This is a genomic window from Pantoea septica (assembly GCF_002095575.1).
GTDB lineage: Bacteria > Pseudomonadota > Gammaproteobacteria > Enterobacterales > Enterobacteriaceae > Pantoea > Pantoea septica.
This window is the reverse complement of sequence record NZ_MLJJ01000017.1, coordinates 57,672-98,674: the sequence shown is the minus strand read 5'-3', so window position 1 is coordinate 98,674 and position 41,003 is coordinate 57,672. Positions and strand designations below refer to the sequence as shown.

Here is a 41,003-nt window from a genome sequence, read left to right as displayed (position 1 = left end):
AACATCGCGGCTGAGCACTCAGGTTACTCGGTATTTGCCGGCGTGGGCGAGCGTACTCGTGAGGGTAACGACTTCTACCACGAAATGACCGACTCCAACGTAATCGACAAAGTTGCGCTGGTGTATGGCCAGATGAACGAGCCGCCGGGTAACCGTCTGCGCGTGGCACTGACCGGTCTGACCATGGCGGAAAAATTCCGTGACGAAGGCCGCGATGTTCTGCTGTTCATCGACAACATCTATCGTTACACCCTGGCCGGTACGGAAGTATCCGCGCTGCTGGGTCGTATGCCGTCAGCGGTAGGCTACCAGCCGACCCTGGCTGAAGAGATGGGCGTGCTGCAGGAGCGTATTACCTCCACCAAGACCGGTTCAATCACCTCCGTACAGGCCGTTTACGTCCCTGCGGATGACTTGACTGACCCGTCTCCGGCGACCACCTTCGCCCACCTGGACTCAACCGTTACCCTGAGCCGTCAGATCGCGTCTCTGGGTATCTACCCGGCCGTTGACCCGCTGGATTCCACCAGCCGTCAGCTGGATCCGCTGGTGGTTGGCCAGGAGCACTACGACGTTGCGCGCGGCGTGCAGTCTCTGCTGCAGCGTTACCAGGAACTGAAAGACATCATCGCCATCCTCGGTATGGACGAGCTGTCTGAAGACGACAAACTGCTGGTGGCTCGCGCACGTAAGATTCAGCGCTTCCTGTCTCAGCCGTTCTTCGTAGCGGAAGTCTTCACCGGTGCGCCAGGTAAATACGTTACGCTGAAAGACACTATCCGTGGCTTTAAAGGCATTATGGACGGCGAGTTCGACCATCTGCCGGAGCAGGCTTTCTACATGGTCGGCGCTATCGAAGAAGCCGTGGAAAAAGCGAAGAAACTGTAATAACGGTTTCCCGGGAGGACAGATATGGCTATGACTTATCACCTGGACGTCGTCAGCGCGGAGAAACAGCTGTTCTCTGGCCTGGTGCAGAAAATTCAGGTGTCAGGTAGCGAAGGCGAGCTGGGCATTTTCCCTGGCCACGCGCCGCTGCTGACTGCCATCAAGCCTGGAATGATCCGTATCGTGAAGCAGCACGGCGAAGAGGAGTTTATCTACCTCTCTGGCGGCGTGCTGGAAGTGCAGCCGGGCAGCACTACCGTTCTGGCCGATACCGCTATCCGCGGTACCGACCTGGACGAGGCGCGTGCGCTGGAAGCGAAACGCAAAGCAGAAGAGCATATGAACAGCAGCCACGGCGACGTGGACTACGCTCAGGCCTCTGCGGAGCTGGCGAAAGCCATTGCTAAACTGCGCGTGATCGAGCTGACCAAAAAAGCGATGTAATCAGGCTTTATGCGTCACGAAATGCCAGCCCCTCGGGCTGGCATTTTTTTTGCCCGCGCCTCTGGCAGCGCGCGCCTAATTTCGACCTGAGAAAAATGTAGTAATCTCAGGGGTAAACCGTTTAACTTTCGCATGTCAAAAACTCTGTCAGGATGGTTATGTCTAACAGCGCAATGAGCGTGGTGATCCTTGCTGCCGGCAAGGGAACCCGTATGTATTCCGATCTGCCCAAAGTTCTGCATACTCTTGCAGGGAAACCCATGGTTCAGCACGTGATCGACGCCGCAACCGGCCTCGGCGCGCGGCATATTCACCTGGTCTACGGCCACGGCGGCGACCGCCTGAAGGCGACGCTGACCGAACCGTCGCTCAACTGGGTGCTGCAGGCGGAACAGCTCGGCACCGGCCACGCGATGCAGCAGGCCGCCCCCGCGTTCGCTGACGACGAAGATATTCTGATGCTCTACGGCGACGTGCCGCTGATTTCTCAGGAGACGCTGCAGCGTCTGCGCGACGCCAAACCTGAAGGCGGCATCGGCCTGCTGACGGTGGTGCTGGACAATCCCAGCGGCTACGGGCGCATCGTGCGCGAAAACAGCGCCATCGTCGGCATTGTCGAGCAGAAAGACGCCACGGCCGATCAGCTGAAGATAACCGAAATCAATACCGGCATCCTGATTGCCAACGGCGGCGATCTGAAGCGCTGGCTGGCGCAGCTCACCAATAACAATGCGCAGGGCGAATACTACATCACCGATATCATTGCGCTGGCGCATCAGGAAGGGCGACAGATCAACGCGGTGCACCCGGCGCGCGTCAGTGAAACCGACGGCGTTAACAACCGTCTGCAGCTGGCGACGCTGGAGCGGGTCTGTCAGAGCGAACAGGCGGAAAAACTGCTGCTGGCGGGCGTGATGCTGCGCGATCCGGCGCGTTTCGATCTGCGCGGCGTTTTGCGCCACGGCCGCGACGTCGAGATCGACGTCAATGTCATTATCGAAGGCGAGGTCAGCCTCGGCGACCGCGTAAAAATCGGCGCGGGCTGCATCATTAAAAACAGCGTCATTGGCGACGATTGCGAAATCAGCCCCTATTCGGTGATCGAGGATGCGAACCTCGCCGCCGACTGCACCGTCGGGCCTTTCGCCCGTCTGCGTCCAGGCAGCGAGCTGGCGCAGGCCGCCCATGTCGGCAACTTCGTCGAAATGAAGAAGGCGACGCTGGGCAAAGGTTCGAAGGCGGGACATCTGAGCTATCTCGGCGACGCGGAGATAGGCGCCAACGTCAACATCGGCGCGGGTACCATCACCTGCAACTATGATGGCGCGAATAAATCCAAAACCGTTATCGGCGACAACGTCTTCGTCGGCTCCGATACGCAGCTGGTGGCGCCGGTCAGCGTGGCGGCGGGCGCGACTATCGCGGCGGGCACCACGGTAATGAAAGACGTTACCGAGGCGTCGCTGGTCTACAACCGCAAAGAGCAGAACAGCAAAGCGGACTGGCAGCGTCCGGCGAAGAAAAAATAATTTTTAGCGGCCAGCCGCGTGCTGGCCGCCGCAGTAACACAATAATAATCCCCACTCTCTACAAGGCTCGGGGAGCCCGGCAAAGCCGGTTATCAGGTCGTATGACAACGAAAGATGGTCGAAAGCCATCAGGTCAGGAATAACATTTATGTGTGGAATTGTAGGTGCAGTAGCGCAGCGCGATATCGCAGAGATTCTGCTGGAAGGCCTGCGTCGCCTGGAGTATCGCGGTTATGATTCGGCCGGTCTGGCCGTCGTTGATCGTCAGGGCCACGTGACGCGACTGCGTCGCGTCGGCAAAGTGCAGATGCTGGCGGAGGCTGCTGAGCAGCAGCCGCTGATCGGCGGCACCGGCATCGCTCATACGCGCTGGGCGACGCACGGCGAACCGTCGGAGGCCAACGCGCATCCGCATGTCTCCGGGCAGATCATCGTGGTGCATAACGGCATTATCGAAAACCATGAGCCGCTGCGTGAAGCGCTGATCGCACGCGGTTATCGCTTCGCATCTGAAACCGACACCGAAGTGGTGGCGCATCTGGTGCACTGGGAGCAGAAACAGGGCGGAACGCTGCGCGAAGTCGTGCTGCGCGTCATTCCTCAGCTGCGCGGCGCCTATGGCATGGTGATCATGGACAGCCGCGATCCGTCGCTGCTGGTGGCCGCGCGTTCGGGCAGCCCGCTGGTGATTGGCCGCGGCGTCGGCGAGAACTTTATCGCCTCCGATCAGCTGGCGCTGCTGCCGGTGACGCGCCGCTTCATCTATCTGGAAGAGGGCGACATTGCCGAGATTAGCCGTCGCGACGTCACTATCGTCGATCGTGCGGGCAATGCGGTGCAGCGCGCCGAGATCGAATCGAGCGTACAGTATGACGCGGGCGATAAAGGCGTATATCGCCACTATATGCAGAAAGAGATTTACGAACAGCCGATGGCGATTAAGAACACCTTAACCGGTCGTTTCAGCCATGGCGAAGTCGATCTCAGCGAGCTGGGCCCGCACGCCGAAGCCCTGCTGAGCCAGGTCGAGCATATTCAGATCATCGCCTGCGGCACCTCGTACAACTCCGGCATGGTGGCGCGCTACTGGTTCGAGTCGCTGGCGAATATTCCCTGCGACGTCGAGATCGCCTCTGAATTCCGCTATCGCAAATCCGCCGTGCGTAAAAACAGCCTGCTGATCACCCTGTCGCAGTCCGGCGAAACTGCCGATACGCTGGCGGCGCTGCGCCTTTCCAAAGAGCTGGGCTACCTGGGCTCGCTGGCGATCTGCAACGTGGCTGGCTCTTCGCTGGTGCGTGAATCCGATCTGGCGCTGATGACCAAAGCGGGCACCGAAATCGGCGTCGCCTCAACCAAGGCGTTCACAACGCAGCTTACCGTGCTGCTGATGCTGGTGGCGAAAGTAGGCCGCCTGCGCGGCATGTCGGCGGAAATCGAGCATGAGATCGTGCACGGCCTGCAGGCGCTGCCAAGCCGCATCGAGCAGATGCTGGCGCAGGACAAACGCATTGAGCTGCTGGCGGAAGATTTCTCCGACAAGCATCACGCGCTGTTCCTCGGCCGCGGCGATCAATATCCGATCGCCATGGAAGGGGCGCTGAAGCTGAAAGAGATCTCCTATATCCATGCGGAAGCCTACGCCGCTGGCGAGCTGAAGCACGGCCCGCTGGCGCTAATTGACGCCGATATGCCGGTTATCGTGGTGGCGCCGAACAACGAGCTGCTGGAAAAGCTGAAGTCCAATATTGAAGAGGTGCGCGCGCGCGGCGGCTTGCTGTACGTGTTTGCCGATCAGGACGCCGGCTTCAGCGACAGCGACGGCATGAAGATTATCTCTCTGCCGCACGTGGAAGAGGTGATCGCGCCTATTTTCTACACCGTGCCGCTGCAGCTGCTCTCTTATCACGTCGCGCTGATTAAAGGCACCGACGTGGATCAGCCGCGCAACCTGGCGAAGTCAGTGACGGTAGAGTAAACAAGCGGGCCCGGAAACGGGCCCTTTTGCTTTTTGCTCGCTGTCATATAACTGTCATATTTCCTACATTTCACTGTCATCAAACTGTCCTATTTTCCCTCCTGCAGCAATCACTGACTCCAACTACAACGGCTCCGAGCCTGAGATTAACTCCCCTGGAGGGAACATGACACTGATGCGTAGCACCGTAGCCCGAATCCTTACCGCCACTCTCGCCGTAAGCGCGGTTTCTGCCTTTGCAGCCACCGATCTGACGGGCGCGGGCGGGACTTTCCCGGCGCCGGTTTATGCCAAGTGGGCAGCAGAATATCAGCAAGCCACCGGTAGCAAAATCAACTACCAGGGCATCGGTTCATCCGGCGGCGTTAAGCAGATCATCGCGAAAACCGTGGATTTTGGCGCGTCAGATGCGCCGATGAAAGATGAAGACCTGCAGAAAAACGGCCTGTTTCAGTTCCCGACCGTCATTGGCGGCGTCGTATTGGCCGTTAACATTCCGGGCGTGAAATCAGGCGAACTGACGCTCGACGGCAAAACCGTCGGCGACATCTACCTGGGCAAAATCAAAAAGTGGAACGACGCGGCGATCGCTAAGCTGAACCCGGGCGTGAAACTGCCAGATACCAACATCAACGTGGTGCGCCGCGCGGATGGTTCCGGCACCTCATTCGTCTTCACCAGCTACCTGGCGAAGGTCAACGAAGAGTGGAACAGCAAAATCGGCAAAGGCAACACCGTTAACTGGCCGGCCGGCCTGGGCGGCAAAGGCAACGACGGCGTCGCGGCGTTCGTACAGCGTCTGCCGGGTTCAATCGGCTATGTCGAATACGCCTATGCCAAGCAGAACAACCTGACCTATACCAAACTGGTCGATGCGGACGGCAAGCCGGTCGCGCCAAGCGAAACCAGCTTCTCTAACGCGGCGAAAGGCGCGGACTGGAGCAAATCCTTTGCTCAGGACCTGACCTTCCAGAAAGGCAACGACGCCTGGCCGATCACCTCAACCACCTTCATTCTGGTCTACAAAGATCAGGCTAACGCCGAGAAGGGCAGCGAAGTGCTGAAGTTCTTCGACTGGGCGTACAAAAACGGCGATAAAACCGCGACCAGTCTGGATTACGCCACCCTGCCGGACAGCGTAACCCAGCAGATCCGCGACGCCTGGAAGGCCAATATCAAAGACAGTTCTGGTAAAGCGCTGTATCAGTAAGCGAACAACTCCGGCCGGACGCGCGTCTGGCCAGATCGAGAAGGGCGGCTTCGTGCCGCCCTGACAACCTCTGAAGAATGAGACTTCTATGGCTGCAACGAAGCCGGCATTCAAAGCCCCCGGTAAGCAAGGTGACATGATTTTCGGCGCGCTGGTTAAACTGGCCGCGCTGATTGTCCTGTTGCTGTTGGGCGGCATTATCGTCTCCCTGATTTTCTCCTCCTGGCCAAGCATCCAGAAATTTGGGTTCTCCTTCCTGTGGAACAAAACCTGGGATGCGCCGAACGAAGAATTTGGCGCGCTGGTGCCGATCTACGGCACTCTCGTGACCTCGCTGATTGCGCTGATTATCGCCGTGCCGGTGAGCTTCGGCATCGCGCTGTTTCTGACGGAACTGTCGCCCGGCTGGCTGCGCCGTCCGCTCGGCACCGCCATTGAACTGCTGGCGGCGATCCCCAGCATCGTTTACGGCATGTGGGGCCTGTTTATCTTCGCGCCGCTGTTTGCCGAATATTTCCAGACGCCGGTCGGCGAAATCATGTCGAACATCCCCTTTGTCGGCGCGCTCTTTTCCGGCCCGGCCTTCGGCATCGGTATCCTGGCGGCGGGCGTCATTCTGGCGATCATGATCATTCCTTACATCGCCTCGGTGATGCGCGACGTATTCGAGCAGACGCCGGTAATGATGAAAGAGTCCGCCTACGGCATCGGCTGCACCACCTGGGAAGTGATCTGGCGCATCGTGCTGCCGTTCACCAAAAACGGCGTGATCGGCGGCGTGATGCTCGGCCTGGGACGCGCGCTGGGCGAAACCATGGCGGTCACCTTTATCATCGGCAACACCTATCAGCTCGACAGCCCTTCGCTGTTTATGCCGGGCAACAGCATCACTTCCGCGCTGGCGAATGAGTTCGCCGAAGCCGAGTCGGGCGTGCATGTCGCCGCGCTGATGGAGCTGGGACTGATCCTGTTTGTGATCACCTTTATCGTGCTGGCCATTTCTAAATTAATGATCCTGCGCCTTGCGAAAAGTGAAGGAGCGCGCTCATGACGACGATTGAACTGCAGGCTCGCGCCGAACTGGACGCGTCGCGCCGTAAAATGCAGGCCTGGCGCAGCACCAAGAATAAGATCGCGCTGGCGCTGTCGCTGCTGACCATGGCCTTTGGCCTGTTCTGGCTGGTGTGGATCCTGTTCACCACCGTGACGCGCGGCGTGGACGGGCTGAGCTGGTCGCTGTTTACCGAATCGACGCCGCCGCCCAATACCGCCGGCGGCGGTCTGGCCAACGCCCTGGCGGGCAGCGGCCTGCTGATTTTGTGGTCGACGGTAATTGGCACGCCGCTGGGCATCCTGGCGGGCGTCTATCTGGCGGAATATGGCCGCAAGTCGGCGCTGGCGGAAGTGATCCGTTTTATCAACGATATTCTGCTTTCGGCGCCGTCGATCGTGGTGGGCCTGTTCGTTTACACCATCGTGGTGGCGCAGATGCATCACTTCTCCGGCTGGGCTGGCGTGATCGCGCTGGCGCTGCTGCAGATCCCTATCGTTATCCGCACCACCGAAAATATGCTGCGGCTGGTGCCGGACAGCATGCGCGAAGCGGCCTATGCGCTCGGCACGCCGAAGTGGAAGATGATCTCCGCGATTACGCTGAAGGCGTCGGTATCGGGCATTCTGACCGGTGTGCTGCTGGCGATTGCCCGTATCGCGGGCGAAACCGCGCCGCTGCTGTTTACCGCTTTGTCGAACCAGTTCTGGTCCACCGACATGATGCAGCCGCTGGCGAACCTGCCGGTCACCATCTTTAAGTTCGCGATGAGCCCCTTTGCCGAGTGGCAGAGTCTGGCCTGGGCGGGCGTGCTGATTATCACGCTCTGCGTGCTGCTGCTGAATATCCTGGCGCGCGTAGTCTTCACCAAGAGCAAAAACGGTTAACCTTCGGCGCTGCCTGGCGCGGCGCCGTTTAAGAGAGACGAGCAATGAGTATCGCGACTTCCAACAGCGGTAAAATTCAGGTGCGTAACCTGAACTTCTATTACGGCAAATTTCACGCGCTGAAGAACATCAACCTGGACATCGCGAAGAACCAGGTCACCGCGTTTATCGGTCCGTCAGGCTGCGGCAAATCCACCCTGCTGCGCACCTTTAACAAAATGTACTCGCTCTATCCCGATCAGCGCGCCGAAGGCGACATTTTGCTGGATGGCGACAATATTCTGGCCTCCAGCCAGGATATCGCCCTGCTGCGCGCGCGCGTCGGCATGGTGTTCCAGAAACCGACCCCTTTCCCGATGTCGATCTACGACAATATCGCCTTTGGCGTGCGTCTGTTCGAAAAACTGTCGCGTGCCGATATGGATGAGCGCGTGCAGTGGGCGCTGAGCAAAGCGGCGCTGTGGAATGAAACCAAAGACAAGCTGCATCAGAGCGGATACAGTCTCTCGGGCGGCCAGCAACAGCGCCTGTGCATCGCGCGCGGCATCGCCATTCGCCCGGAAGTGCTGCTGCTGGATGAGCCCTGTTCGGCGCTGGATCCGATCTCCACCGGCCGTATCGAAGAGCTGATCACCGAGCTGAAGCAGGACTACACCGTGGTCATCGTGACGCATAATATGCAGCAGGCGGCGCGCTGTTCCGACCATACCGCCTTTATGTATCTGGGCGAGTTAATTGAGTTCAGCGATACCGACAGGCTGTTCACCAAACCGGCGCAGAAACAGACCGAAGATTACATTACCGGCCGCTACGGCTGATTTTCAGGAGATAAATATGGATAACCTCAATCTGAACAAGCATATCTCCGGTCAGTTCAATGCGGAGCTGGAACACATTCGCACTCAGGTGATGATTATGGGCGGCATGGTGGAGCAGCAGCTCACCGACGCCATCACCGCGATGCACAATCTGGACGGCGAACTGGCGCAGCGCGTGATCGACGGCGACCAGAAGGTCAACATGATGGAAGTGGAGATTGATGAAGCCTGCGTGCGCATCATCGCCAAACGTCAGCCCACTGCCAGCGACCTGCGCCTGGTGATGGCGATCATCAAAACCATCTCCGAGCTGGAGCGCATCGGCGACGTGGCGGAAAAAATCAGCCGCACCGCGCTGGAAAAATTCGGCCAGCAGCATATGCCGCTGCTGGTCAGCCTGGAGTCGCTGGGCCGTCACACCGTAGAGATGCTGCACGACGTGCTGGACGCCTTCGCGCGCATGGATCTAACCGAAGCGATTCAGATCTACCGCGAAGACAAAAAGGTCGACAAAGAGTACGAAGGCATCGTGCGTCAGCTGATGACCTACATGATGGAAGATCCGCGCACGATTCCGAGCGTGCTCACCGCCCTGTTCTGCGCTCGCGCCATCGAGCGTATCGGCGATCGCTGTCAGAACATCTGCGAAATCATCTTCTATTTCGTTAAAGGTCAGGATTTCCGCCACGTCGGCGGCGACAAGCTGGATGAGCTGCTCTCCGGCGACGACGGCTCCAATAAACCCTCCTGATGATTCACCGCCGTGCGCTGGCTGGCGCACGGCTCGCCGCTTTTTCTGTCCCGCGCAACCGTTTCCTTTATATAATTGGCGCACTTTTTCTCTATCAAGGTGCTGATTCATGTCTCTTTCCCGCAGTAAGCAGAGCGTGACGCCTGCAAAGGCGATGCTGGCCGCGGTCAGCGGTTACGCGATGGATGGATTCGATCTGCTGATCCTGGGGTTTATGCTGCCGGCGATTAGCCTGTCGCTGGCGCTGGATCCGTCGCAGGCGGGCTCGCTGGTTACCTGGACGCTGATTGGCGCGGTGGTGGGCGGTATTCTGTTCGGCCATCTCAGCGATCGCTTTGGCCGCATTCGCATCCTCACCGTCACCATTCTGATGTTCTCGATTTTCACCGGGCTGTGCGCGGTGGCGCAGGGCTACTGGGATCTGCTGGCGTACCGCACGCTGGCGGGCATGGGGCTGGGCGGCGAGTTCGGCATCGGCATGGCGCTGATTGCCGAAGCCTGGCCAGCGGAAAAGCGCAACCGCGCCTCGGCGTGGGTCGGCATCGGCTGGCAGCTTGGCGTGCTGCTGGCGGCCTTTATCACGCCGCCGCTGCTGGGCGTCATCGGCTGGCGCGGCATGTTTCTGGTCGGCCTGCTGCCCGCGCTGTTCTCATTTGTATTGCGGCGCAGCATGGGCGAGACGGAGGCCTTTACCCGGCAGGCGAAGCTGACGCCGTCGCTGTCGTTCGCCGCGCGCCTGAAAATGCTGGTGCAGGATCGTGCCACGGCGAAAGCGAGCCTCGGCATCTTTATCCTGACGTCGGTGCAGAACTTCGGCTATTACGGGCTGATGATCTGGATGCCGAGCTATCTCTCCGCGAACTTCGGCTTCAGCCTGACCAAATCGGGATTATGGACCGCGGTCACCGTGGTCGGCATGACCTTCGGCATCTGGCTGTTCGGCGTGCTGGCGGACCGCTTTGCGCGCTGGAAAATTTTCCTGCTTTATCAGTTCGGCGCCGTCGCGATGGTGGTGATTTACGCGCAGCTGCGCGATCCCACCGTGATGCTGTTTACCGGCGCCCTGATGGGCATGTTCGTCAACGGCATGATTGGCGGCTACGGCGCGCTAATCTCCGACACTTTCCCGCCGCAGGCGCGCGCCACGGCGCAGAACGTTCTGTTCAACCTCGGGCGCGGCGTCGGCGGTTTCGGCCCGCTGGTGATAGGCCTGCTGGCGACGAAAATTTCGTTTGCCGCGGCGATCACTCTGCTGGCGCTGATCTACCTGCTGGATATCGTCGCCACGCTCTTTTTGCTGCCGAAAAAGCAGGGCAACGACGATTCGCTGGGCGCGATTGGTTAAATCGCGGGGGATGAGTCTTCGACCAGCCGCCAGCCGCGCGCGCGCCACAGCGCGGGCAGCTCGGCCATATCGGTAAAGCGCGTCACCAGCGGGTGATCGATTTCAGGGTTGTGCGCGTCCGCGCAGTAGTAAAATACCGGGATGCCCGCCGCGATGCCGGCGCGGGCGCCCGCTTCGGAATCGTCAACCAGAATGCAGCGCTCGACAGGCACCTGCATCTGTTCGGCGGCGTAATGCATCAGCGCGGGATCGGGTTTCCAGCGCGAGATGTCGTAGCCGCTGTAGAGGCGATCGCGAAACCAGGGCAGCATGCCGGTCAGCCCCAGCGAGTGCTGCATCTTCTTTACCGTGCCGTTGGAGACGACGCACATCGGCACAGTTAGCTTCTCCACCAGCGCTTTCGCGCCGGGAATTTCCGTCAGCGACGCGTCGAACAGGCGCGCTACCTCGGCGCGGTAGTCGGCCTCAAACGTCGCCTGCGGCAGCGTGGCGTGATGCGTTTCTCCGACGTCGCGAATAATGTCGTAGAGCTGGACGCCTTTGTACTTTTCGAACATCTCCTGTAACGAGCAGCTAATTCCGTAGCGGGCGAAGGTGTTGACGTACGCCTGGGTGCAGAGCAATTCGCTGTCTACCAGGGTACCGTCGCAGTCAAAAAATACGCACTCTACTGCCATCTGTCGCTATCCTTCTGTTTTCGAGAGAGCACACACTTTAACCTAATCGACGCAGATTGCGATCCCGGAAACGGTTGCGAAAAATCATTGTATTGCCGCTGCAAAGCGGTCAGGATACGCGCCGAGTTCTTTTCATCAGGATCGTTGGCATGAGTAAACAAGGCCTTTTGCAGCGCGTTTTTAAGCTGCAGGAACATGGCACTACGGTGCGCACCGAGATTATCGCCGGTGTCACCACTTTCCTGACGATGGTCTACATCGTCTTTGTTAACCCGCAGATTCTTGGCGTGGCAGGCATGGATACCCAGGCGGTATTCGTCACGACCTGCCTTATCGCCGCATTCGGCAGTATTCTGATGGGCCTGTTCGCCAACCTGCCGGTGGCGCTGGCGCCGGCGATGGGGCTCAACGCCTTTTTCGCCTTCGTGGTGGTCGGCGCGATGGGCTACTCGTGGCAAGTGGGCATGGGCGCGATTTTCTGGGGCGCGCTGGGGCTGCTGATCCTGACGCTGCTGCGCGTGCGCTACTGGATGATCGCCAATATCCCGCTGAGCCTGCGCGTCGGCATCACCGCCGGTATCGGTTTGTTTATCGCCATGATGGGGCTTAAGAACGCCGGCATCATCGTTGCGAATCCCGATACCATCGCCGCCGTCGGCAACCTGACCTCGCACAGCGTGCTGCTGGGCGCGCTCGGCTTCTTTATCATCGCTATTCTGGCGTCGCGCAATATCCATGCGGCGGTGCTGATCTCGATGGTGATCACCACGGCCATCGGCTGGGCGCTGGGCGATGTGAAATTTGTCGGCCTTTTCTCCGCGCCGCCTGCGATCGGCAGCGTGGTCGGTCAGGTGGATATCAAAGGCGCGTTCAATATCGGCATGGCGGGCGTTATCTTCTCCTTTATGCTGGTTAACCTGTTCGACTCTTCCGGCACCCTGATCGGCGTAACCGACAAAGCGGGCCTGACCGATGAGACGGGCACGTTTCCGCGCATGAAGCAGGCGCTGTTTGTCGATAGCTTCAGCTCAGTGACCGGTGCGCTGGCGGGTACCTCGTCAGTGACCGCTTACATCGAGAGTTCGTCCGGCGTGGCGATCGGCGGCCGCACCGGCCTGATGGCGGTGGTGACCGGCGTGCTTTTTCTGCTGGTGATGTTCCTGTCGCCGCTGGCGGCGATGGTGCCGGGCTATGCGGCTGCAGGCGCGCTGATCTACGTCGGCGTGCTGATGACCGCCAGCCTGTCTCGCGTGCGCTGGGACGATCTCACCGAAGCGGTGCCGGCTTTCGTGACCGCGGCGATGATGCCGTTCAGCTTCTCAATTACCGAAGGTATCGCACTGGGTTTTATCGCCTACTGCGTGATGAAGCTCGGCACCGGCCGCTGGCGCGAGATCAGCCCCTGCGTGGTGGTCGTGGCGCTGCTGTTCGTGTTGAAAATCGCCTTTATCGACGCGCATTAAGAAGAAGGTCGCTTACGCGACCTTTGAGTTGATGGGGCAGAGTGCCAACGCGGGTGAGACGGACCGATCGCAAAGACGCAAAAAGCGGCATCCCTGCCAGCTCGGCCCGCGCCATCCATGGCGCGGGACGCTTTGCTCCTCGGTCCGTCTCACCCGCTTGCCGGCTTTGTTAGCCGTTTGAAGGGCCGCGTAAGCGGCTTTTTTTATGCCTCTGGATGGAGGCTGCGCTCCCGTGGCGAGCTGGTCAGGCGCAGCGTGCGCGGTCCGATATTAGGCTTGCTCATCTCTACGTCGCGCAGCGCATGCCACTCGCGCGAGGCGTCAATTTCCCACAGGTGCAAACGCTGGGTCGCGGGCGACAGAGCGCATGACCACACCAGCGTCGGCTCGGCGTCGCACACTGCCTGAATATCGGGATAGCTTGTCGAACGCAGACGGCCTGCCGCGGGCTGCAGCCGCAGCGAGGCCATATTATCGTTACCTTCGCCGGTCAGCTTGAGAATGCTCTGGCGCAGCGTCCAGATTTGCGTCACCGCTTCCATAAAATCCTGTTGCGCATTAATCCAGGCGCGTTCGCCCGACGTAAGCGACTGCATCAGCTGCTCCTGCGTCTGGCGGCTATGGGCGCGTACAATCTCCATATCCAGCCCCGCGCGTCCGCCCTCTTCGGCCAGCAGCACGCCGACCATATTGCCGGCATAGGCGATGCTGAAGTCGGGCAGATCGCGATCGGCAAAAGCGGGACGGCCGTTACTGTGGGTAACGAGAGCCGGAAGGGTGCTGATACCGTAAACGCGCAGCATCAGCTGCGCCAGCATCAGACGAGCAAGCAAAAAACGGCCTCGTTATCTGTCAGGCAGCTGTCGCGCCTGATCGAGGACATCCTGCGGCATGCGCATGGCGTCGGCGACAATGCCGCGATCGCCCATCCAACGTACAAAATGACCCGCCATCTGTCGCTCCGTGAAAATGGTCACTTAATCATCAGGGCGCATTGTAAGAATTTTCTGAGCACATTGCATCTGACATGAAACAGAATGACGCATATTCAGAATCGGCTGATAAAAAGCGGCGGGAAAAGAGAGGCCGCTACGCGCTTGCGCAGCGGCAGGGTATCGTCAGGCCAGTTTGCACGCCTGTTCAAAACGCAGGCGCGGCAGGCGCGGATGCAGCTTCTCGTTATCGCCATAGCCGAGGTTAATTAACATATTCACCTGCCAGCTGCTGTCGGCGAAGAATGCCTCGTTAACTTTCGAGGGATCGAAACCGGACATTGGACCGGCATCCAGCCCGAGCGAGCGCGCTGCCAGGATCAGATAGCCCGCCTGCAGGCTGCTGTTGCGAAAGGCAGTCTCTTTCACCAGTTCCGGGCTGCCGGTAAACCAGCTACGCGCATCGGCATGCGGAAACAGCTGCGGCAGCCGATCGTAAAACGCCATGTCGTGGGCGACGATGACCGTCACCGGCGCGGTCATGGTCTTTTCCACATTGCCGGATGAGAGCGCTGGCTTCAGTTTCTCTTTGCCTTCCTGCGAGGTGACAAATACAAAGCGGCCTGGCGAGCAGTTGGCCGAAGTCGGGCCAAGCGCGGTCAGCGCGTAGAGCTGCTCCAGAATGCCGGCTTCCAGAGGTTTGTCCTGCCAGTAGCTATGGGTGCGTGCTTCGTTAAATAGTTGGTCGAGCGCGGTGTTGTCGAGCGGTGTATGCATTCTACTCTCCTTGGTCAGGCGGAAGCAGCCGCCTGAGACATGCCATTGTGAAGGCGTATCCGGGAAAACCGGTGCTTACCGTTTATACCCCAATGGCGGTTCGTCGCCAAATAGCAAAGGTGCAAACAGGCGACGTTTGGCTGAGGAGGTGCGTGTAAGTGCACAAATTGACGCTGAGGTGAATGGCCAGCTTCTGTCTGATGGCGGAAGGCTAAAAGGTAGAGACGATCTTCGCATTGTTCGTAGCGGTAGAGCGCGACGTAGCCTGAACCACCGAATTCAATCCGCCAGAGGCGCCTCGACAAAATGAACAGTCGAGGCGTCCGGTTTAGATCATTTCCCGATGCAGAAGCTGGAGAATATCCGTCCCAGCAGATCGTCAGAGGTAAACTCGCCGGTGATCTCGCTCAGCGCCTGCTGCGCCAGCCGCAGCTCTTCTGCCAGCAGTTCGCCTGCCCAGGCTCCCAGCAGCTGCGCCTTGCCCTGCTGTAAGTGAGTGGCCGCCAACTCCAGCGCCTGAAGATGACGTCGACGCGCCAGGAAGCCGCCTTCCATATTGCCGGAAAAGCCCATCGACTGTTTCAGATGGTCACGCAGCGCATCCACGCCCGCGCCGGTGCGCGCTGAAAGACGAATAAGTGAGTGATGATTTACTTCTGTCAGACCCAGCGTTTCGCCAGTGACGTCCGCCTTGTTGCGCACGACGGTAATCGGCAACGCCGCAGGCAGGCGCGAAACGAAGTCGGGCCAGATCTGCGCCGCTTCCGTGGCGTCGGTGGTCGTGCCGTCTACCATGAACAGCACGCGATCCGCCTGCTCGATCTCCTGCCAGGCGCGCTCGATGCCAATACGTTCGACCTCGTCGCTGGCTTCGCGCAGTCCGGCGGTATCGATGATATGCAGCGGCATGCCGTCGATATGAATATGTTCGCGCAGCACGTCGCGCGTGGTGCCGGCGATATCGGTAACGATTGCCGCTTCGCGTCCCGCCAGCGCATTCAACAGGCTTGATTTACCCGCGTTCGGCCGACCCGCGATCACGACTTTCATGCCTTCGCGCAGCAGGCTGCCCTGACGTGCCTCGGCGCGTACGGCGTCAAGATCGACAATCACTTCATCCAGCTGCGCTTCGATTTTACCGTCGGAGAGAAAGTCGATCTCTTCATCAGGGAAGTCGATGGCCGCTTCGACGTAGATGCGCAGGTGGGTCAGCGCCTCTACCAGCTGGTTGATGCGAGTCGAAAAGGCCCCCTGCAGCGAATTGACCGCAGAACGCGCCGCCTGCTCGGAGCTGGCGTCAATCAGATCGGCGATCGCCTCAGCCTGCGCCAGGTCGAGCTTGTCGTTGAGAAAGGCGCGCTCGGAAAACTCGCCCGGCTGGGCGATGCGTACGCCAGGCAGCGCCACGATGCGCTTCAGCAGCAGATCGAGGATCACCGGGCCGCCGTGGCCCTGTAGCTCCAGCACATCTTCGCCGGTAAAGGAGTTCGGGCCGGGAAACCACAGCGCGATGCCCTGATCCAGCACGCTGCCGTCGGCGTCTTTAAACGGCAGATAATCGGCGTAGCGCGCCTTCGGCAGCTTGCCGAGCACCTGCTGCGCCACCTCGGCGGCGCGCGCGCCGGAGATACGCAAAATACCGACGCCGCCGCGTCCGGGAGGCGTCGCCTGGGCAACGATAGTATCGCTGTGGCTCATGGGATTTTCTCTCGCTAAAAAATAAGGCGGTCTTATTGACCGCCTCAGGGTAAACCAGATTGTCAGACGAGCGTAAGGGCGTTACGCCTTCTTCTTGTCGCGGCTGTGCAGACCGCGTTTTTCCAGTCCGCGATAAATCAGCTGCTGCTGGAGAATGGTCACCAGGTTGCTGACGATGTAGTACAGCACCAGACCTGACGGGAACCACAGGAAGAACACGGTAAAGATAACCGGCATATAGGTCATGATCTTCTGCTGCATCGGATCGGTCACGGTGGTCGGTGACATCTTCTGAATGAAGAACATGGTGATGCCCATCAGAATCGGCAGGATGTAGTAGGGGTCCTGCGCCGACAGGTCATGGATCCAGAGGATAAACGGCGCATGGCGCAGCTCCACGGAACCAGACAGCATGTAGTAAAGCGCAAGGAAGATCGGCATCTGAATCACCAGCGGCAGACAGCCGCCCAGCGGGTTGACCTTCTCCGCTTTATAGAGCGCCATCATCTCCTGGCTCTGCTTCTGCTTGTCGTCGCCCAGGCGCTCACGCATAGCCTGAATCTTCGGCTGCAGCATGCGCATTTTCGCCATCGAGGTGTACTGCGCCTTCGTCAGCGGGTACATAATGCCGCGCACGATAAAGGTGATGACGATGATGGAGAAGCCCCAGTTGCCGATAAAGCTGTGGATAAACTTCAGCAGCTTAAACAGCGGCTGAGAGATAAACCACAGCCAGCCGTAGTCGACGGTCAGGTCGAGATGCGGCGCGACGGCAGCCATCTTGTCCTGAATTTCCGGACCGACCCACAGCGTTGCGCCCAGATCCTGCTGCTGACCCGCTGCCACGGTGACCGGTGCGGATTTGTAGCCGATCGCCGCAATGCCGTTGCCCAGATTGCTGGTATAGAGCGAATTGTTGCCAGCAGTACGCGGCACCCATGCGGTAGCGAAGTATTGCTGCAGCATCGCGACCCAGCCGTTGCTGGTGGTCGCGTTGAGGTTTTCGTTATCCGCGATGGTGTCGAATTTGTACTTTTCGTACTTCTCTTCGCTGGTGGAGTAGGCCGCGCCGCGGAAGGTGTGCAGCGCGAAGTTGTTGCTGCCGGTATCGCGGTGCTTAGGCAGATCGATAGTCTGCTTCAGCTGGCCAAACAGCGACATCTCCAGCGGCTGCTGCGTGGTGTTGTTGACGTTATAGTTCACGTCTACCGCGAATTCGCCGCGTTTGAAAACGAAGGTTTTGGTATAAACCACGCCGTTTTCCGCGGTGTAGGTCATCGGCACGCGCAGTTCGGTCTGGCCGTCGGCCATTTCGAAGTGATCCTGTGCGGCGGTGAACAGCGGACGCGCGCCGTTGTTCGGGTTATCCGGACCGTTGCGGCCAGTGAGCCCGCTCTGTGCCTGATAAACGAAGGATGGCGTGGTCTCCAGCAGCTGGAACGGCTGGTCGGAACCCAGTTTGTCCGGGTAGGTCAGCAGCTGAGCTTGCTCGACATCGCCACCGCGGGTGTTGATATTCAATGACAGGACATCAGTCTTAACGGTGATCGTTTTGCCCTGGCCGCTGGCCGGTACGCCCTGGCTGGCGGCATCACCTGCTGCGCTGTTGGTGTTTTGCGTGGTCTGGGTCTGCTGCGGCTGCGGAGCGTGGTCCGTCTGCCAGGCTTGCCAGATCATGAAAGACACGAACAGAAAAGCGATGAGAAAAAGATTGCGTTGCGAATCCATCGTTAATGTTCTCTGGTATCAAAGGTTTTTTGGCGGCACAGGATCGTCACCACCCGGGTTCAAAGGGTGGCATTTTAATACGCGTTTGAATGTCAACCAACTGCCTTTTATCAGGCCAAACCTGCGTAACGCCTCAATTCCATAATGAGAGCAGGTTGGCTGAAACCGACAGTGTGGTCCCAGCAAGGGGCTGATGCCGCGCTGATAGACGCGGATCAGGACGATCAGGAGCCGCGCGCCAGGCGACAGTGACGACGCCATAACTTCTCCAACGCTTCCGCCAACATACGGTTGTCGAGATCGGCAATCCCCTTTTTCGCCACAACGACGAAATCCATCGCCGGCAGTTCATGCTGAAGCAGACGAAAGCTTTCGCGGGTCAAACGTTTGATCCGGTTGCGTTCGTGCGCGCGCTTGACGTGCTTTTTAGCGACGGTAAGACCGATGCGGGGATGCCCCAGCGAATTAAGGCGGCCGAGGATGGTGATTTGCGGCGTGCCAGCCCGTTGTGGCTGCTGGAAGACGAAAGTGAAATGAGTGGGAGTTAACAAACGTAACTCCCTGGGAAATGCGAGCTTAACCACGAGGGTTAGCTTTTATTACTTAGAAACGGTCAGACGAGAACGGCCTTTAGCACGACGACGTGCCAGAACCTGACGACCATTTTTGGTTGCCATACGAGCACGGAAGCCGTGAGAACGGTTGCGCTTCAGTACGGACGGTTGAAAAGTGCGTTTCATGGCGATTTCTACCTAAACTTGAAAAATTTCACTGGGTGACGCGTTTTTGGGCCAGTAAAACGACCGACGCCTCAATGTGTCTTTAATAAAGAGGCGGGATTGTAATAATTGTACAGTCCGGAGTCAATTTACTTCGCTGGTCGCGGTACCTGGAAGCCCGGATACAGCCCGCTGAGTCCGGGCATTGGGCATAACGCGACAACGCCGGGGGAAGAATTATACGGTCTCCGCTTTAAAGCGCAAGGATCCCGCGGGATCTTCTTACGATCGGGCCGATGAAAATTACCGCAAAAACGAGAGGCCGCCTGAAAAAGCGCCTCTTTTCCGACGATCCCCGCAGCTTTTTTCGCCAGCAGGCGTAAACTGTTTTACCTGTCCACGGCCTGTGGATAAAAAGGATCAAAACTGTGTAGAAAGTGAAGATCTCTGCCTCGCTTTGCGCTATGATCCGCCCTTCCGCTGACGATCCGGTCGCGATCCCAGGGACGGAAACCGCTGATAGCGGTCGCAGGCGCTTTCTACCGTCTGTGTCAAAAATGAACGTTTCTTTATTAGCGCCTACTATTTCTTATCGATTTTGTACAAGTGGAGTCCGCCGTGTCACTTACGCTCTGGCAACAGTGTCTTGCCCGTTTGCAGGATGAGCTTCCTGCCACCGAATTCAGCATGTGGATTCGACCGCTGCAGGCGGAGTTAAACGACAATACGCTGGCCTTGTATGCACCAAATCGGTTTGTGCTCGACTGGGTACGAGATAAATACATCAATAACATCAACGGGCTGCTGAACGAATTCTGCGGCGTGGACGTGCCTTTGCTGCGTTTCGAAGTCGGCACGCGTTCTGTACAGCAGCAGCCTGCGGCGATGAGCCAGCCGGCGATGGCGAGCGTCAGCGCGCCCGCCCCGGTCGAGAGCCGTCCCGCGCCCGCGCAGATCCTGCGCCCAAGCTGGGACAACGTCCCGGCGCCGGCCGACGTGACCTACCGCTCTAATGTGAATAACCGCCACAACTTCGATAACTTCGTTGAGGGTAAATCCAACCAGCTGGCGCGCGCGGCGGCGCGTCAGGTGGCGGACAATCCCGGCGGCGCCTATAACCCGCTCTTCCTTTATGGCGGCACCGGCCTGGGTAAAACCCACCTGCTGCACGCGGTCGGCAACGGCATTATCGCGCGCAAGCCGAATGCCAAAGTGGTCTATATGCACTCCGAGCGCTTTGTGCAGGATATGGTGAAGGCGCTGCAAAACAACGCCATTGAAGAGTTCAAGCGCTACTACCGCTCCGTCGACGCGCTGCTTATCGATGACATTCAGTTCTTCGCCAATAAAGAGCGCTCGCAGGAGGAGTTTTTCCACACCTTCAACGCGCTGCTGGAAGGCAATCAGCAGATCATTTTGACCTCAGACCGTTATCCCAAAGAGATCAACGGCGTGGAAGATCGGCTGAAGTCGCGCTTCGGCTGGGGACTGACGGTCGCCATTGAGCCGCCGGAGCTGGAAACGCGCGTGGCGATTCTGATGAAAAAAGCGGACGAGAACGATATTCGTCTGCCGGGCGAGGTCGCCTTTTTTATCGCCAAACGCCTGCGCTCCAACGTGCGTGAGCTGGAAGGGGCGCTGAACCGCGTGATCGCCAACGCCAACTTTACCGGCCGCGCCATTACTATCGATTTTGTGCGCGAAGCGCTGCGCGATCTGCTGGCGCTGCAGGAAAAGCTGGTCACCATCGACAATATCCAGAAGACGGTGGCCGAGTATTACAAAATTAAGGTTGCGGATCTGCTGTCCAAACGCCGTTCGCGCTCGGTCGCGCGCCCACGCCAGATGGCGATGGCGATGGCGAAAGAGCTGACGAACCATAGTCTGCCGGAGATCGGCGACGCGTTCGGCGGCCGCGACCATACCACGGTGCTTCACGCCTGCCGTAAAATCGAGCAGCTGCGCGAAGAGAGCCACGACATAAAAGAAGATTTCTCTAATCTCATCCGAACTTTATCCTCCTGACGCTATGAAATTTATTGTTGAACGTGAGCAGTTGCTAAAGCCGCTGCAGCAAGTCAGCGGCCCGTTAGGCGGGCGCCCGACGCTGCCGATCCTGGGAAATCTGCTGATGCAGGTCAACGATGGCACGCTGTTGCTGACCGGCACCGATCTGGAAATGGAGATGGTGGCGCGCGTGGCGCTGACCCAGCCGCACGAGCCGGGCGCCACCACCGTCCCGGCGCGTAAATTCCTCGACATCTGTCGTGGTCTGCCCGAGGGCGCGGAGATTAACGTCACGCTCGAAGGCGAACGCATGCTGGTGCGCTCCGGGCGCAGCCGCTTTTCGCTCTCGACCCTGCCGGCCAGCGACTTTCCCAATCTGGACGACTGGCAGAGCGAAGTCGAGTTTACGCTGCCGCAGGCGACGCTGAAGCGTCTGATCGAGGCGACGCAGTTCTCGATGGCGCATCAGGACGTGCGCTACTACCTTAACGGCATGCTGTTTGAGACCGAAGGCGAAGAGCTGCGCACCGTCGCTACCGACGGCCACCGTCTGGCGGTCTGCTCGATGCCGATTGGCCAGGCGCTGCCAAATCATTCAGTAATCGTGCCGCGTAAAGGGGTCATCGAGCTGGTGCGTCTGCTGGACGGCGGGGAAACGCCCTTGCAGCTGCAGATCGGCAGCAGCAATATCCGCGCGCACGTCGGCGACTTTATCTTTACGTCGAAGCTGGTGGATGGCCGCTTCCCCGACTATCGCCGTGTCCTGCCGAAAAACCCGGACAAATCGCTGGAAGCGGGCTGCGATATCCTCAAGCAGGCGTTCGCGCGCGCCGCTATTCTCTCGAATGAGAAATTCCGCGGCGTTCGCCTCTATATCACCGAGAATCAGCTGAAGATCACCGCCAACAACCCTGAACAGGAAGAAGCGGAAGAGATGCTGGACGTGACCTATGGCGGCAGCGAGCTTGAGATCGGATTTAACGTCAGCTACGTGCTGGACGTACTGAACGCGCTGAAGTGCGAGAATGTGCGTCTGCTGCTGACCGATTCGGTGTCGAGCGTGCAGATAGAAGATCTTGCCAGCCCAGCCGCCGCCTACGTCGTGATGCCCATGCGGTTATAGAATATATCGGCCTGGCTTACTTGCCATTCTGGCCGCGGGCAGTGCTCGTCCCTGGTCACATACTTTAGTATGCTCCCAGTGCCTGTGCGCTGGCCGCAACCAGACTGGCTGCGACGCCGACGGCCTGGTGAGGTAGAATCGGCCTGGCTTACTTGCCATTCTGGCCGCGGGCAGTGCTCGTCCCTGGTCACATACTTTAGTATGCTCCCAAGGCCTGCGCGCTGGCCGCGACCAGACTGGCTGCGACGCCGACGGCCTGGTGAGTTAGAATCGGCCTGGTCATGCTGAGGCCGTTATCGGGCTTCGCCATTGACGGCCAGATCGCTAAAAGGCGATACCTCTTTGTGCCCTTCACGCTGGACTGATTCATGGCTTTAACCCGCCTCCTTATCAAAGACTTTCGTAATATCGAGCAGGCCGATCTGGCGCTGGCGCCAGGGTTCAACTTCCTGGTCGGCGCGAACGGCAGCGGCAAAACCAGCGTGCTGGAGGCGATCTACACGCTTGGCCATGGCCGTGCGTTTCGCAGCCTGCAGGCGGGACGCGTGATCCGCCACGACGAAGCCGCTTTTGTGCTGCACGGCCGCATTGAGGGCAGCGAGCGGGAGATCTCGGTCGGCCTGACCAAAAACCGCGCGGGCGACAGCAAGGTGCGTATCGACGGCAGCGACGGCCATAAAGTCGCGGAGCTGGCCCAGCTGCTGCCGATGCAGTTAATTACCCCCGAGGGGTTTACTTTGCTCAACGGCGGCCCCAAATACCGTAGAGCCTATGTCGACTGGGGCTGTTTTCACAACACGCCCGGTTTCTTCAACGCCTGGAGCAATTTGCGGCGCCTGCTGAAGCAGCGCAACGCCGCGCTGCGCCAGGTCACGCGCTATAGCCAAATCCGCGCCTGGGATCAGGAGCTGGTGCCGCTGGCGGAACAGATCAGCCAGTGGCGCGCGGAATACAGCGAAGCCATTTCGGCGGAAATCGTCGCCACCTGCGGTCAGTTTTTACCGGAGTTCGCGCTGAACTTCTCTTTCCAGCGCGGCTGGGACAAAGAGAGCGCCTACGGCGATCTGCTGGAGCGCAATTTCGAGCGCGACCGCGCGCTGACCTACACCGCCAGCGGCCCGCATAAAGCGGATTTTCGCATTCGCGCCGACGGCACGCCGGTCGAAGATCTGCTGTCGCGCGGCCAGTTAAAACTATTGATGTGTGCATTGCGTCTGGCGCAGGGCGAGTTCCTGACGCGCCAGAGCGGACGCCGCTGTCTTTACCTGATTGATGACTTCGCCTCCGAGCTGGACGACAGCCGTCGGCGCCTGCTGGCGCAACGACTGAAAGCCACGCAGGCTCAGGTGTTTGTCAGCGCTATCGCCACCGATCATGTCATCGATATGAGTGACGAAAAGGGCAAGATGTTCCGCGTGGAACAGGGTAAAATAGCGGTTCAACCTGAAGATTAAATGAGCGAGAAACGTTGATGTCGAATTCTTATGACTCCTCAAGTATCAAAGTTCTGAAAGGGCTGGATGCGGTACGCAAACGTCCGGGTATGTATATCGGCGATACGGATGACGGCACCGGTCTGCACCACATGGTATTCGAGGTCGTGGATAACGCAATCGACGAAGCGCTCGCCGGTCACTGTAGTGATATCGTCGTGACCATTCATGCCGATAATTCCGTTTCCGTTCAGGATGATGGCCGTGGCATTCCCACCGGCATTCACGAAGAAGAGGGCGTTTCCGCTGCGGAAGTGATCATGACCGTGCTGCACGCAGGCGGTAAGTTCGACGACAACTCCTATAAAGTATCGGGCGGTCTGCACGGCGTAGGCGTTTCGGTCGTCAACGCCCTGTCGCAGAAGCTGGAGCTGACCATTCGTCGCGAAGGCAAAGTGCACCAGCAGACTTACGTGCATGGCGTGCCTGAGGCACCGCTGAACGTCACCGGCGAAACCGATCTGACCGGCACCCGCGTGCGTTTCTGGCCGAGCCACGAAACCTTCACCAACGTTGTCGAGTTCGAATACGACATCCTGGCGAAGCGCCTGCGCGAACTCTCGTTCCTGAACTCCGGCGTATCGATTCGCCTGGAAGACAAGCGTGACGGCAAAAGCGATCACTTCCATTACGAAGGCGGCATCAAGGCGTTTGTCGAGTATCTGAATAAAAATAAAACCCCTATCCATCCGAATGTGTTCTATTTCTCTACCGAGAAAGACGGCATTGGCGTGGAAGTGGCGCTGCAGTGGAATGACGGCTTCCAGGAGAACATCTACTGCTTCACCAACAACATTCCACAGCGCGACGGCGGTACGCACCTCGCGGGCTTCCGCGCGGCGATGACGCGTACCCTGAACGCCTATATGGACAAAGAAGGCTACAGCAAGAAAGCGAAAGTCAGCGCCACCGGCGACGACGCCCGCGAAGGCCTGGTCGCGGTCGTGTCGGTTAAAGTGCCGGATCCGAAGTTCTCTTCGCAGACCAAAGACAAGCTGGTCTCGTCCGAGGTGAAATCGGCGGTGGAACAGCAGATGAACGAACTGCTGAGCGAATACCTGCTGGAAAACCCGAGCGACGCCAAAATTGTCGTCGGCAAGATCATTGACGCCGCCCGCGCCCGTGAAGCGGCCCGCCGCGCTCGCGAAATGACGCGCCGTAAGGGCGCGCTCGATCTGGCGGGTCTGCCGGGCAAGCTGGCGGATTGCCAGGAGCGCGATCCGGCGCTCTCTGAAATCTACCTGGTGGAGGGTGACTCCGCAGGCGGTTCGGCCAAACAGGGCCGTAACCGTAAGAACCAGGCGATTCTGCCGCTGAAGGGCAAAATCCTCAACGTAGAGAAAGCGCGCTTCGACAAGATGCTCTCTTCGCAGGAAGTGGCGACGCTGATCACCGCGCTGGGCTGCGGCATCGGCCGCGACGAATACAACCCGGACAAGCTGCGCTATCACAGCATCATCATCATGACCGATGCTGACGTCGACGGCTCGCACATCCGTACGCTGCTGTTGACCTTCTTCTATCGTCAGATGCCGGAAATCATCGAGCGCGGCCACGTCTATATCGCGCAGCCGCCGCTTTACAAGGTGAAGAAAGGCAAGCAGGAGCAGTACATCAAAGACGATGAGGCGATGGATCAGTATCAGATCGCCATCGCGCTCGACGGCGCGACGCTGCACACCAACGCCAGCGCACCGGCGCTGGGCGGCGAGCCGCTGGAAAATCTGGTCGCGGAGTTCAACAGCACGCAGAAGATGATCAAGCGTATGGAGCGCCGCTATCCGGTCGCGCTGCTGCGCGCGCTGGTTTATCACCCAACGCTGAGCGATCTGAGCAACGAGGCTGACGTTCAGGCCTGGCTGGACAAGCTGGTGGCCTTCCTGGGCGAGCGCGAGACGCACGGCAGCAGCTATGTTGCTCAGGTACGCGAAAACCGCGAGCAGAACATCTTCGAACCGGTTCTGCGCGTGCGCACGCACGGCGTCGACACCGATTATACGCTGGACGCCGAGTTCATTCAGGGACCGGAGTACCGTAAAATCAACGCGCTGGGCGAGAAGCTGCGCGGCCTGATTGAGGAAGACGCCTACATCGAACGCGGCGAGCGCCGTCAGCCGGTCGCCAGCTTCGAGCAGGCTATCGAATGGCTGGTGAAAGAGTCGCGTCGCGGTCTGTCGGTACAGCGTTATAAAGGTCTGGGCGAGATGAACGCCGAGCAGCTGTGGGAAACCACGATGGATCCGGACAGCCGTCGCATGTTGCGCGTCACCATCAAGGACGCCATTGCCGCCGATCAGCTCTTCACTACGCTGATGGGCGATGCGGTTGAGCCGCGCCGCGCCTTTATCGAAGAGAACGCCCTGAAAGCGGCGAACATCGATATTTAAGCGAACAGACGACGACTAAAGCTAAAGCGTGGGTGACTGAAACCGAAGAGCAAAGCGTCCCGCGACAGCGACAAAAACGCCGGGAGCGTTATTGAACAACGCAGCGCGTTGGCCCGTTTACGGGCGCGCCTCAGGAAGAGGCGCGTATTTGCGCGAGCTGAGCGGTCAGGGATGACGAACAGCGACTTTGCGATCGGTTCCAGTCACCTACGCCGGCTCCAGCTTGCATACCCTTCCCATCCGGAAGGGTTTTTTTATGCCTGAAATGCCGCGAAACTGGTCACAGTGAGCTGAATCGCGCTAGCATTTAAGCCAAACCCTGACTCAACGAGGAAGCTATGGCGATTAAACTGGTTGCAATTGATATGGACGGCACGCTGCTTAACCCGCAGCATGAGATCACCGCTGGCGTTAAATCGGCTATCGATCGCGCGCATAAAAAAGGCGTAGCCGTGGTGCTGGCGACCGGTCGTCCATACGTAGGGATCCAGCGCTACCTGATGGAGCTCGGCCTGGTGGACGACGGTCAGTACTGCATTAGCTACAACGGCGCGCTGGTGCAGCAGGCCAAAGATGGCGAGTGCGTGGCGGAAATCACGCTGGGTTTCGACGACTATCTCTACATTGAACAACTGTCGCGCGAACTGGGCGTGCATTTCCAGGCATTCGACAAATCTTCGCTCTATACGCCGAACAAAGATCTTAGCGAATACACCATTCATGAGGCGAGTCTGACCGGCATTCCAGTACGCTATCGCGCCGTGGAAGAGATGGACCGTGCCACGCGTTTTCCCAAGCTGATGATGATCGACAAACCCGATCTGCTGGATGGCGCTGTTCAGCGTCTGCCCGCCAAAGCGCAGCAGAACTATACCATTCTCAAGAGCGCGCCTTATTACCTGGAGATCCTCGATCGCCGCGTCAACAAAGGCCAGGGCGTTAAAATGCTGGCGGAGAAGCTGGGTCTGGCGCGCGACGAGGTCATGGCGATTGGCGATCAGGAGAATGACCTGGCGATGATCGAGTACGCCGGCACGGGCGTCGCAATGGGCAATGCCATCGACTCCGTTAAGCAGATTGCGCAGTTTGTCACCAAAACCAACATGGAAGATGGCGTCGCGCACGCTATCGAAGAGCTGGTGCTTTAATCCTTCCCGGGCGGCATTCCGCCGCCCTGCGTCGCACTTTTCACTTTCAAGGCGGGCCAGCTGGCTCGTATTGTCTGTTTTGTGATCTCCATTGTAGTACAAATTTATTTTTGGGTACTACAATCAGCCTCACTCCTGTCAGCTGAAATCAACCCGCTAGTAAGGTCGGTCGCGCAGCGTCGCAGCGCTGATGATCGAACGCAGCTGTAAAGGCGGTGTCCTGTTGCCACAGGCTGCGGCATGACGACATAACATTTTGAAATCAATTGGTTAATTTCTTCTGCTGCGCTATCCGAACTGAGGACCTTGCGATGAACCACTCTCTTCACCTCAGCACCATTAAGAAAATGAACCTGCGCATCATGCCCTTTATCATGGTGCTTTATCTCATTGCCTATATCGACCGCGCCAATATCTCCGTTGCCGCGCTGCAAATGAACGCCGACCTGGCGATGACTGCCGAGATGTACGGCATCGCCGCCGGTATATTCTATGTCACCTACATCATCTTCGAAGTGCCGAGCAACGTGCTGTTGACGCGCGTCGGCGCGCGGCGCTGGATCGCGCGCATCATGGTGAGCTGGGGCATCATCGCCGCGGGCATGAGCCTGGTGCAGACGCCGACGCAGCTCTACGTGATGCGCTTTTTGCTCGGCGCGGCGGAAGCGGGCTTTACGCCCGGCATTATTTTCTACCTGAGCTGCTGGTATCCGCGCAGCGACCGGGCGCGCGCCATGTCGCTGTTTTATATCGGCGCGGCGCTGGCGTCGGTGATCGGCCTGCCGCTCTCCGGCAGCCTGCTGAATCTGCACGGCATGCTGGGCGTCGAAGGCTGGCGCTGGCTCTTCCTGCTGGAAGGCATTCCGGCGTTCGCGCTGGGCGTCGTCACCTGGTTCTATCTCGACGATGCGCCCACTAACGCGCGCTGGCTCACGGCGGAACAGCGCAGCTACCTGCAACAGACGCTGGCGCGCGACGAACAGCACTCGGCGATACGCGATCATAACTGGCGCGTGGCGCTAAAAAGCCGACGCGTCTGGATGCTCAGCCTGCTGTGGCTGCTGCAGGCTTTCGGCACCATCGGCATTACGCTCTTTCTGCCGATGATCGTTAAAGCGGTCGCGGCGGAGCGCAGCAATCTGACGGTTAGCCTGCTGTCGGCGGTGCCTTTTCTCTTTGCCTGCATTTTTATGTACCTTAACGGCCGCCATTCCGATCGCACCGGCGAGCGGGCGCGCCATCTCGGCTTGCCGCTGATGGCGGCGGGCCTGCTGCTGCTGGCGGCGCTGGCGGCGCCGCAGCAGTGGATGGCGTATCTGCTGCTGGTGCTGATGGTCGGCCTGAACTGGGCCATCACGCCGGTGTTCTGGGCGGTGACCACCGAAACGGTTTCCGGCGTGGCGGGCGCCGCGTCGGTGGCGCTGATTAATGCGGTGGCAAATATCGCCGGGCTGGCTTTTCCGCCGGTCATGGGACGCATCAAAGACGCCACCAACAGCTATAACGACGGCCTGCTGATCGTGGCAGGCGCGCTCATCCTCGGCGGCGTGCTCGGGCTGTTGGTTGGGCGTAAGCGGGCGATCGAGGGCGCTGCCGCGCCGCAGCCAAAATCGAAGCTGCATCTTTAGCGCTTTTGGCGTAGCGTGTGGGGCAACATTTTTAGCCAGGTTGCCCTATGCGCGAAAAACAGATCACCTTTAACCCGCGACATCACCAGCTGACCAACAGCAACGTCTGGACCGCCGACAGCCAGTGGCTGGCCTTCGACGTGCGTCCGTCGGGCGCCTCTTTTACCAGCGACACCATTGAGCGCGTCAATGTGCAGACCGGCGAGGTCGAGGTGCTCTATCGCGCGACGGACGGCGCGCACGTGGGCGTCGTCACCGTCAGTCCGGATCTGCCGCCGCGCTATCTCTGTATTCACGGCCCGGAACAGCCTGACGAGAGCTGGCATTACGATTTTCATCACCGGCGCGGCGTAATCGTGCAAAACGGCCGCGCGCAAAACCTCGACGCCTGCGACATTACGCCGCCCTTTACGCCCGGCGCGCTGCGCGGCGGCTCGCATGTGCATCTCTACAGCCCGGACGGCACGCGCGTCAGCTTCACCTATAACGATCATGTGATGCACGAGAGAGACCCGAAAGAGGATCTGCGCAACGTCGGCATCGCCCTGCCGCTGCGCGCGGTGGAGCCGATCAAACAGCATCCGCGCGAATACAGCGGCAGCCACTTCTGCGTGCTGGTCAGTCGCACCACCGCGGCGCCGCGTCCGGGAAGCGACGAGATTAACCGCGCGTATGAAGAGGGCTGGATCGGCGCGCGCGGCTACCAGAGGCCGGACGGCAGCTGGCAGCGCTGGGCGATCGCCTTTATCGGCGATACGATCTCCGCCGCTGGCGAAAAACAGCCGGAGGTTTTTGTTGTCGATCTACCGGAGGCGCTGGAGGCATACGCCATGGCGGGCGACGAACCGCTGGAGGGAACGGAGAGCCGCCTGCCTGCGCCGCCTGCCGGCGTGCGGCAGCGCCGGCTGACCTTTACGACGCGCGGGCTTGCCCAGCAGCCGCGCCACTGGCTGCGCAGCGCGCCAGACGGCAGCGCCATCGCCTTTTTAATGGCGGACGAGCAGGATGTGGTGCAGCTCTGGACGGTGTCGCCCAACGGCGGCGCGCCGCGTCAGGTGACGCGGCTGGCGCATTCGGTGCAGTCGGCGTTTAGCTGGCATCCGCAGGGCGCGGCCGTCGCCTTTATCAGCGGCAATCAGGTGATGCGCTGTGATATCGAGAGCGGCATGTGTCAGCCGCTCACCGCATGCAGCGAACAGCCGCCGAGCGGCGACGCGGTCGTCTGGTCGCCGGATGGCCGGCTGATCGCCTTTATGCGTGAGGTCGACGGCTGGCGACAGCTCTTTACTGTGTCGGCGTAACCGCAGGATAAGGCGCGGCCTGCGCCAGATTCTCCTGCGTGTGGTTCAGCTTTTCGCTCTGAAGAATGCGCTCACGCGGGGAATCGATCGATTTATCGTCGTCGCTGCGGGCATAGTCCCACGGCAGCAGCAGCGTATCCAGCACGGCGGAAAAAGGCAGATCGATCAGCGCCAGCGGCTTAAGCGCCCAGCTGCTGTTCTCGTCGACCAGGATATCGGCGCTGGCGCGCGTGCCCGGATAGTAGCCCTGATTCGGGCCGGTATGTGACATAACGCTGGAACATCCTGCAAGCGTAAAGGTGCAGCAGGCCAGCGCGCCTGCCAGAGGAAATGCTTTCAATAATTTCATCTTCATCATCCCTTCAACTGTGGCGTCCGCCCCGGCTGAGTTAGCTTGTCCGCTTACGTCCTCACTCTACGGCGAGGTGCGCTATGTCAGACGAAAGGTCCCCTGAGTGTATGCCACTTCAGCTGATTGGCGAAAAAAATTGCGTTTCGCCTCTTGAAACCGGTCTGGACATACCCACTTTTAAGCTACGGACGCGCTCGGACATCGGGGCGCCGCACAACCTGTCCATGGTGGAAGGTTGCCAAAACTTGCTGAATATCAGGAGTCATTCCATGCGTAATTTTGATCTTGCTCCACTTTATCGCTCTGCTATCGGTTTCGATCGCCTGTTTAACCTGCTCGAGTCCAACCAGAACCAGAGCAACGGCGGCTATCCTCCGTACAACGTCGAACTGGTCAGCGAAAACCACTATCGCATTACCATCGCGGTGGCGGGCTTTGCCCAGAACGAGCTGGATATTACCGCTCACGATAACGTCCTGATCGTGCGCGGCGCGCATCCTGAAGAGCAGACCGAACGCAAATATCTCTACCAGGGTATTGCCGAACGCAACTTCGAGCGCAAATTCCAGCTGGCCGACCACATTGTGGTACGCGACGCCCGACTGGAAAATGGCCTGTTGAGCATCGATCTGGAACGCATCGTCCCTGAAGAGGCGAAACCGCGCCGGATTGAAATTCTGAACTAATCAGAATCAACGAGAAGAAAACGCCGCCTTCGCGGCGTTTTTTATATCTGAGCCGCACGCCGCGCCGTTAAGGATGCGTACGCATCGCCAGGCGCTGGCTCACCAGGCCGCCGAAGACATTCACCAGCAGGCCGAAGATAATCACCGCCGCGCCCAGCATCTGCTGCGCCGAGAGCCGCTCCCCCAGCACCAGCGCCGCGCTGAGAATGCCGATCACCGGCACCAGCAGCGACAGCGGGGCGATGCGCCAGGTCTCATAGCGGCTAAGCAGGTTGCCCCAGATGGCGTAGCCGACTATGGTGGCGATAAAGGCGAGATAGATCAGCGCCAGAACCGTTTGCAGCGAGATGTGCGTCAGGCTGAAAACCATCGCCTCTTCTCCTTCGAACAGCCAGGAGCAGGCGAAGAAAGGCAGCACCGGCACCAGCGCGCTCCACACCACCAGCGACATCACTGGCACCTTGCGATTGCGCAGGATGATCTTGTTGGTGATATTGCCCAGTCCCCACGACAGCGCCGCCGCCAGCGTCAGCATCATGGTTGTCAGCGTAATGCCTGCGGCCGACTGGCCCTCCATGCCCGCCGTCGCCAGCATAAACATCCCCAGCGTCGCGATCAGCACGCCGGCGATATGGTTCCAGCGCAGCTTTTCGGCCAGCAGCAGCGCTCCCAGCAAGAGCGTGAAAAACGCCTGCGCCTGCAGCACCAGCGAGGCGAGCCCGGCGGGCATGCCGAGCTTGATGGCGAGAAACAGAAAGGCGAACTGGCCAAAGCTGATGGTCATGCCGTAGACCACCAGCCAGCGCAGCGGAATAGCCGGGCGAGAGACAAAAAAGATCGCCGGAAACGCCACCAGGGTAAAGCGCAGGCCCGCCAGCAAGAAGGGCGGCATGCCTTGCAGGCCGAGTTTGATCACCACGAAATTGACGCCCCACGCCACCACGACGCAGAGCGCCAGCAACATATCTTTGACTGACATAACTTTTCCTCTGCCGTCAGGCGCTAACCGCCACGGGCGTGGCGATATCGGCATAACAGGCTTCGCCGACGATACGGCGATAGTCGTTTGCGTTAAGGGCGATCGATTTTTCCAGCGCGCCGGCGTTAAACCACAGCGTGCCGACGTCGCGCAGGCGCGCATCGACGCGCAGCGTCAGCCGGTCATCAAAACTAAAGGGCGGCACTGCGCCCATCACGCACTCGGTCAGCGACTGCGCCATCTCGGGCGAGGCGAAGCTCGACTTTTTGCCGCCGATGGCGCGCGCGGCGCTTTTAAAATTGATTTTGCAGTCGCCCGGCACAATCGCCAGCAGAAAGCGCGATGCGGCGCCGTCCGGCATCGCGACCTCCAGCACCATCGCCTTCGCCGCCTGGCTCAGCGCATTGCCGCGCAGCGCGCTGATGGCGTCGGTCTGGCCGATGGCCTCGTGCTCTACCACGCGATACTCCGCGTCGTGCCCATCCAGCAGTTCGGTAATCTTTGCAAATGTCGTCATCTCTTCTCCTCGTCTTGCAAGGCTGCGCGTCGGGCGTCAGCTCCACGCTATCGCGTGTTTCATTTTTTTGTCGGTCAGGCCAAAAAAGAAGCCCATCGTGATGCGGGTATCGCCTTCGACCCGATCGATCTCGTGGTAAAAGGCGGGATTAAACAGATAGATATCGCCGCTGCGCGGCGAAAATTCGCAGGTTTCGCTCTGCATCACCACGCCGCTCTGATAGCCAAGCTCGCCCGGCGTTTTGAAACGCTCATCGTCTGGCGACCATTTTTTGTTGAAAATGCGCAGCCCGCCGCCCGCGTTGCACTCCTGCAGGCAGACCACGCAGCTCAGCTGATGCAGGATCTGCGTCACCGCCAGGCCGGTTCCGGCCGCGTCGCGGACGATATTGTCGTTGTGCAGCGGATTGGCGACGCCGTCGGCATGGAAACGCACGATCGAACCGGCGTAGCCGCCCAGCCCTGGCTCATGGGCGGTTTGCAGGCTCTCCAGCTTTAGCGCGTGGCGCACCCACTCATAGATCTGCAGGCGCAGCGCCGCGAGCGACGGCGGCAGCGCTGACGCGATGTCGCGCCATTCGGTAAAGTAGTTTTCCGGCGCGGCGGTATGTTTCGCCAGATAGGGCCCGAGCGTGGTGAGCGCGCCGTTGGGATAGTGCGACACGCGGATCTGTTCGCGGCAGCGCTGCAAATCGGTCACCACCCCCTGGCGATCTTCATCGGTGAGGAAGTTGCGCAGCACCAGCAGCGGCACGCGCGCCGTGACGATATCGTCCAGCCAGGTGCGCTCCACATACATGTTGGGATTGATCACGCGTATCTGATTAAAAATGGCCATGATGTTTACTCCCCCAAATGAATTTCGCGTAGTTCATGGTTAGCCATGCGTCGCCAGCTGGCGGCGTCGCCCAGGGTTGGAACAGGTTCAGACGAAATGTACGTACAGCGCTCCTGCTGCAAAACGTGCAGCGTGAAGTAGTGTGGCCAGGGCGTATCCTGCGGATGCCACTGCCAGGCCCATGCCCGGTCGCGCGTGACGAAAATCGCGTTGCCCGCGCTGCCGCCCGGCTCGACCTGCGCCAGCTTGTCGCGCAGGTAGTCGCGCGTGAAGTCGGCAGGCGTGATGCGATCCACCAGATATTCCAGATACTCCGCCGAGTCGAAGCGGGAGGCCGCCATGCCGAGGCGGGCGTAGACCTTCGGCATAAAGCCGTTGTGCATCATGTACCAGCGCGTGCCTGCGCTATCGCGCAGCAGCGGATGGGCAAACTCCAGCCCCTGGTTTTTACTCAGCGTGGCGTGGCGCACATGCACCGCCAGAAAGCGGCCTTTGATGCGATCGACATCGATATCGGGCAGCGCGTCGGCAAAGGGACCGCTGCCGCGCAGCGTGCGGATCTCCCCCGCGTCCAGCCACAAACATCCCCAGCCGTTCGGATGCTCTTTGATCGGCCCATCATGACAGGCGGTTTCCCCGCAGCTCATGGCGCGCGCCGCCTCCAGCACCTGCGCCGCGTCGAATTCGCCCTGCGCCAGAATCATTCTGCACACAATAAATTTCCTTCTGAGAGGCGAGATGCCGTGCGCACCACGCTGTTAAAAACGGCCAGAACGTCGTCGCGACCGCCAGCCGTCAGGCGCAGCGTGCCGAGTATGCCCGCATGGCGCGTCAGATCGGCATAGAGCGACGAGCGCCGCGACACCTGTAAGCCGGCAAAGGTCAGCGGCGGCAGCAGCGCCCCCTGACGATGTTCGGCAATCCAGCTTTCCGCCTGGCGCAGCTGGGCTGGCTGGCGCAGGCGCAGCTGGCCGACGGCGCGCGGCGGCGCGACGAAGCGCAGCGCGGGCATCTCGCCGCCCGCTTCAAGCCGAAACGCGACGGCCACCCAGTCGATGCCGGTCGCCTCTTCAACCAGACTGGGCACGCCCATGCCGGAAAGGCGAAAGCCCATCTCAAGGAAGTGCGGCACGCCATCCACCACGATAAAGTCGATATGAAAGGCGCCGAGCCGGTAGCCAAAGGTTTCGCAGCAAAATTTCATCAGGCTGGCGAAGGCGGGCGGCAGCGTCTCGGCGGCGACGGCGACGTGGCCGGATTCGTAAAAACTGACGCCGCCTTGCGCATCGCGATGGTGCTCGATCACCTTCTGGCAGCAGGTCAGGGCGTGCGGATGGCCGTCGTGCACCACGCCCTGCAGCGAATATTCGTCGCCGTCCAGCCAGCTTTCGACGATAAACCCGCTAAAGCTGCGCCCGCCGTAGTTCATGGTCTCTTCCAGCATCTGCACCACGCCCGCCAGCCGTTCGGGCGCTTCCACCAGCCAGATCCCCAGCCCGCCGCCGCTGTCCACCGGCTTGATCACGCAGGGATAGATCAGCGCCTGATGGGCGTCGAGAATGCTGAGCGGCGAGGCGAAAAAACGAAACTCCGGCTGTGGGAAGCGCGGCCAGGCTTTTTTCAGCGCCATCCGCTGGGCATATTTATCCAGCGGGATAAAGGTGCGCGGCGCATCGGGTCCAGCCAGTATTTCCCGCACCCGGCCGGCGCTGGCGTTGTAGGCTTCAAACCCGGCCAGCACCACGCGCGGATGCTCCAGCAGCCCGGCGTGCAGACAGGCCTGCAGCACTTCCCAGGGATTTTCCGGCCGGTCGAGGCGAACGATCAGATCAAACGGCAGCGTCAGGCTGAGCGACTGGTAGTCGACGAAATCGCTCATCTCCGCCAGTACGGTAAAGTAGCCGTCGCGCTTCGCCACCTCGCAGTAGGGGTTCTGGCCGTCGCGCGTTGCGCCTATTTGCAGGAAAATTTTTCTCATCGCTTCGCCTTACCGGGATCAGCGCCCGGAGATCACTTCGGTCACGGTATCCTGCAGGACGCCGTGGTTTACCTGAATCACCGCCTTATGCGGATCGAAGCGCAGCACGCGCGACAGCGGATCGGCGCTTATGCCCTCCAGCAGCGAGCTCACCTGGCGGCTTTGCCAGCAGTGACGTAACTGATCGATATCCAGTCCGGAAAGCTGGCCGAGCTGCTGCGCCAGCGCCGCGTCGTCGCGCTCGCCGGCGAGCAGCTGACGAATCGCTCCCTCGTCCAGCCCGATCCGCTGCTGCGTCAGCCAGCTGTGCAGCTGGCTGCCCTGGGCGATAAAGGGCGAATAGATCATGCAAATCAGCTGGGTTTCGTCGAGGCCGAACGCCTCGGCGGCAAAGCGCGCCGCGCGCTGGCGCTGCTGTTCGATAGCGGCCTCGTCCTGATAGCGCGCCGCCATCTCGGCGATCAGCTGAGGCGGAAAATCTTTCTGCGCCATCAGCCCCAGCGCAAAGCGGACATATTCGCGGATGCCTTCCACGTAGCTGCGCTGCAGCAGGGTTTCCGCGCGCAGGCCGCGAATATGGGCCATTAGTGTCGGGTTGCCGCAGTCCGATTCGGAAAAGCTGAACATCAGCGGGTCGAAGCGGAAACGCATAAAGTCGTTGAGCAGCGCCCAGTGCGCGCCGGCTTCGTAGGCGGTGTCCTGATAAATATTGAAGAACAGCGGATCGCGCGTCAGCTGATGCATGATGCGGCGCGCGGGCGTAACCGCCGCCTCGCCGTGGATAGCGGCCGAATAGCGATGGGCTACGCCGTCGAGCGTCTGCAAAAAGCCGCGAAAACCCCGATCTTTCTCCGCCGTTGGCGCATCGAACAGGCGCGAAAGGTGCCGCGCCCAGGCGACGTAGGCGGTCTGCTCCTGCGGCGAATCGCCGGTGATAATCATGTCCACGCCGCCGTTATAGTGCGCCGCCAGGCCGAACGAGTTGACCATGCTGAGATTGCAGGCGTTGCAAAAGGTCGAGCGCGCGTCGGCGCGAAAGCGGTGGCCGTTCATCAGCACGTCGCTGCGGTTTTGCTGGCGCACCGGCTCGGGCAGGGGAAGATGACGTTCGAAGGGGCGGATCTGCTGGCCGTCGACGATCAGGCTCTCTACGAAGGCGTCATGGTGAATAGCCAGCGCGCGGTAAACGCGGTCGATATTCTCCATCACGCTGTCGCTCATGGCGGCATGGCGGTTGGTGCTGATGCGCAGGCGAAAAGTGTCGCCGCGCTGCCGCCAGATCAACCCCTGAATGTAACGCACATAGGCCACCATATAGCTGCTGTCCTTCCCGCCGCCGTAGGCGAGCAGAACGCGGTTGCGCGACAGCTGCTCGCTATCCGGCAGCGCGGCAAGCAGACGATGAGAGCACCGTTTAGCGGAATCGATGATTGCCGGCGTCAGATAGCCTTCGATTTCTCTCATCATGGCGGACAGATTATTCATTTTTCGCGTTTTCCTTTGGCTGATAAATTCGTTTAAATGCATGGAACCTACTGATTCCATGAAAAAAAGGCCATTAAGCGGTATAGCAATGAATGCCGGAACGCAGGCAGACGACAGGGCGCCGGACGCAGAAAGCGGAGCGGCCGCGCGTCACAAATAATTAAGAGATGCAGCCTAAAGTACTTTGAATGTACTCTCTTGAATACGCACAGATCAGTACGATATGGGGTGGAACAGATGCCCGGTGAAACGGACGAGCAGGAGAGTCAGAGCAGTCGTTACCGCCAGATAGCCGAACAAATTAAGCAGGCTATCCGCAGCGGATCGCTGCTGCCCGACAGCCGGTTGCCCTCGGTGCGCACGCTGGCGACGCAGTACAGCGTCAGCCTGACGACCGCGCTGAAAACGCTGCGCACGCTGGAGGATGAGCGCTTTGCGGTGGCGAAGCCGAAATCGGGCTTTTTCGTCGCGCCGCGTCTGGCGCAGACAGAGACGACGCCGACGCCGCTGGCGCAGCCGCGGCTGGTGGCGCCGCTGGATGAACAGACGGAGATGCACCTGGCGATCCTCGGCTCGGAGTGTCGCGTTCGTCTCGACCTGGCGAACGGCGACAGCTCCCTCTATCCGGTGAAAAAGATCGGGCTGCTGATGCGCCAGATGGGATACAGCAAACCGGCGCTATTGGGCAACACCGTTAAGGGCACCGGCTATCTGCCGCTGAAGCATGAGATCGCGCGTCGCGCGGTAGAGTATGGCTGCAATATCAGCGCCGACGATATTCTCATCACCAACGGCTGCATTGAGGCGGTGTCGCTGTCGCTGCGCGCCACGCTCAGGCCCGGCGACGTGGTGGCGGTGGAGTCCCCCTGCTACTTCGTGCTGCTGCAGATGCTGCATAATCTCAACCTGCGCGTCATTGAAGTCGACTCCGGGCCGGAAGGCTATGTCGACGTCGAAAAGCTCACCGCGCTGTTCCGCCGCAGGGCGGTACAGGCCTTTCTCACCATCAGCAACGTCAACAATCCGCTCGGCAAATCGATCCCCAACGAACAGAAGGCCTATATCGCCCGTCAGGCCGATGAGAATGACGTGGTGATCGTCGAAGACGATATTTTCGGCGATACCGCGTTCGGCGAACGGCGGCCTTTTCCAATGCGCGCCTTTAGCCCCAACGCCATTCTGTGCAGCGGCTTTTCCAAAACCGTCGCGCCCGGCATCCGCATCGGCTGGGTGCACAGCGTCAACTACATGCGCAAGATCGCGTCGCTGAAATACACCTCGACCATGGGTACCTCGACGCTGTCGCAGGCGGCGATCGCCGAGCTGCTGCGCAGCGGCGGCTATGACGCCCATCTGCGCAAGCTGCGGCGCGAGCTGGCCGGCCAGATTCAGCAGATGCGTCAGTCGCTGCTGCGCGAGTTTCCGGCGGGCACGCGCGTCTCGGATCCGGAAGGCGGTTATGTGCTGTGGGTCGAGATGCCGCACCGGGCGCTCAACGTGCGCGCGCTGTTTCTCAAAGCGCGCAACGCCGGCATCGGCATTGCGCCGGGCCATATTTTCGCGACCGACGATCGCTACGACCACTGCTTTCGGCTTAACGCCGGCTTCGGCTGGAACGAAGAGGTTGAGCAGGCGATCCGTCAGCTGGCGCAGTGGTGCCGGGAGTCGCTGCTGGAGGCGAAAGAGGAGTGAGCGCGCCGGTCAAACCGGCGCGCCTCCGACATCGCGAATTAAAGCTGCTCCGCGAACGCTTTTTCCACCTCTTCCGCCAGAATTTGCACCGCGCGCTCGATATTCTCGGCGTCCGGCACATAGTTCATGCGCATGCACTGGTGCGTGTGCGGCCATGCCTGCTCCAGGCCGGGGAAGAAAAAGTGCCCCGGCACCATCAGCACGCCGCGCGCCTTAAGCCGCTGGTAGAGCGCCTCGGTGCTGATCGGCAGATCGCGGAACCACAGCCAGAGGAAAATCGCGCCTTCCGGCTTATGGATCAGGCAGCGATCTTCCGAAAGATAGCGACGAAGGATAGCGATGGTTTCGGTCACTTTGGCCTGATAGAAAGGTTTAATCACCGTTTCCGACAGCCGCAGCAGATCGCCGCGCTGGATCATCTCGGCGGCGATGGCGGGGCCGATGCTGCCGGGCGCCAGGCTAATAATGCCGTTCATATTGCTGATGGCGCCGATAATCTTTTCGTCGGCGACAATAATGCCGCAGCGCGCGCCGGGCAGGCCGAGCTTCGACAGGCTCATGCAGAGAATAATATTGGGATTCCACAGCGGGCGCGCGTCGCTGAAAATAATACCGGGGAAGGGCACGCCGTAGGCGTTGTCGATCAGCAGCGGCACGTCGTGCTGCTGCGCCAGCGCGTCGAGCTGCATCAGTTCGTCGTCAGTCACCACGTTGCCGGTCGGGTTGGTGGGGCGCGACACGCAGATCAGGCCGATATCGTCATGCATCGGCAGATGTTCGAAATCGACGTGATACTTAAACTGGCCTTCCGGCAGCAGCTCGATATTGGGCTTAGCGGAAACGAACAGCCCTTCGTCCAGTCCAGCATCGGCATAGCCCAGGTATTCCGGCGCCAGCGGAAAGAGCACGCGCTTTTTACTGCCGTCGGCGCGGCGGCCGGCGAACAGGTTGAACAGATAGAAAAAAGCGCTCTGGCTGCCGTTGGTCAGGGCGATATTGTTTGCGGTCACCGGCCAGCCCAGCTCGCTGCTGAGCAGCGTCGCCAGCGCGTTCAGCAGCGTGGCCTTGCCGCGCGGGCCGTCGTAGTTGCAGAGCGCTTCGCTCAGCTTGCCCTCGTCATGCATTTGTTGCAGCAGCTGCTGAAAATAGTCATTCATCGCCGGGATCTGCGCCGGATTGCCGCCGCCGAGCATAATCGTGCCGGGCGTGCGCAGTCCTGCGCCCATATCTTCCATCAGACGTGAAATGCCGGTGTGCTGGGTAAATTTGTCGCCGAACTGAGAAAAAGACATATATAGAAGTTAAAAACATGTGACGAATGGGGAATCAACGATAACGCCCGCCAGCGGCGGGCGCAATGGGAAGGGCGGATTACTTGAGAATGTCTGGATTAACGCAGTTCTTTTCCACCTTGCCGGTCAGCGCGGCGATCAGGTTCTCCACCGCGTCCTGCGCCATGCCGTAGCGCGTCTCGTGCGTGGCGGAGCCGATGTGCGGCAGCGCGACAACGTTAGGCAGCGAGAAGAGCGGCGATGCGGTCAGCGGCTCCTGCTCGAACACATCCAGGCCCGCCGCGTGAATGGTGCCCTCTTTCAGCGCGGCGATCAGCGCCTCTTCGTCCACCACCGGACCGCGTCCGGCGTTGATCAGGATGGCGCTCGGCTTCATCAGCTTCAGCTGCGCCGCGCTGATCATATGGTGCGTCTGCTCGGTCAGCGGCAGGCTGATGCAGACAAAGTCGCTCTCTTTCAGCAGCGTTTCCAGATCGCAGCGCTGCGCGCTAAAGCGCGACTGCGCCTCTTCATGTTCGCGGCGCGCGTTGTACAGCACCTTCATGCCGAAGCCGAAATGCGCGCGCTGCGCCAGCGCCATGCCGATGCGGCCCATGCCGAGAATGCCCAGCGTTTTATGGTGCACGTCGATGCCGAATTTGTCCGGCCCAATGCTTTTGTTCCACTGCCCCGCCTTCACCCACGCGTCCAGCTCGGTCACGCGGCGCGCGCTGCTCAGCACCAGCGCCATCATGGTATCGGCCACCGTTTCGGTCAGCACCGTCGGCGTATGCATTAGCAGCACATGACGCTGGTTGAGCGCCTCGACGTCGAAGTTGTCGTAACCTACCGATACGGTCGAACAGGCGCGCAGCTTCGGCATTTTCGCCAGCAGGTCGCCGTCGACCTTGCCGCCGGAGCCGATCAGCCCCTCGGCCTGCGCCAGCGCGTCAGCGTGCTGCTGCTGGCTTTCCGGCGACAGATCTTTAATTTCGGTTACGCTGAAATGGGCGTCGAGCCGGGCGCGCAGATCGTCCGGCAGGCTTTTATACAGAATCACGGATGGTTTCATCGTTCGCTCCCTGTAAAACGTGTGACGGGCGACACGCAGGTCGCCCGGAGAAGAGGGCCAGCGCTTACGCTTTCAGGCGTGTTTCGCGCCGTGCAGCGGCGGCGTTTTGTTTTCGGCGGGCTTGACGATCAACGTCAGCCACACCGAGACCA

General features: G+C 59.9%; 36 protein-coding genes and 2 pseudogenes (1 of these 38 only partly in view). 20 read left to right on the top strand and 18 right to left on the bottom strand.

What is annotated here, in order from left to right; translation table 11 throughout:
* The 10 genes from atpD to HA46_RS11350 all read left to right on the top strand — a co-directional run.
* Nucleotides 1-888: F0F1 ATP synthase subunit beta (gene atpD, locus HA46_RS11395; protein WP_084884327.1), on the top strand; the 888-nt coding region annotated here is incomplete at its 5' end.
* Between the two features lie 24 nt (nt 889-912).
* Complete coding sequence (locus HA46_RS11390) at nt 913-1,332, top strand: F0F1 ATP synthase subunit epsilon (RefSeq protein ID WP_033755408.1); 420 nt, start codon at nt 913-915, stop codon at nt 1,330-1,332.
* Between the two features lie 158 nt (nt 1,333-1,490).
* Nucleotides 1,491-2,861 (top strand): bifunctional UDP-N-acetylglucosamine diphosphorylase/glucosamine-1-phosphate N-acetyltransferase GlmU, encoded by a 1,371-nt coding sequence (gene glmU / locus HA46_RS11385; RefSeq protein ID WP_084884325.1) that lies wholly within the window; start codon nt 1,491-1,493, stop codon nt 2,859-2,861.
* Nucleotides 2,862-3,009: 148 nt separating this feature from the next.
* Nucleotides 3,010-4,839: a glutamine--fructose-6-phosphate transaminase (isomerizing) gene (gene glmS, locus HA46_RS11380; RefSeq protein WP_084884323.1), complete on the top strand. Its 1,830-nt coding sequence runs from the start codon at nt 3,010-3,012 to the stop codon at nt 4,837-4,839.
* A gap of 166 nt (nt 4,840-5,005) precedes the next feature.
* Nucleotides 5,006-6,049, top strand: a complete 1,044-nt coding sequence (pstS, locus tag HA46_RS11375) for a phosphate ABC transporter substrate-binding protein PstS (RefSeq protein ID WP_033755414.1) — start codon at nt 5,006-5,008, stop codon at nt 6,047-6,049.
* An 88-nt stretch (nt 6,050-6,137) separates the two neighbouring features.
* Nucleotides 6,138-7,100 (top strand): phosphate ABC transporter permease PstC, encoded by a 963-nt coding sequence (gene pstC, locus HA46_RS11370; protein WP_033755417.1) that lies wholly within the window; start codon nt 6,138-6,140, stop codon nt 7,098-7,100.
* A complete protein-coding gene (pstA, locus tag HA46_RS11365; protein WP_033792965.1) occupies nt 7,097-7,987 on the top strand; it encodes a phosphate ABC transporter permease PstA in 891 nt (296 codons plus the stop codon). Before pstC ends, pstA begins: the two co-directional genes overlap by 4 nt.
* 44 nt (nt 7,988-8,031) lie before the next feature.
* Complete coding sequence (gene pstB / locus HA46_RS11360) at nt 8,032-8,805, top strand: phosphate ABC transporter ATP-binding protein PstB (protein ID WP_033755421.1); 774 nt, start codon at nt 8,032-8,034, stop codon at nt 8,803-8,805.
* 16 nt (nt 8,806-8,821) lie between these two features.
* Nucleotides 8,822-9,556 carry a phosphate signaling complex protein PhoU gene (gene phoU, locus HA46_RS11355; protein WP_033755423.1) on the top strand — a complete coding sequence of 245 codons (735 nt, stop codon included), beginning with the start codon at nt 8,822-8,824 and terminating at the stop codon, nt 9,554-9,556.
* 109 nt (nt 9,557-9,665) lie between these two features.
* Complete coding sequence (locus HA46_RS11350) at nt 9,666-10,901, top strand: MFS transporter (RefSeq protein WP_033792966.1); 1,236 nt, start codon at nt 9,666-9,668, stop codon at nt 10,899-10,901.
* Here HA46_RS11350 and yieH read toward each other — a convergent pair.
* Nucleotides 10,898-11,578 carry a 6-phosphogluconate phosphatase gene (gene yieH, locus HA46_RS11345; RefSeq protein ID WP_033792967.1) on the bottom strand — a complete coding sequence of 227 codons (681 nt, stop codon included), beginning with the start codon at nt 11,576-11,578 and terminating at the stop codon, nt 10,898-10,900. The genes HA46_RS11350 and yieH overlap by 4 nt on opposite strands.
* 149 nt (nt 11,579-11,727) lie before the next feature.
* Here yieH and HA46_RS11340 point away from each other — a divergent pair, with 149 nt between their 5' ends.
* Nucleotides 11,728-13,041, top strand: coding sequence for an NCS2 family permease (locus HA46_RS11340; protein WP_048781257.1), 1,314 nt, complete (start codon nt 11,728-11,730; stop codon nt 13,039-13,041).
* A gap of 203 nt (nt 13,042-13,244) precedes the next feature.
* On the opposite strand, the pseudogene HA46_RS11335 reads toward HA46_RS11340, so the two are convergent.
* The 7 genes and pseudogenes from HA46_RS11335 to rpmH all read right to left on the bottom strand — a co-directional run bounded on the left by HA46_RS11335 (nt 13,245) and on the right by rpmH (nt 18,916).
* A pseudogene (locus HA46_RS11335) lies at nt 13,245-13,994 on the bottom strand (4'-phosphopantetheinyl transferase family protein).
* Between the two features lie 165 nt (nt 13,995-14,159).
* The gene (locus HA46_RS11330; protein ID WP_084884321.1) at nt 14,160-14,750 is read right to left on the bottom strand and encodes a malonic semialdehyde reductase; all 591 of its coding nucleotides are present in this window, start codon (nt 14,748-14,750) and stop codon (nt 14,160-14,162) included.
* A gap of 333 nt (nt 14,751-15,083) precedes the next feature.
* Nucleotides 15,084-16,448, bottom strand: a complete 1,365-nt coding sequence (gene mnmE, locus HA46_RS11320; protein WP_084884316.1) for a tRNA uridine-5-carboxymethylaminomethyl(34) synthesis GTPase MnmE — start codon at nt 16,446-16,448, stop codon at nt 15,084-15,086.
* 81 nt (nt 16,449-16,529) lie between these two features.
* A complete protein-coding gene (gene yidC / locus HA46_RS11315) occupies nt 16,530-18,176 on the bottom strand; it encodes a membrane protein insertase YidC (RefSeq protein WP_033792974.1) in 1,647 nt (548 codons plus the stop codon).
* A 2-nt stretch (nt 18,177-18,178) separates the two neighbouring features.
* Nucleotides 18,179-18,437 (bottom strand): annotated as a pseudogene (gene yidD / locus HA46_RS11310) (membrane protein insertion efficiency factor YidD).
* Nucleotides 18,401-18,760, bottom strand: coding sequence for a ribonuclease P protein component (rnpA, locus tag HA46_RS11305; RefSeq protein ID WP_033755442.1), 360 nt, complete (start codon nt 18,758-18,760; stop codon nt 18,401-18,403). Before rnpA ends, yidD begins: the two are co-directional and overlap by 37 nt.
* Nucleotides 18,761-18,775: 15 nt before the next feature.
* A complete protein-coding gene (rpmH, locus tag HA46_RS11300) occupies nt 18,776-18,916 on the bottom strand; it encodes a 50S ribosomal protein L34 (protein WP_003849659.1) in 141 nt (46 codons plus the stop codon).
* 597 nt (nt 18,917-19,513) lie between these two features.
* On the opposite strand from rpmH, the gene dnaA reads away from it, so the two are divergent.
* The 7 genes from dnaA to HA46_RS11260 all read left to right on the top strand — a co-directional run bounded on the left by dnaA (nt 19,514) and on the right by HA46_RS11260 (nt 29,982).
* Nucleotides 19,514-20,920: a chromosomal replication initiator protein DnaA gene (dnaA, locus tag HA46_RS11290; protein ID WP_033755444.1), complete on the top strand. Its 1,407-nt coding sequence runs from the start codon at nt 19,514-19,516 to the stop codon at nt 20,918-20,920.
* Between the two features lie 4 nt (nt 20,921-20,924).
* Nucleotides 20,925-22,025: a DNA polymerase III subunit beta gene (gene dnaN / locus HA46_RS11285; protein WP_033755447.1), complete on the top strand. Its 1,101-nt coding sequence runs from the start codon at nt 20,925-20,927 to the stop codon at nt 22,023-22,025.
* A 368-nt stretch (nt 22,026-22,393) separates the two neighbouring features.
* Nucleotides 22,394-23,479 carry a DNA replication/repair protein RecF gene (gene recF / locus HA46_RS11280; protein WP_033793063.1) on the top strand — a complete coding sequence of 362 codons (1,086 nt, stop codon included), beginning with the start codon at nt 22,394-22,396 and terminating at the stop codon, nt 23,477-23,479.
* Nucleotides 23,480-23,496: 17 nt separating this feature from the next.
* Entirely contained in the window at nt 23,497-25,905 is a 2,409-nt protein-coding gene (gene gyrB / locus HA46_RS11275; RefSeq protein ID WP_033793062.1) for a DNA topoisomerase (ATP-hydrolyzing) subunit B, read from the top strand.
* A gap of 338 nt (nt 25,906-26,243) precedes the next feature.
* Nucleotides 26,244-27,053: a sugar-phosphatase gene (yidA, locus tag HA46_RS11270; protein ID WP_084884314.1), complete on the top strand. Its 810-nt coding sequence runs from the start codon at nt 26,244-26,246 to the stop codon at nt 27,051-27,053.
* A 311-nt stretch (nt 27,054-27,364) separates the two neighbouring features.
* Nucleotides 27,365-28,681 carry an MFS transporter gene (locus tag HA46_RS11265; RefSeq protein WP_084884312.1) on the top strand — a complete coding sequence of 439 codons (1,317 nt, stop codon included), beginning with the start codon at nt 27,365-27,367 and terminating at the stop codon, nt 28,679-28,681.
* Nucleotides 28,682-28,728: 47 nt separating this feature from the next.
* Entirely contained in the window at nt 28,729-29,982 is a 1,254-nt protein-coding gene (locus tag HA46_RS11260; protein ID WP_084884310.1) for a YidR family protein, read from the top strand.
* On the opposite strand, the gene HA46_RS11255 is transcribed toward HA46_RS11260, so the two are convergent.
* Nucleotides 29,966-30,331, bottom strand: a complete 366-nt coding sequence (locus HA46_RS11255; protein WP_084884329.1) for a YceK/YidQ family lipoprotein — start codon at nt 30,329-30,331, stop codon at nt 29,966-29,968. The two genes, HA46_RS11260 and HA46_RS11255, sit on opposite strands and share 17 nt — an antisense overlap.
* A 272-nt stretch (nt 30,332-30,603) precedes the next feature.
* Between HA46_RS11255 and ibpA the strand changes: the two genes are divergently transcribed.
* Complete coding sequence (gene ibpA / locus HA46_RS11250; RefSeq protein WP_033755460.1) at nt 30,604-31,020, top strand: small heat shock chaperone IbpA; 417 nt, start codon at nt 30,604-30,606, stop codon at nt 31,018-31,020.
* A 67-nt stretch (nt 31,021-31,087) separates the two neighbouring features.
* On the opposite strand, the gene HA46_RS11245 is transcribed toward ibpA, so the two are convergent.
* The 6 genes from HA46_RS11245 to HA46_RS11220 are packed head-to-tail and all read right to left on the bottom strand — an operon-like array spanning nt 31,088 to nt 36,816.
* The gene (locus HA46_RS11245) at nt 31,088-31,999 is read right to left on the bottom strand and encodes an EamA family transporter (RefSeq protein WP_033793051.1); all 912 of its coding nucleotides are present in this window, start codon (nt 31,997-31,999) and stop codon (nt 31,088-31,090) included.
* Between the two features lie 16 nt (nt 32,000-32,015).
* Nucleotides 32,016-32,516, bottom strand: coding sequence for a YbaK/EbsC family protein (locus tag HA46_RS11240; RefSeq protein ID WP_084884308.1), 501 nt, complete (start codon nt 32,514-32,516; stop codon nt 32,016-32,018).
* Between the two features lie 36 nt (nt 32,517-32,552).
* Complete coding sequence (locus HA46_RS11235) at nt 32,553-33,353, bottom strand: 2OG-Fe(II)-dependent halogenase WelO5 family protein (RefSeq protein ID WP_084884306.1); 801 nt, start codon at nt 33,351-33,353, stop codon at nt 32,553-32,555.
* A gap of 5 nt (nt 33,354-33,358) precedes the next feature.
* A complete protein-coding gene (locus tag HA46_RS11230; protein WP_084884303.1) occupies nt 33,359-34,057 on the bottom strand; it encodes a class II glutamine amidotransferase in 699 nt (232 codons plus the stop codon).
* A complete protein-coding gene (locus HA46_RS11225) occupies nt 34,054-35,331 on the bottom strand; it encodes an ATP-grasp domain-containing protein (protein ID WP_084884300.1) in 1,278 nt (425 codons plus the stop codon). Before HA46_RS11225 ends, HA46_RS11230 begins: the two co-directional genes overlap by 4 nt.
* Nucleotides 35,332-35,349: 18 nt before the next feature.
* Nucleotides 35,350-36,816, bottom strand: a complete 1,467-nt coding sequence (locus HA46_RS11220; protein WP_084884298.1) for a hypothetical protein — start codon at nt 36,814-36,816, stop codon at nt 35,350-35,352.
* Between the two features lie 237 nt (nt 36,817-37,053).
* On the opposite strand from HA46_RS11220, the gene HA46_RS11215 reads away from it, so the two are divergent.
* Nucleotides 37,054-38,508, top strand: coding sequence for an aminotransferase-like domain-containing protein (locus HA46_RS11215; RefSeq protein WP_084884296.1), 1,455 nt, complete (start codon nt 37,054-37,056; stop codon nt 38,506-38,508).
* Nucleotides 38,509-38,546: 38 nt separating this feature from the next.
* Here the strand turns inward: HA46_RS11215 and HA46_RS11210 are convergent, their stop codons facing one another.
* From HA46_RS11210 to HA46_RS11200, 3 genes are all read right to left on the bottom strand, one after another.
* A complete protein-coding gene (locus HA46_RS11210) occupies nt 38,547-39,800 on the bottom strand; it encodes a valine--pyruvate transaminase (RefSeq protein WP_033793041.1) in 1,254 nt (417 codons plus the stop codon).
* Nucleotides 39,801-39,879: 79 nt separating this feature from the next.
* Entirely contained in the window at nt 39,880-40,851 is a 972-nt protein-coding gene (gene ghrB, locus HA46_RS11205) for a glyoxylate/hydroxypyruvate reductase GhrB (RefSeq protein WP_084884293.1), read from the bottom strand.
* 72 nt (nt 40,852-40,923) lie between these two features.
* Nucleotides 40,924-41,003, bottom strand: the end of a protein-coding gene (locus HA46_RS11200; protein ID WP_084884291.1) for an MFS transporter. It continues 1,201 nt past the right edge of the window; only the last 80 of its 1,281 coding nucleotides appear in the window; its start codon lies off the right edge, out of view; it ends in the stop codon at nt 40,924-40,926.

Excerpts from the sequence above, each read along its gene's own strand:
- HA46_RS11245 (WP_033793051.1), bottom strand. The coding sequence starts at position 31,999 with ATGTCAGTCAAAGATATGTTGCTGGCGCTCTGCGTCGTGGTGGCGTGG.
- HA46_RS11260 (WP_084884310.1), top strand. The coding sequence starts at position 28,729 with ATGCGCGAAAAACAGATCACCTTTAACCCGCGACATCACCAGCTGACC.
- HA46_RS11340 (WP_048781257.1), top strand. The coding sequence starts at position 11,728 with ATGAGTAAACAAGGCCTTTTGCAGCGCGTTTTTAAGCTGCAGGAACAT.
- HA46_RS11235 (WP_084884306.1), bottom strand. The coding sequence starts at position 33,353 with ATGGCCATTTTTAATCAGATACGCGTGATCAATCCCAACATGTATGTG.
- gyrB (WP_033793062.1), top strand. The coding sequence starts at position 23,497 with ATGTCGAATTCTTATGACTCCTCAAGTATCAAAGTTCTGAAAGGGCTG.
- rpmH (WP_003849659.1), bottom strand. The coding sequence starts at position 18,916 with ATGAAACGCACTTTTCAACCGTCCGTACTGAAGCGCAACCGTTCTCAC.
- yidC (WP_033792974.1), bottom strand. The coding sequence starts at position 18,176 with ATGGATTCGCAACGCAATCTTTTTCTCATCGCTTTTCTGTTCGTGTCT.
- HA46_RS11350 (WP_033792966.1), top strand. The coding sequence starts at position 9,666 with ATGTCTCTTTCCCGCAGTAAGCAGAGCGTGACGCCTGCAAAGGCGATG.
- HA46_RS11265 (WP_084884312.1), top strand. The coding sequence starts at position 27,365 with ATGAACCACTCTCTTCACCTCAGCACCATTAAGAAAATGAACCTGCGC.
- pstB (WP_033755421.1), top strand. The coding sequence starts at position 8,032 with ATGAGTATCGCGACTTCCAACAGCGGTAAAATTCAGGTGCGTAACCTG.
- phoU (WP_033755423.1), top strand. The coding sequence starts at position 8,822 with ATGGATAACCTCAATCTGAACAAGCATATCTCCGGTCAGTTCAATGCG.
- pstS (WP_033755414.1), top strand. The coding sequence starts at position 5,006 with ATGACACTGATGCGTAGCACCGTAGCCCGAATCCTTACCGCCACTCTC.
- pstC (WP_033755417.1), top strand. The coding sequence starts at position 6,138 with ATGGCTGCAACGAAGCCGGCATTCAAAGCCCCCGGTAAGCAAGGTGAC.
- ghrB (WP_084884293.1), bottom strand. The coding sequence starts at position 40,851 with ATGAAACCATCCGTGATTCTGTATAAAAGCCTGCCGGACGATCTGCGC.
- HA46_RS11220 (WP_084884298.1), bottom strand. The coding sequence starts at position 36,816 with ATGAATAATCTGTCCGCCATGATGAGAGAAATCGAAGGCTATCTGACG.
- mnmE (WP_084884316.1), bottom strand. The coding sequence starts at position 16,448 with ATGAGCCACAGCGATACTATCGTTGCCCAGGCGACGCCTCCCGGACGC.
- HA46_RS11330 (WP_084884321.1), bottom strand. The coding sequence starts at position 14,750 with ATGCATACACCGCTCGACAACACCGCGCTCGACCAACTATTTAACGAA.
- HA46_RS11215 (WP_084884296.1), top strand. The coding sequence starts at position 37,054 with ATGCCCGGTGAAACGGACGAGCAGGAGAGTCAGAGCAGTCGTTACCGC.
- HA46_RS11255 (WP_084884329.1), bottom strand. The coding sequence starts at position 30,331 with ATGAAATTATTGAAAGCATTTCCTCTGGCAGGCGCGCTGGCCTGCTGC.
- HA46_RS11210 (WP_033793041.1), bottom strand. The coding sequence starts at position 39,800 with ATGTCTTTTTCTCAGTTCGGCGACAAATTTACCCAGCACACCGGCATT.
- dnaN (WP_033755447.1), top strand. The coding sequence starts at position 20,925 with ATGAAATTTATTGTTGAACGTGAGCAGTTGCTAAAGCCGCTGCAGCAA.
- HA46_RS11390 (WP_033755408.1), top strand. The coding sequence starts at position 913 with ATGGCTATGACTTATCACCTGGACGTCGTCAGCGCGGAGAAACAGCTG.
- HA46_RS11225 (WP_084884300.1), bottom strand. The coding sequence starts at position 35,331 with ATGAGAAAAATTTTCCTGCAAATAGGCGCAACGCGCGACGGCCAGAAC.
- pstA (WP_033792965.1), top strand. The coding sequence starts at position 7,097 with ATGACGACGATTGAACTGCAGGCTCGCGCCGAACTGGACGCGTCGCGC.
- HA46_RS11230 (WP_084884303.1), bottom strand. The coding sequence starts at position 34,057 with ATGATTCTGGCGCAGGGCGAATTCGACGCGGCGCAGGTGCTGGAGGCG.
- HA46_RS11240 (WP_084884308.1), bottom strand. The coding sequence starts at position 32,516 with ATGACGACATTTGCAAAGATTACCGAACTGCTGGATGGGCACGACGCG.
- glmU (WP_084884325.1), top strand. The coding sequence starts at position 1,491 with ATGTCTAACAGCGCAATGAGCGTGGTGATCCTTGCTGCCGGCAAGGGA.
- recF (WP_033793063.1), top strand. The coding sequence starts at position 22,394 with ATGGCTTTAACCCGCCTCCTTATCAAAGACTTTCGTAATATCGAGCAG.
- glmS (WP_084884323.1), top strand. The coding sequence starts at position 3,010 with ATGTGTGGAATTGTAGGTGCAGTAGCGCAGCGCGATATCGCAGAGATT.
- yieH (WP_033792967.1), bottom strand. The coding sequence starts at position 11,578 with ATGGCAGTAGAGTGCGTATTTTTTGACTGCGACGGTACCCTGGTAGAC.
- ibpA (WP_033755460.1), top strand. The coding sequence starts at position 30,604 with ATGCGTAATTTTGATCTTGCTCCACTTTATCGCTCTGCTATCGGTTTC.
- yidA (WP_084884314.1), top strand. The coding sequence starts at position 26,244 with ATGGCGATTAAACTGGTTGCAATTGATATGGACGGCACGCTGCTTAAC.